The sequence below is a fragment of the Chryseobacterium sp. SC28 genome (genome assembly GCF_003932955.1).
Taxonomy (GTDB): Bacteria; Bacteroidota; Bacteroidia; order Flavobacteriales; family Weeksellaceae; genus Epilithonimonas.
Window position 1 is genome coordinate 1 of the sequence record NZ_QOVY01000016.1, and the last position, 57,671, is coordinate 57,671.

The window sequence follows — 57,671 nt, forward strand, 5'->3', positions numbered from 1 at the left end:
CACAATTTAAGAAAGAAAGTTGCCTGAGAAGGACAACTTTTTATTTTTTTACTAAAGAATATGAATAGATAAAAATTAAAAATCCGACTCACTTTTTGTTGTGAGACGGATTCCGCCGCTCTAAAATTTTTACAACGATCGTTGGACAGTTTGCGTGCAGAATTGACGCAGAAATCATTGAGTTTTTCTTATTTTTGGAAAAAATTTAAAATGGAAAAGTTTTCGGAGACTGAGGAGAAAAAATTACCAAGATGGAAGGATTTGCTGAAGAAATTTGGCATTGGCGGGATTATCTTTTTCACGGTCAAAGGCATTATCACTTCTACACTCATTTATTTTCTGGGGAAAAATTTTTGGGCTGTTATTAAGGATTACGTCGCGCAATGGGTTGATTAGCAAAGTGGTACACATTATTTCATAGAAAGAACAATTCTGGTTTTATTGGTCAAATCAAATTTGGCCTTGTCATATTTCGGTGCCGAAAATCTGTTTTTGGCGTTATTGGAAACGGTATAATCTTCCTTCGGAACGCCTATCATATTGGTATCCAGTTTACCATTATCATTTTTATCGTGGAATGCCGACAGCGCATATTGCCCTGCAGGTACGTTTTTAAAAGTAACGATCGCTTCGTGCTTGGCTATTTTGGATATGTTTCCCACAAACGCTTTTTTGAGAAATTGTTCTTCGGAATTGTATAGTCCTACGTACACTTTCCCTTTGTTGTTGGACAGACCTTTGATGACCACTTCCAAATCGTAAGTATTTTGGGCGAAAATTAAAAAAGGAAAAAAGAAGAGAAAAAGGAATATACTTTTCATAGTTTGAAATCTATAATTTAGGTTTTGCTTTCAGGCAAAGCAGCATTTTCGGCACAATAAAATTAAAAGTCCGAGAATTTATTCAAATGTACTATAAAAAAGGGTAGGGATCTAACGCAAAAATCAAAAGAAAATGGAAACTAAAAATTGGCAAGAAATAAAGAATAATGTTTACGGAAAAGTTGGAACTGAACAAGAGATGAATTGGAAAGGGATTTTGAATCTTTTGCCATCGGATCTCAATTGAGAAAAGACCGTGAAAAAAAATCTCACACAATCAGAATTGACAGATTGGGTTGAAAAAAAACGGGAGTATCTTTCCAAAATCGAAAATAAACGAATCCTAATTAGTTCAGAACTCATTATAAATAATGAGATAAAAGTTCTCCGGCAGCTCCCGCCCGTACCTATAATGTAAAAACGCGAGGTAGAAGCTCGCATTAGCGATTCAATCAAAAAAAAACCTGAAAATTATTAAAACCCTTTTTCATTTCGTAAATTTGTATCAACAAAATAAGAAATCAAAATGTCAAAAAAAGCAATCCTCGCCATATTAGACGGCTGGGGAATCGGTCTTAATGACCAAGTTTCCGCATTGGCTCAGGCCAATACGCCGTTTATGGACTACGCCCTAAAAACTTTCCCGAATACAACCCTCCAAGCCAGCGGCTTAGCCGTCGGTCTGCCCGAAGGACAAATGGGAAATTCCGAAGTCGGCCATATGAATCTGGGTGCCGGCAGAGTCGTTTACCAAAATCTGGTAAGGCTCAATATGGCGGTGGAAACGGGAAGTCTCGGCAGAGAAAAAGTCATCCAAAATGCTTTCGAATACGCAAAAGCCAACAACAAAAAAGTGCATTTCATCGGTTTGGTTTCCAATGGCGGTGTGCATTCTCACATCAATCATTTAAAGGGTTTATTGACGGCTGCTCACGAATACGGGCTTAACGAAAATGTCTTCGTTCACGCTTTTACAGACGGCAGAGATTGCGATCCAAAATCCGGAAAAGGCTTCATCGAGGAACTTTTAGCTCATATGAAATCCACAACGGGAAAATTGGCGTCCGTGATCGGCCGTTATTATGCGATGGACCGGGACAAGCGATGGGAACGGGTGAAACTGGCTTATGATTTGTTGGTAAACGGCGTCGGCAAAGAAACAAAGGATTTTTTGCAATCGATTCAGGAGTCCTATGACGCGGATATTACAGATGAGTTTATCCAACCAATTGTTGGGGTACAAAATCATTTTCCAATTGCAAAAATTGAGGATCACGATGTGGTCATTTCTTTCAACTTCCGGACCGACCGAGGTCGTGAGATCACAGAAGTGCTTACTCAGAAGGACTTCCCGGAATATGGAATGAAGAAATTGGATTTATATTATGTGACTTTGACCAATTACGATAAATCTTTCCAAAATGTAAAAGTTGTTTTTGATGAAAGTGTGCTTGAAAAAACAATCGGCGAAGTTTTGGAATCTGCCGGCAAATCCCAGATCAGAATTGCAGAAACCGAAAAATATCCGCACGTCACATTCTTCTTCTCAGGCGGTCGCGAAGCCGAATTTCAAAATGAGCGCCGGTTGCTGTGCCCAAGTCCGAAAGATGTTGCCACCTACGATCTGAAACCGGAAATGTCTGCGTACGATATTACCAATGCCATCATCCCGGAACTGGAAAAAGAATCAGCAGATTTCATCGTTCTCAACTTTGCAAACACAGATATGGTGGGTCACACCGGCGTATTCTCTGCTGCGGTAAAAGCTGCTGAAGTGGTAGATTCTTGCATCAAAAAAGTAGCAGAAACGGCTTATGAGCACGGTTATGCGGTGTTCATCTTGGCCGATCACGGCAATTCCGATATTATGATCAACCCGGATGGCTCTCCCAACACGCAGCATACCACCAATTTGGTGCCTTTCATCGTGATGGACAAAGACCACACTTGGGAATTGACACCCGGAAAATTGGGCGACGTAGCACCAACGATTCTAAAGGTGATGGGCATCGATATTCCCGAAGAAATGACGGGCAATGTTCTCGTTCGGTAATCAAAGAATGCAACGTCTTTATAATTTACAAGTCAAGAGCCAAATCTGAATATCAAATCCATATTTTTTGGATAAAAAAGAAGGCTTTGTTTTTTCTTTTAGTTTGGGGAATTTCCAAAGTTTTTTTGTTGGGTTTGTCTTTGAATTTAATACGCGTTCCTCTGCAGATTCGGAGAAAATAATAAGTCGGTTTTTTTAAGCCGATTTTTTTGTTAATATCATTGGGAAATTTAATAGGTCTATAATGATCAGAAATGGCAATTCGCCGTTTAAATTCCCAAAAATGTGAAGCAAATCTTAAAACTATCCTAAAGTTCTTTTAGCGGAAAAGCAAATCTTGCCTTTTTGTTGTACCTTTGAAGGCTAAAATAATTTAAGTTAATGTACGAGAAAGAGTTACAAATAGAAGTAATGAGATCAATGGAAGGAAGTATGGATGAGTTTATCAAATCGTACTTGACTCCTATTGAAAAAATTTGGCAACCTTCCGATTTCTTGCCGGACAGTACGAGCGAGAATTTCAAGCACGAAATTGAGGAACTGCAAACATTTGCCAGAGAAATGCCATATGACCTTTTCGTAACGCTCATTGGCGATTGCATCACCGAAGAAGCGCTGCCTACTTACGAGTCTTGGCTGATGGGTGTTGAGGGTGTAGATCAGGAAAAAAATACCGGTTGGGCCAAATGGGTACGAGGCTGGACTGCCGAAGAAAACCGCCACGGCGATCTATTGGGAAAATATCTATACCTCTGCGGCAGAGTAAATATGCGTGAGATGGAAATCACGACCCATCATCTCATCAACGATGGCTTCGATATCGGAACCAGCTCCGATCCTTATAAAAATTTTGTTTACACCAGTTTCCAAGAAACAGCCACCAATATTTCGCACAGACGCGTAGGCACTTTTGCAAAACAGTCGGGCAACAAAAAGCTGGCACAGATGTGTGGCGTTATCGCGGCCGACGAAGCCCGACACGCCAAAGCTTACAAAGATTTTTCCTCTCGAATTTTCGAGATGGATGCCAGCGGAATGATGCTCGCCTTCGAGGATATGATGCGAAGGAAAATCGTGATGCCCGCACATTTGCTAAGAGAATCCGGTCAGAAGGCAGGGGAACTCTGGGAACATTTTTCCGATGCAGCGCAGCGAGCGATGGTTTACACCGCCCAAGATTACATCAATATCCTGTCAGACCTTTTGGATGAGTGGAAAATCGACAGTATGAAAAACCTGACCGACAAAGCAGAAAGAGCCCGAGATTATCTGATGAAATTACCAGACAGATTGCAACGAATTTCCGACCGAATCAAAACGCCCGAACTTCCTTACAGTTTCAAATGGGTTAAAAGTTAGATAAAAGAAAAAAATGCGCTCACCAAGGCGCATTTTTTATGATTTAGATCTTCATTCGAGACTTGTTAAGAAAGGCTTTTATCACCAGTCTCTTTTCTTTAAGCCACATAATCCGTATATTTGCGAACTTATTTTTTTTTGAATAGACGATGATAAAAAGCAATAAAAAACTTGCCATAGATTTTGACGGAACGGTGGTGGAAGATGCCTATCCGGGAATAGGAAAACCAAAAACCTTTGCTTTCGAGACCCTCAAAAGATTGCAGGCAGAGGGATATAGACTGATTCTATGGACTTATCGGCACGGCAAATCCTTGGAGGAGGCGGTTGAATTTTGCAGAAAAAACGGGATCGAATTTTATGCAGTCAATTCCAGTTTCGAAGGCGAAGTTTTCGATTCCGAAACGCAATCCAGAAAAATTGACGCCGATCTTTTCATCGATGACCGAAATCTGGGTGGCTTTCCGGGTTGGGGCGAGATCTATCAAATCATCAATGAGAGGATAGAATTTCAGGTAGCAGGAGGCGAAGTTCATGCCTACTCCAAAATGAAAAAAGAAAAGAAAAAAGGCTTGTTCTGGTAGGTCTTTTGGTACAAGGTAAAATGTATCAAGTACAAGGTATTGCAATAAAAATACATTTGACATTTGACATCATACATTAATACAATTTCAATGATTCATCTCAAAACAATAGACGAGCTTCGGCTGATGAAGCAAAGTGCCAGATTGGTTTCCCAAACTTTGGGGATGCTGGCAAAGGAAATAAAACCCGGCATCAACACATTGTATCTGGACAAATTGGCGCACGATTTCATCAAAGATCACGGCGCCGAACCCGCATTTTTAGGTTACGGAGGATTTCCCGCCTCGCTCTGTATTTCCCCAAATGACCAAGTGGTTCACGGGTTTCCAAATACCGATATTCTGAAAGACGGCGACGTTCTGTCGGTAGATTGTGGCGTGGTTCTAAATGGATTTGTCGGCGATCATGCTTATACCTTCGAGGTAGGAGAGGTGTCCGAAGAAAATAAAAAACTCCTGCGAGTGACCAAAGAATCGCTTTATAAAGGCATCGAGCAATGCATCAGAGGAAAACGCATCGGTGATATTTCCTATGCGATCCAAAAACATTGCGAAAAGGAAGGCTACGGCGTGGTTCGCGAGCTCGTGGGGCATGGGCTTGGGAGGAAAATGCACGAGGATCCGCAAGTCCCAAACTACGGAAGACCGGGAAGCGGAAAAGTCCTGAAAGACGGCATTTGCCTGGCCATCGAGCCTATGGTAAACTTGGGAACCGAGAAAGTAAAATTCCACAATGATGGATGGACGGTGACGACTTTGGATCACAAGACATCGGCCCATTTCGAGCACGATGTCTGCATCATTGGTGGCAAACCGGTTTTGCTGTCAACTTTTGATTACATTTATGATGCTTTGGGAATCCGGTCGGACGAGGAAAAGGCTTTTCAGATGGATTTTTAATTCATGAAAAATTTGACCAAATTTCTGCTCAATAACATTCCGAGACCGATGCTCATTAATCTGAGCATTTTTCTTCGTCCCTTGATCGTTTTATTTTTTAAAGGAAATGATTTTACCGATCCTATCGACGGAAAATCTTACCGTAAATTTTTACCCTATGGCTACGGGAAACAACGTGCCAACGCCTTATCGCCGGGAACTTTGTCTTTGGAGAGGCACCGGCAGATGTGGCTTTATCTCGAGAATGAAACCAACTTTTTTACGGCAAATCTAAAGGTTTTGCACATTGCGCCGGAGCAGGAATTTCTTCGAAAATTCAAAAAAATGAAGAATTTGGACTATACTTCGGCCGATCTTTTCTCGCCCATTGTAGATGTGAAAGCCGATATTTTGGCTTTGCCTTTTGAAAACGAAAGTTTCGATGTCGTTTTCTGCAACCACGTTTTGGAACATATTGTGGATGACAGAAAAGCTATGTCCGAACTTTATCGGGTGATGAAGCCCAACGGATGGGGTATCTTGCAGGTTCCGATGAAAAATTCACTCGCAAAGACTTACGAAGATTTTACGATCACGAATCCGAAAGATCGGCAAAAGCATTTCGGACAATACGATCACGTTCGCTGGTATGGAATGGACTATTTCGACCGTCTGAGAAGTGTGGGTTTTGAGGCAGAGGCCAATTTCTATTCCCGGAAGTTCTCTGAAGCCGAGATCAAAAAATTTGGTCTTAATAAAAATGAAATTTTGCCCATTGTAAGGAAATTATCAAATTAATCGAAAACAGTAGGATAGAAAGGTTTCAGAACTATAAATGGACTCAAAAAAGACCACGGAGTGTTAAATAATCATTAAAAAAAATTTTTAACTTACTGTTTTTCAGTCTTAATAGTTTTTGTTAATCCCGTTTCATAGATTTTATTATTGGTTATGTGACGTCTAATTTAGATTTAATCAATAAATTTGACTGTTTGTTTCAAAACATTATTATCAAAATCAATCATCTATGAGGAATATCGCGATTAGCTTTTTTGTTGTCTTAGGTTTATTATCAGGATGTTCTAAATCGGAAAACAAAGACGAGAAAAAAGAATTACCGCCTCAACCGTATCAATATATAGTTGCAAAAAGTGGTCCCGCGGAAAATTGGACTCAGTACCCTGCCCGACTAGAAGGCATTCAAAACGTAGAAATCCGTCCGAAAATCGATGGTTTCGTAGAGAAAATCTATGTTGACGAAGGCAGCAGTGTCAACCAAGGTCAATTGCTCTTCCTCCTCAGAAATCCCCAGTACGAGCAAGCCGTGTTGGCAGCTCAGGCCACCGTAAACAGTGCAAGAGCGGCAGTAGCCAATGCGCAAATGCAAGTGACCAAAACAAAACCCTTAGTCGATAAAAAAATCATCTCGGCATACGAGCTTCAAGCGGCTGAATTGGCCTTGCAAGCAGCAAAGGCATCTTTGGCGGAGTCGCAGGCTCAGCTCGCCAATGCGCAAGTCAACCAAGGCTATACTAAACTCTACAGTCCGGTGAGCGGTGTAGTAGGTACATTGCCTTACAAAACGGGAAGCTATATCAGTGCGAATACAGCGCAACCCTTGACGACGGTCTCCAATATTTCCAAAATATTTGCTTATTTTTCAATTAATGAAAAGCAGCAGTTGGAATTCTTCAAACATGCGCCGGGTGCGAGCATCGAGGAAAAGATAAAAAATTCCCCTTTAGTAGATTTGATTCTTGCCGATGGCACCAAATATAACCAAAAAGGCAAAATAGAATCTATCAGCGGACTGGTAGATCCCAATACCGGTTCGTTCTCGATACGCGCTACTTTTCCCAATCCCAACGGAATTCTCAGAAGTGGTTACAGCGCTACAATACAGTTGGCAAACAATCTTGAAAATGTCATTATCATTCCGCAAGCGGCGACATACGAACTTCAAGGCAAAGTTTTCGTGTATGTCATTGGAACTGACAACAAGGTGAAATCCGTAGAAATCAAAGTTGAAGATATGCCGGACGGACTTACTTATGCGGTAACTTCCGGCCTGAAAGACGGCGATAAAGTAGTGGTCGAGGGTGTTGGTCTTCTCAAAGATGGCACGGTGGTAATCCCGAAAGAAACTACTTTGCAAAACGCGATCAATAAAAAATGATGGCAGTAGATTAATATTTTATTAATGACAAAAAATGAAAAGTAAAAGCTTTAATATACTAGGCATTTTGTTTCATATTTTTTCTTATAGTCCCATTACTTATGTTTGGAACCTTTATAGAACGCCCGGTACTGTCCACCGTAATTTCCATTATCATTGTAATCCTCGGTATTTTGGGAGTTGTGACCTTGCCTGTTTCTCAATATCCGGATATTGCGCCACCCACTGTGGTTGTAAATACAAGTTATCAAGGTGCGAACGCCGACGTGATTTTAAAAAGCGTCATTGTTCCTTTGGAAGAGCAGATTAATGGAGTAGAAGGGATGACCTATATGACCTCCTCTGCTACCAATGACGGCTCCGGATCGGTTACGGTATATTTCAAACAAGGTGTAGATCCGGATATTGCTGCGGTTAACGTGCAGAATAGAGTGGCACGTGCCACCCCGCTGTTACCAAGAGAAGTGACCCAAGCCGGTGTAACGGTTCTCAAGAGGCAAAGTTCCAACGTACTTATTTTCTCGCTTTATAGCGAGAATCCGACTTATGATATGACTTTTCTTCAGAATTACACCAACATCAATATGGTGCCCCAAATCAAAAGGGTTACTGGTGTAGGAGATGTGACGGTGTTTGGTTCTAAAGACTATTCAATAAGAATCTGGCTAAATCCCAATAAAATGGCGGCCTATGGTCTTGTTCCTTCCGATATCAGCAACTTGCTTGCGGAACAGAATATTGAGGCTGCCCCAGGAAGTTTGGGAGACGAGAGCAATCAAAGTTTCCGTTACACTTTGAAATACAAAGGGCGACTCACGGAAATCCCGGAGTTTGATAATATCATTGTCAAAGCGACGGAAGATGGTCAAATATTAAGATTAAAAGATGTAGCGCGGATAGAACTTGGCGCCCAAGACTACACAGGCAGTAGCTTTACAGACGGTTATCCCTCTGTCGGGATGGCTGTGGCCCAGACTGCCGGTTCCAATGCTCAGGATGTCATTAATCAATCTATCGCTGTTTTGGATAAGGCTCAGGCTTCGTTTCCGAAAGGTGTCAAATATACGACGCTTATCAATGCCAACGAATTCTTGGATTCGTCTATAGAGAAAGTGGTTCGTACCTTGATAGAGGCGTTTATTCTCGTATTCATTGTGGTTTTTATTTTTTTGCAGGATTGGCGATCTACTTTGATTCCCGCTATTTCAGTGCCGGTAGCAATTATAGGCACATTCTTCTTTTTAAGCATCTTCGGATTTACGATCAATTTACTAACGCTTTTTGCGTTGATCTTGGCAGTTGGGATTGTGGTAGACGATGCTATCGTAGTCGTGGAAGCGGTTCACAGTAAGTTGGAAAGGGGCGAAAAATCTCCCCTCAGAGCCTCGATAAATGCGATGAATGAAATCAGTGGTGCTATTGTCAGCATCACTTTAGTCATGTCGGCGGTTTTTATTCCGGTGAGTTTTATTACAGGTTCTGCCGGTGTTTTTTATAAACAGTTTGGTTTGACTTTGGCCATTTCCATCGTTTTATCGGCTATCAATGCATTGACGTTAAGCCCGGCTTTATGTGCAATATTCCTCAAACCGCACTCGCACGAAGAAGAAAAAAAGAATTTCGTTCAGCGGTTTTTTGCCAATTTCAATACCATTTTTGACGCTATGGTAAAGCGCTATTCCAGAGCCGTATTATTCTTATTGAGAAAAAAATGGATAGCCATTACAGGATTGGCAGCCTTCGCCGCAATCTTCATTTGGTTGATGAACACTACGCCGAAATCCTTCGTTCCGTCCGAAGATATGGGAGGCGTTTTTATGGACATCTCGCTTCCTATCGGTTCCAACGAGAACCGAACCAAGGAAGTTCTGAAGAGGGTGGAAGATATCGTCAAAAGCCAGCCCGAAGTAGCCCATATCCTAAAAGTGTCGGGTCGAGGAATGATAAGTGGCGTGGGATCCAACAACGGAATGCTGATCGTAAAACTAAAAGATTGGAAATACAGAACCGAAAAGGGCGAAGACCAGCAATCCTTCATTGCAAGGATGTACAAAGAAACAGCCGGGATCAAGGATGCTAAATTGACCTACTTCGCAAGACCTACCTTGCAGGGTTTTGGGACGGCAGCCGGTTTCGAACTTCAAATTCAGGATCAGAAAGGCGGTAGTGTGGCGGATTTGAATAAAGTGGCCAACGATTTTATCGAGAAAATGAATCAGCAACCCGATATTCAGAGAACTTTCACATCCTTCAATCCCAATTATCCGCAGTATATGATTGATATTGATGTGGCCGCGGCCAAAGCAGCGGGATTTTCGGTATCCGATATCCTTACGACAATGCAGGGTTACTACGGCGGGGTTTATGCATCCAACGTCAATTTATTCGGGAAGCAATATCGGGTGATTTATCAGGCGCCTTATGAAGACAGAGAAAATTTGGAGAGTTTCAATAAGGTGCAAATCAGAAACATCAATGGTGAAATGGCTCCTTTGAGTCGATATATCACGGCAACACGGGTTTATGGTCCACAAGTAATCGGCCGTTTCAATCTGTTTACTGCTATCGGTATTAATGGAACGCCAAATCCCGGGTTCTCCTCGGGCGAGGCCATCAGTACGGTAGAAAGGGTGGCCAAGGAAACATTGCCACAAGGCTATGGCTACGAGTTTTCCGGGCTTACGAGAGAGGAAGTTAACGCGGGATCCCAGACGGTTTACATCTTCATTTTATGTTGTGTTTTCGTCTATTTTCTTTTGGCAGCCCAATACGAAAGTTATCTTTTGCCTTTTGCCGTTATGCTGTCTTTACCTGTGGGGCTGGCCGGAGTGATGATGTTTAGCAGCTGGATCGGAGGTTCCAATAATATTTATTCGCAGATCTCGCTCATTATGATGATTGGTCTTTTGGCCAAAAACGCCATCTTGATTGTAGAGTTTGCTTTAGATGCAAGGAAAAAAGGCTTTTCCATTGCGCACTCAGCCATTAGTGGAGCCAAGCAGAGATTGCGTCCGATTTTGATGACTTCGTTTGCATTCATTTTCGGATTGATTCCATTGGCGATCTCGACCGGGGCGGGCGCCGTTGGTAACCAATCCATCGGGATCGGAGCGATTGGCGGAATGTTGTTCGGGACAGTATTCGGTGTATTTGTTATCCCGATTTTGTTTGCCGTTTTCATGTATTTGCAAGAAAAATTAACCAGTAGAAAAGTTTCCGACAAATACGAAGGACAGCTAAGCGAATAACCAAAGTTGAGAAAAATGAAATTATCAAATTTAATCATATTAGCAAGTGTAGCCGCTTTCTTTCAATCGTGCAAGGTCACAGATACCTACAAAAATCCAGAAATAGATCTAAACCGACAAGAGAATCTCTTTCGTCAAAAAACAAGTAGCGACAGTACCTCTATCGCCAATGTGGCTTGGAATCAGATTTTTACCGATGCAAAATTACAGAGTATCATCACAAAAACGGTGGCAAACAATCTGGATCTTAAAGTTGCCATTGCAAGAATCCAAGAAGCGGACGCTATTTTCAAGCAATCACAGTTGCAGAATCTGCCCGGTCTGGATGGTGTGGCATCCTTGCGCGACACCAAAAACAGCGCTGCGGCTCAAGGCGGCAATTTTGTGATACCGGATCTGATGAACTATCAATTGGGCATCTCCACCGGTTGGGAGGTCGACATCTGGGGAAGAATCAAATCCCTGAAGAGATCGGCCTATGCAGGTTTTCTTCAATCGGATGCAGCGAAACGAGCCGTGCAAACTCAGCTGGTGGCTCAGGCAGCAAGCTTGTATTACCAATTGATTTCCTTGGACAAGCAATTAGAAATCACCAATCAGACCATCAAACTTCGCATGGAAGATGTAGAGAGTATGCAACTATTGATGGATGCAGGATATGTGACCGGTGCAGATTTGGAGCAGAGCAAAGCCAATCTGTATTCCACTCAAATATCGGTTCCCGATTTGGAGTTGCAAATCCAGCAGACGGAAAATGCTCTGAGTGTTCTGATGAACGAGAATCCGCAACCCATCGACAGAAACTCGATCGATTCTCAAATCGTTTATACCGACCTCAAGACAGGCGTCCCAGTCGCATTGCTAAAAAACCGTCCCGACGTTCAAGCGGCGGAATTAGCCTTTAGGCAAGCATTTGAAAATAAAAATGTAGCCATGGCAGAAGTTTATCCTGCTTTTAATATTACGGGAACCTTGGGACTTTCTACCAAAAATTTGGAGGACTTTTTTAATGATTCGCTGTTTTACACGATTGGCGGAAGCCTCACGCAGAATATCTTCCAGCAGGGCAACCGAAAAGCACAGGTGAAAATAGCCGATGCCAGACAACAGCAGGCTTATTTTACATTTCAGAATACTTTATTGACAGCCGGTTCCGAAGTGTCCAATGCTTTACTTTCTTATCAAAAAGCGAAAGAAAAAGAGTCAACGAGACAATTGCAAATCCAATCTTTGGAAAAGGCAGTGGAGTTCAATAAAGAATTACTAACTTATTCTTCTACAGTCAATTACGTGAATGTTCTTACATCGGAACAGTCCTTGCTGCAAGCACAATTAGCCGGCGTCACCGATAAACTGCAGCAGTTGCAGGCAGTTACCGAATTTTATCGAGCACTAGGAGGTGGACAATTTTAAGGTCTTCATCTTTGAACTTCTGAAAGGAACTGAACTGTCAATTTCGGTTCTCCTTTATCATCCGACGATTGTTCCATTTTCCACAGGCTCATCAGGCGTCACGAAAGTCAGCTTGCCGTCTGATTTGGTAGTGAGGAGAAGCATTCCCTGAGATTCTATTCCTCTGATTTTTCTTGGGGCAAGATTTAATAAGATCATGACCTGTTTGCCAATCAACTCTTCCGGAGAGAAACTTTCGGCCACGCCGGAAACTACCGTTCTGATGTCCACACCAGTATCTACCGTAAATTTCAGAAGTTTGTCTGCCTTATCCACTTTTTCTGCAGTAATAATGGTGGCAGTTCTCAAATCGATTTTTGCAAAATCATCAAATTGTATTTCGTCTTTCACAGGCGTTAAAATTTCTGTTTGCGCTGCAAGTTCCTCGTGGGACTCAGAAGCATTTTTAGAGCTCAAGTCCCTCTCCTTTGGAGAAGGATTTAGGGTGAGGACTTTTTTATTCTCCTCTTTCGTATTCTCCAATTTTTGAATTTGAAATTCTATCGTAGAATCTTCAATTTTTGAGAAAAGCAGAGAAGCTTCATTGATTTGGTGACCGGTTTCTATTAAGATGGTTTTAGTTTCAATATCTTCCCAGTTCATTTTTTCAACATTGAACATTTGCAGTAATTTCTCTGAGCTGAAAGGCATAAACGGTTCTGATAACTGGGCCAAAGCCACCGCAATCTGCGCACCTATAAATAATGAATGAGCTGCTTTTTTGGGATCCACTTTAATCGTTTTCCAAGGCTCTTCTATTTGTAAATATTGGTTTCCAAATCTCGCTAAATTCATCAAAGCTGTCAATGAATTTCGGATCTCGAAGTTTTCTAAGTATTGTGCGATTTCTGCCGCCGATTTTTTGATTTCAAGCAATTCCTCTGCTTCGGCGTTTCCTGCTGGGATGATGCCGCCGTAATATTTATGGATCAAAACAGCAACTCTGTTGATAAAGTTTCCAAAGATCCCCACCAATTCAGAATTATTTTTAGTTTGGAAATCTTTCCAAGTAAAATTGTTGTCCTTGGTTTCAGGAGCAGACGAAAGCAATGCATAGCGCAAAACATCTTGCTGGCCCGGGAATTCTTCCACATATTCGTGCGCCCAAACGGCCCAGTTTCTCGAAGTCGAGATTTTTTCGTTCTCAAGATTCAAGAATTCGAAAGCGGGAACATTGGTTGGCAAAATATAATCGCCGTGTGCCTTCATCATCGCCGGGAAAATGATGCAATGGAAAACGATATTGTCTTTCCCAATGAAATGAATCAGTTCAGTTTGTGGATCTTGCCAGTAATCTTTCCAGTTTTTGCCGGTTTTCGCTGCCCATTCTTGCGTGAAAGAGATATAACCAATCGGTGCATCAAACCAGACGTACAGCACTTTGCCTTCGGCATTTGGCAACGGAACAGGAATACCCCAGTTGAGGTCGCGCGTCATAGCTCTTGGTTTCAAACCATCACTTAACCAAGATTTTACTTGGCCGTAAACATTGGTTTTCCAGTCGTCTTTATGACCTTCGAGGATCCACTCGGTGAGGAAATCTTCGTACTCATTTAGTGGTAAATACCAGTTTTTGGTTTCTTTCAGAATGGGCGGATTGCCGCTCAGCACAGATTTCGGATTGATCAGTTCGGAAGGTGAAAGTGTAATGCCGCATTTTTCGCATTGATCGCCGTAGGCATTTTCGTTTCCGCAATTCGGGCAAGTGCCGATGATGTATCGGTCTGCTAAAAATTCCTTAGCCTGCTCATCAAAATATTGTTCCGAAACTTCCTCGGTAAATTTGCCTTTATTATATAGAGTTAGGAAAAAATCCTGACTGACTTGGTAATGAGTTGGGGAGGTCGTGCGGGAATATTCGTCAAACGAGATTCCAAGATCGGCAAAAGATTTTTTGATGATTGCGTGGTATTTGTCCACAATATCTTGCGGCGAAACACCTTCTTTTTTTGCACGGATTGTAATGGGGATGCCGTGCTCATCGCTACCGCAGATGAAAGCGACGTCCTTTCCCAATCTTCTTTGGAATCTTGCATAGACGTCTGCGGGTATATAAACGCCCGCCAAATGCCCGATATGGACCGGTCCGTTGGCGTAGGGCAAAGCGGCGGTAATCAACTTTCTGTTCGACATTAGAATGTAAAATTAAAAATGCAAAAGTACAACTTTCAATTTAAAATTGGGCTGTCTCGGAGATTATTAAATTGATGACGATTTGATAATAACACTTCCCATATTAATAATTGAAACTTGAACAGTTATTGATTTTTATTTCACTTTTCATTAATATAGAATTAATATTGGTTAATTTAGAAGAAAAAAACGTTAAACGTTTGTTTAATTAAGTGTTAAAATTTCACAAATGACGAAAAACAGCTTTTTCTTGTAAAAAATTGTTAATCAATGTACTAAATATCCGAATTACCATATAAAATGGGTTATTGGAGCGGAAAAAGAAGAATTTTAAAAATATTTTAACAGAATGTTGTTTTTTTTATAAATTGCAAAACAAGATTGAATGTAATTCTTAAACAAATTTGAAAATAATATAAACCTTAAAAATTTATTTTTTGTGAGAAACTATAATGTATTAAAAATTGCTCCAGCATTTCTATTGCTCGGATCAATGCTACATGCACAACAAGACGACTCGATTAAATCAGAAACTCAAATCGAGCAGGTGGTGCTGATTGGTTATGGTAAGCAGAAAAAAACAGATCTTACAGGATCTATTTCTTCTATTACGGCAAAGGATTTCAATGGCGGCGCTTCTACTCCCGCACAATTGATTCAAGGAAAGACGCCCGGCGTTCAAATTACAACGAATAGTGGTGCGCCTGGAGCAGGCTCTTCTATTAGGATTCGTGGTATTGGCTCGCTGAATGCATCTCAAGCACCACTAATTGTTATAGATGGTGTGCCTCAGGATTTTACTGGGATTAGCGGAGCGGCAGATCCTTTATCTTTGATTAACCCCAATGATATTCAATCATTTGACATTTTAAAAGATGCTTCGGCCACAGCAATCTATGGTAACAGGGCATCCAATGGTGTAATCCTGATTACAACCAAACAGGGATCTGCCGGTAAACTAAAGGTAAATTTTACAACATTGACGTCCATTTCTACAAAAATGGACAATGTAGATGTTTTAAATGCTGATGAATACCGAGCCTTTGTCAACGAAATTGCTGCAACTAATGCCACGGTTGCAAATAATGCTTTCCGATTGGGAAATGCTAACACAGACTGGCAAGATCATATTTACCAAAAAGCTTGGGGTACCGATAATAACATTGCCCTTAGCGGAGGGATCAAAAATTTGCCTTACCGGCTATCAATTGGTTACACGGAACAAAATGGTATCGTAAAAACGAATTCATTCAGAAGAACCTCTGTTGGGTTAAATCTAAATCCAAAATTCTTCGACAATCATTTGGCAGTGAATGTTAATTTAAAAGGAACTTTCACCGACAACCGTTTTGTGCCGGGAGGTGTCATTCAAAATGCTACGTATTTTGATCCCACACAACCAATCTATTCGGGGAATTCTGCTTACGGCGGTTATTATGAATGGTTAGATCCAGGTTCTGCAACGGGATTAAATGTCAATGCAACAGCAAATCCTTTGGCGCAAATAGCAGCAGTAAGAGATGTGTCTTCTGTATGGAGGGCATTGGGAAATATTCAGATTGACTACAAATTTCATTTCTTACCGGATCTTCATTTTAATGTCAATGGTGGATACGACTATGCCAAAAGTAATGGAGCTACAACAGTAAGCGGCGAGTATAAAGCCGGCATTGCAACATTGGGATCTTACAGAGAATACTCCCAGGAGAAAAAGAACAGATTGCTGGAAACCTATTTCAATTATGTGAAAAACATTGATGCTATCGATACGAATATTGATCTGGTAGCCGGTTATTCATATCAGAATTTTCACACTTTTTCACCCTATGCCGTCACCTACAACGGAAATGGTCAGAATCTTCCGCCGGGAACGGATTTTGCCACAAGAAATGTGTTATTATCTTTTTACGGAAGAGGTATTTTTACCATTGCAAACAAATATATAATTTCTGCAACTATCCGAAGGGATGGTTCTTCGAGATTTTACAATGGTACCAAAGACAATGTTTGGGGCAACTTCCCGGGTGTTTCGGTTGCCTGGAAAATTAATGAAGAAAATTTCCTAAAAGATACATTTGTGAACACCTTAAAATTACGAGCAGGATGGGGAGAAACCGGTAATCAGGAAATCAGTACCGGAAATTATCCTGCATTTGCAAATTATTCTATTAGCCAGCCTGGCGCAGAATATCAGTTTGGATCGCAGTATTATTATATGTATCGGCCGGATATTTATAATCCATTGTTGCAATGGGAAACTACCACCAATCAGAATATAGGATTAGATTTTGGATTTGTGCGCAACAGAATTTTCGGATCTGTAGATTACTTTGAAAAAAAAGCTGAAAAATTGCAGGTATTTGCAGGTATTGCTGCTGGAGATCTTAGTAACTTTAATAACTTGAATGCCGGTAATATGAAAACAACAGGGGTAGAAGGATCGGTAACTGTAGTCCCTATCAAAACAGAGAATGTTAATTGGGAAGTATCTTTTAATGCCACGCATTACAATTCTAAAGTTACTAATCTCATACAAGGAGCAGACGATTCCTATTTTCTGCCTGTAGGAGGTATCAGTGGTGGTGTGGGAAACACAATCCAAGCGCACGCAGTCGGTTATAAGCCATATTCCTTTTTGGTTTATCAGCAAGTTTACGGATCTAATGGTAAGCCGCTGGATGGCGTCTATGTAGACAGAAACGGAGACGGAACCATAACTGCGTCCGACAGATATTATTATCAATCAACTCAGCCGGATGCGATATTGGGATTTAGCACAAAATTAAATGTTAAAAATTGGGACTTTGGGTTCAGCGCCAGAGCAGTAATCGGCAATTATGTTTATAACAATGCAGCCTCAAACAGTTCTATTCAGTCATTGACTACCAATAGCTATTTGCAGAATGTATATTCATCAGCAGCAGACTACAAATTTTCATCACCACAATATTTTTCTGATATTTTTGTAGAAGATGCTTCTTTTCTAAGATTGGATAATGTTAATTTGGGATATAATTTTAAAGATATATTGAGCCAAGGCTCCAGTCTCAGAGTATATGCGATGGCCCAGAATGTATTCGTCATTTCAGACTACTCAGGAGTGGATCCCGAGGTATTTGGAGGGATTGATAATGGGTATTACCAACTGCCGAGAATATATTCTTTAGGATTAAATTTTCAATTTTAATTAAATAACAATAAAGGAAATGAAAAACAATATAAAAAAATTTAAAACTATTACGATTGCTGCTACATTTAGTTTGCTGCTAATCGGAACTTCGTGTATAAACGATCTTGAACAAGAACCTTTAACAGGACTGACCTCCATCAGTATATATAAAGATTTTGCAAATTATCCCAGTGCTTTGGCCAAAGTTTACGGTGGATTTGCTCACGGAGGACAGGAGCCCAACGGTGGTAATTCTGACATAAACGGTATTGATGGTAACTTTTCACAATATACCAGAATGCTTTTCACAATGCAGGTTTTGCCAACCGATGAGGCGGTGATCGCCTGGAACGACGGAACCCTTCATACGATTCATAAGATGACTTGGGATTCCTCCAACGAATTCATTGCAGGGATGTACTACAGAATTTTCACACAGATTGCCACGTCCAACGAGTTTCTTAGAAATGTGACCGACGAGAAATTGGCTTCCAATAATATTACAGGCGATAACCTTACCGAAGCCAAATATATGCGGGCTGAAGCCAGATTTCTGAGAGCATTATCTTATTACTATGCTTTGGATCTGTTTGGCAATGTGCCTTTTGTAGATGAGTCTTATTTGCCTGGATCCATTAATCCCCCAAGAAGAATTACCCGCGCAGAATTATTTGATTTTGTAGAATCAGAATTACTGGCCGTATCCAATGATTTGAAAGCTCCGAAAACTAATGAATATGGCCGTGCCGACAAAGCTGCAGCTTGGGCTTTACTGGCTCGATTGTATTTGAACTCTAAAATATACAATGGAAGCGATCATTACACCGACGTCATTACGTACTGTAACAAAGTTATTGAAGCGGGATATGGACTGAAACCTAAATATGCAGATCTTTTCTTAGCCGATAATGACAAAAATAACCCGGAAGTTATTTTTGCGATCCTTTTCGATGGCGTTCATATCCAGACATCTGGAGGATCAACATATCTTGTACATGCCGCAGTTGGAGGCTCGATGCCTGCCGAAACAATGTTTGGCATCAATGGCGGATGGGGTGGCCTCAGAACAACCAAAGCGTATGTAGGATTATTTCCAGACAGCAATGATCAGCGGGGTAATTTCTATACAGAGGGTCAAAGCCTCGAAATCAATGACCTGGGAACTTTTACAGATGGCTATGCCTTTGTGAAATTTAAAAACCTAACAAGTACAGGAGCTTTTGGAACAGATGCCGCCAAGAATTTTGTAGATACAGACGTCCCTCTATTTAGACTCGCAGATATCTATTTGATGTATGCAGAAGCAACACTGAGAGGAGGTGCCGGCGGTAGCGCTGCCACGGCATTGGCCTATGTGAATCAGCTCCGAACCAGAGCAGGATATACCTCGACATTGTCTTCTATCAACCTCGATTTTATTTTAGACGAGAGAGCTAGAGAATTGGGTTGGGAGATGACCAGAAGAACCGACTTAATTCGGTATGGAAAATTTACGACCGCAGCCTATTTATGGCCTTGGAAAGGGAATATCAAAGAAGGTGCAGCAGTCGGAGATTACCGAAATCTTTACCCGATTCCTGCCAAGGATATTATTGCTAACCCAAATTTAGTCCAAAATCCGGGCTACTAAGAACTAAACTTATTTTGAGATGAAAACAAATATTTTAAATAAAATACTTCTTGCTTTTTTGGCCATCATTACGATCACGGCCTGCGACGACAGGGAAATAATCACCGTAGAAAATACCTCCGCGGCAATGGTGGTGGATCTCTCGACTACCAACTTATTTCTCGATCAGAATTTTCCCGACAATCCGGCTCTCACCATTTCTTGGTCTCCGGCAGCCTATTCTGTTCCTGTATCCGTGAGTTACAATGTCGAGGTATCAGCCGACGAAGCTTTTACTTCACCACAGCTGGTAAGCAGCGTGACAGACTCCAACAGGACCGTAACTTATACGGCAAATCAAGTGAACGCTGCGGCGCAATCCATAGGACTGGTTGCCAATGTGCCGGGTAAAATGTATGTGAGGGTAATCTCCTATCTTGGAAATAATGCTGTACAGGCGACCTCAAATGTTACTTCCTTAATGGTAACGCCATACAAGTTGGTTTATCCCGATTTCTACCTCGTGGGCGCTGCCAGCTATGTGGGCTGGACGGCTTCGGCTGCTCAACTCCTGTATAAGCAAGAGAATTTATCTTACATCTACACCTATTTGGAAAAAGATCAGAATTTCAGATTTTTGGGTCAGCAGGACTGGCAACCACTTAATTACAGTATAGATGATCCGGGAACAGATGCCGGCAACAGATATTTCAAATCGACCTCTTCCAACATTGTTTTTGGAGATCGCGAGAATATGAAATTCACCGGCGAAACAGGCATCTACAAAGTGGTGATAAATGCAGACAAAACCGTGCAATCTCTAAATGCCACCATTTCACCTATTCCTGTTTTTGATATCCCTCAATTATATTTGGTAGGAAACGTTGCAGGCAACGGCTGGTCTGCTGAAAACGCAATCGAGATGACCAGCGCCGGAACAGGCATTTTTGAATATACCACCACGTTACCGGCTGATGCAGAATTCAAATTCCTTGGTCAAAAATCTTTTGGAACTCTCGAATGGGGCAATCTTTCCGCAGCCGGCAATTCAGGATTTTTAGGACCCAAAGGCGATAATGATAACATCAAAGTTGCCGGAGATGGCAGTTCCTATAAAATTACAGTCAACTTAAAAGCAGGGACTTATAAAGTTGTTAAACAATAATCTTGCAATAATTATTAAAAACATGAAAAATATTATAAAAGCATTTTTCGCATCGTTGCTGGTAGCATTATTATTTGTAACCTGTACAGATGATGCAGACAGAGATTGGACGACCCCGGAAGCCAGTTTCAAGCTATATAACACCACGCTTGGCAGCAATGTGCTGTACGAAACAATGAAAGACAATCCCTTTGTGCTGACTTGGGACAAAACAGGAGCGTCCAACTTCACCATTGTCTATTCTACCAAAGAAGATTTTTCGACTAAAAGCACATTAGGAACAGCAACAACCAATATCTTTACCACCACCATCGGAGATATCAATAGTAAGTTTCTGCAAGCTGGTATGTCGCCGTACACCCCTTCTACAGTTTATATAAGAGTGGAAGCGGGCGCAGAAGTATCCAATGCCATATCTTTCACCGTCACGCCATACCCGGTAGAAGGCCCGATTGTGACGGCACCAACGGCCGGTTCCACTTTGGTTCTCGATGCTGCAGACCAGTCGGCCATTGCGATGACTTTCACTTGGGATGACTATTCAAGCTATGGAGTCGATGTCAAATATTTGGTAGAAATTGCAAAAACCGGCACCACCTCTTTCGTTTCCGTCGGAGAAGTCACTAATGCAAAATCTTTGGCTGTAACCAATAAAGATCTGAACACCGCCGTAGTCAACACCGGTGCCACAATCAACCAAGCCAACGATATGGATGTACGGGTAACCGCTACTACATCTTCTGTGGGCGGATCCATTGTACTTCCGTCCGATATTGTCACCTTCAAAGTCACACCATATCAGGTAGATTATCCTGATTTCTACTTAGTGGGCGGTGCAAGTGCGGCAGGATGGAATGCGGGAAATGCCATCAAGTTGTTTAAAAATGATAATCTTTCCGAAATTTATACTTATCTGCAACCGGACAACTTTAGATTCCTTGGACAGCAGGACTGGAATCCGCTGAATTACAGCATTGATGATCCCAGAACCAATGCATCCAACAGATACTTCAAAACCGTATCTTCCAACGTAGAGTATGGCGATCCGGAGAATATGAAATTTACAGGAACTGCAGGGGTTTACAAAGTGGTGATTAATGCAGATTTCGGAGTCAAATCGCTGACTGTGACTCCAACGACTGCTCCTTGGGATATTCCAAACTTGTACCTCGCAGGATCTATTCAAGGATGGAATGCCGGTGCAGCATTAGCTTTCCAACCTAAGGGAAATGGCGTCTTCGAAAGCGATCCGCTCGAAATGCCCGACGGTGCCGAATTCAAATTCTTAGGACAGCAGGATTGGTCCGGATACGAATGGGGCAATCTTCATACGGCCGGTAATTCCGGTTTCCTCGGTCCGAACGGAGACAACAATAATATCAAATTTGACGGTGGTGGCAATTACTTCACTATTACCGTTGATTTGAAAAAAGGAACTTACAAACTCGTACAATTAAATTAATTTTAATAGAGTAATCATCATAAAGTGTTGCCAAAGTGCAACACTTTTTTTATATTGTACCAAATATAGCAACCGTATAAAATGAAAATAGACCTCACCATTTGTCTTAAAATTCAATAATGATAAATGATGGCTTTCAAACTAAAATTATTTAAACTAATGAAAAAATTGACTATCGGAACAGTTCTGTTCTTTTTGATGTTTGCAGGCATCAACGCTCAAAGTTTAAAATCCCCCGACGGCAAATTCGAAATGAATTTCCAACTCAAAAATGGCGTCCCCGTTTACAATTTGAAGTACAACGGCGAAACCGTAGTAGAAGATTCCAAATTGGGACTAAGACTTTTTAAAGATAAATTCGTGAAATTCTCTTCAGAATTTACAAAACCGGAAGCTGAAGAATTGGCAAACGACCTCAATTATGGATTCGAAAAAATTGATGAAAAAAGAGATTCCAAAAACGAAACCTGGCAGCCCGTTCTTGGTGAAAAGAAAACCTACATTAATCATTACAACGAGCTTGCACTTACTCTCAACCAAACGTCAACCAAACGAAATATCATTGTGAAATTCCGTCTCTTCAACGATGGATTGGGCTTCAGATACGAATTTCCCGAACAAAAAAATCTCAATTATTTCGTCATCCGCGAAGAAGATTCGGAAATCGATTTCCCTACTGATATGAAAGCCTGGTGGATCGTTGCAGATTACGACTCGCAAGAATATCAATATCAAACAACGAAAATCTCCGAAATCCCGGCACAATGGCCAAAAGCCTATGAGTCAAACGCCTCTCAATCTTTAATCAAAAATGCCGTTCAAACGCCATTGATGCTGAAAAAAGAAGGCAGCAATTCGCTATACATCAATGTAGGCGAAGCCGCAGTTCTTAATTATCCTGCCTCTCATTTGGAGGTAGATGCTCAAAATTTTAAATTCAAAACCCATTTGACCGCCGACAGACAGGGCGCAAAAGGTTATATCCAAACACCAGCCACCACACCTTGGAGAACCATCATCGTTTCGCCAAAAGCCGAAGTGGTGCTAGACTCCAAAATGATGTTTAACCTCAATGAACCGACTGCTTATACCGACACTTCTTACATAAAACCGACCAAATATATGGGCGTTTGGTGGGAAATGATCATCGGGAAATCTCAGTGGGCCTATTCCACATCGGAAAATGTACACATCGGAAAAACCGATTTTTCTAAATTAACACCCAACGGAAAACACGCCGCCAACAACACCAAAGTGAAAGAATACATCGATTTTGCTTCGGCAAACGGCTTTCAAGGGCTCTTGATCGAGGGCTGGAACATCGGCTGGGAAGATTGGTTCGGAAAATCCAAAGAATTTGTTTTCGATTTTATCACGCCGTATCCTGATTTTGATATTAAAATGTTGAACGAATATGCCCATTCCAAAAATGTAGAACTGATAATGCACCACGAAACTTCGGGCTCTGCCACCAATTACGAAAGATGGGCAGATAAAGCGTTCCAATTGATGAATAAATATGGGTACAAATCTGTGAAAACCGGCTATGTGGGCGATATTATTCCTCGTGGCGAGCACCATTATTCTCAATGGACTATCAACCATTATTACAGAATTGCGGAGAAAGCCAATGAATATAAATTGATGGTCAACTCGCACGAAGCCGTTCGCCCAGGTGGAGAAAGCAGAACTTATCCCAACTGGATTTCTGCAGAAGCCGCAAGAGGAACGGAGTTTGAGGCTTTTAGTGGAAACAATCCAGACCATCAGACCATTATGCCTTTCACACGCTGGATGGGTGGCCCTATGGATTATACACCGGGTATTTTCCAAACCAAATTGGATTATTATTTTCCTGGAGATAAGCGATTTGTGAAAACTACCTTGGCCAAACAATTAGCATTATACGTGGTGATGTATATGCCGCTGCAGATGGCTGCCGATTTGCCCGAAAATTACGCCAAGCATATGGATGCTTTCCAGTTCATCAAAGATGTAGCCGCAGATTGGGACGATACCAAAATCCTTTCAGCCGAACCAGGCGATTACATTCACACCGCGCGTAAAGCAAAAGGAACTCAAAGCTGGTTCGTGGGCGGCATCACAGATGAAAATCCTAGAGATTTCACAGTGGATTTTTCGTTTTTAGAGAAAGGCAAAAAGTACGAAGCCACAGTTTACGAAGATGGTAAAGATGCCGATTACATCAACAATCCACAGAGCTATCATATTTACAAAAAAACAGTGGACAGCAAAACCAAACTTCCCGTTCACCTCGCAAGAAGCGGCGGTTATGCCATTTCTCTGAAACCTGTGAAATAATTTTTTAGGAGCTTAGTCCCGCTTCGAGATTTTGACAAAAACAAAAAAGTATGTTGTCGGAAATCGAGTTACGAGATGCAGCGATCTGGAAAAATAAAATAAAGACACCGTCAATCGGGGCTACAAACCTTCAAGGTTTCAAAAACCTTGAAGGTTTAATTGGAAGATTTAATTGAATACCAAGATTCTCCATATTAATCATTATGAAAAAAATCATCACATTTTCTGTCTTATTTCTGTTCATTATTGGTTTTGGTCAAACGCACCGCTTCATTTATGAATTACACTTCAAATCTGATTCCACGAAGAATAAAACAGACTCCGTAAAAATGGTTTTAGATATCGGTAAAGAAGAAACAAAATTTTATGATATAGAATTTTTGAGAATAGACTCTATAAGAAAGATTAAAAATGAAAATTGGATGACCAACAGCATAACTCAGCAGTTACTGAAGAGAAAAAACGGCAGCAATTTTAATCAGAATTACAAGGACAACCTTTTTGATTATTTTTTGGTTGAATCCAACGATGAAATGAAATGGAATGTTTTTCCCGAAACTAAAAATGTCGCAAATTATCATTTGCAGAAGGCGGAAACCAATTTTGGAGGTAGGCATTGGGTAGCTTGGTTTACTGCAGAAATTCCGATTTCAGAAGGTCCATACAAATTCCGAGGCTTGCCAGGGCTTGTTTTTGAGGTATCAGATGTGGGGAATAATTACTCTTACAAGTTAGTGAATAGTACAACATTAGACGTTGAGGTTGATACCAACGACTTTTTGGAAACCCATTATGGCGAGAAACCGATCAAGATCGCAGCCGAAAAACTAAACGAACTCCAAATCAATTATTACAATGATCCTTATTCGTGGGCGAGGACAGCTACCGGGAATTGGAATGTCAATTTTGGGGATGGCGTTAACTACAACAAAAAGGAAGATATTCCGTATCTCACCAAGAGAACGCAAGAAGAACTTCGCAGAAACAACAATCCTGTCGAGTTGGACACGGCTGTGAAGTATCCACTGAAATAGTTTTACAAACCTTCAAGGTTTTTAAAACCTTGAAGGTTTAATTTAAATCCCACATTCTCAATATTCAATCATTATGAAAAAAATATTCACAATTACATCGCTGCTCATTTTTTCGGCAGTTTTGGCCCAAATCCAAAAAATAGAGCCCGCTTTTTGGTGGAGCGGAATGAAAAATCCCAAACTTCAACTCTTGGTTTATGGTAAAGATATCAACGATTTGAAACCCGAATTCTCCAACGGAATCAAAATTAAGGAGGTTAAAAAAGTTGAAAACCCAAACTACCTTTTTGTAACCATCGACACGCAAAATGTAAAACCCGGGAAAGTCAAAATCAACTTCAAAAAAGAATCGAAAACCGTCAAAACTCTCGATTACGAATTCAAACAAAGGCAGCAGAACTCCGCCAACAGAGATTCTTACACCTCGGCAGATGTGATGTATCTCGTGATGCCGGATCGTTTTGCCAACGGAAATCCGGAAAATGACAACACACCAGATACCGCCGAAAAAAGTGACAGAACGCAATCGGGTGGCCGCCACGGTGGCGACATTGCAGGAATCATAAAAAACTTGGATTATCTGGGCGAATTGGGCGTCACCACGCTTTGGAACACGCCGCTGTTGGAAGATAACGAACCCAGCTATTCTTACCACGGCTACGCGCAAAGCGATTATTACAAAATCGATCCGCGCTACGGAACCAACGATGACTACAAGAATTTGGCAAACGAACTTCACAAGCGCAAAATGAAACTTGTGATGGATTATGTCACCAATCATTGGGGTTCGAAAAGTTGGATCATTCAGGATTTGCCTTCCAAAGATTGGATCCATTATTGGGAAGACGGGAAAAACGGTTTCCAAAGAAGCAATTACAGGATGACGACGCAGTTTGATACCAACGCTGCGAAAGTAGATGAAGCCGCTTGTATGGACGGTTGGTTTGATACCACGATGCCGGATATGAATCAAGGTAACCAGTTGGTTATCAATTATATGGCACAGAATGCGATCTGGTGGATAGAATATGCCGGCTTGGACGGACTGCGCGTGGATACCTATTCTTACAATGACAAAAAAGGCATTGCCGAGTGGACAAAACGCATCACAGACGAATATCCGAAGCTCAATATTGTGGGCGAAGTCTGGATGCACAATCAGGCGCAAATGGCCTATTGGCAGAAGGATTCTAAGATCGCAGCGATAGAAGGTTACAATTCGTATTTGCCTTCTGTGATGGATTTTACCCTGCACGATGCCATCGGTCAGGTTTTCCGGGAAGAGCCGGGCTGGGACTCCGGAATGCAGAGGGTTTACGATAATTTTGCGAATGATTTTCTGTATCCCAACATCAATAATATTTTGGTTTTTGCCGAAAATCACGACACAAACCGATTTAACCAGAATTATCCCAAATTGGAAGATTATAAACTGGCGATGAGTTTGATTTTGACCGTACGCGGTATCCCCCAATTGTATTACGGTTCCGAAATTGGGATGGCTGGCGACAAAGGCAAGGGCGACGGCGATATTCGTCGGGATTTTCCAGGAGGTTGGGCCGGCGATGCCAATAATGCTTTCACAAAATCTGGGAGAAGTTCTTCCCAAAATGAATATTTCGATTTTACCAAAAAATTACTGAACTGGAGAAAAGGAAACGAAGCGATACATCAAGGAAAAACCCTCCATTATGTTCCGAACAACAATGTTTACGTTTATTTTAGATATACTGATAAAGGACGGGTGATGGTTGTCATCAATAACAACAAAGAAACTCAGAACTTAGATTTGAAGCGTTTTTCTGAAGGCATCCATAACTTCACCAAAGGAAAAGACATCATTTCTGACAAAGATTTTGATTTGAAAACAAATTTGTCTGTCGGTGGAAAATCTTCATTAATTTTAGAGCTTAAATAAAAGTCGTATTATCGTTTGCAAATGGCGAAAAATAAGAAAATAAATGTTCAAGGAGTTGATGTTGTTTTTTATCAAGACAATAGCAATGATTACATTTCTTTAACCGATATTGCAAGGTATCGTGATTCTGAGCGCAGTGATTATCTTCTTCAAAACTGGCTGCGAAATAGAAGTACTATCGACTTTATTGGTTTGTGGGAGAAATTTAATAATCCAAATTTTAATTCCATCGAATTCGATGGAATTAAAATCCAAGCCGGTTCAAACAGCTTTTCCCTTACACCGAAACGATGGATTGAAGAAACAAATGCAATTGGTATTGTTTCCAAAACAGGAAGATACGGCGGAACCTTTGCTCACAAGGATATTGCCTTTGAATTTGCAACTTGGTTAAGCGCAGAATTTAAATTTTTTCTAATTAAAGAATTTCAACGCCTCAAAGATGATGAAAACAAGCGTCTCAATCTCGAGTGGAACTTGCAAAGAACCATTTCTAAAATCAATTATCACATTCATACAGACGCTATTAAGGCCAATTTGATTCCCAAAGAAGTCACAAAATTGCAATCGGGATTTGTGTATGCCAATGAAGCAGATTTGCTGAATGTTGCACTTTTTGGTATAACAGCCAAAGAATGGCGAGATAAAAATCCCGAGAAAAAAGGAAATATTAGAGATGAGGCTACCTTGGAACAATTGGTTGTTCTGAGTAATTTGGAAAGCATCAACGCCTTGTTCATTCAGCAAAATTTGCCACAAAATGAAAGACTTGTTCAACTCAACAAAGTAGCCATAACTCAAATGAAATCTTTGCTCGCAAACAATAACCTGAAAAATTTAAATAGATTATGAAAAAATATCTGTCTTTATTGCTGTTTGTCCTTCTCTCATTTTCAATTCCACTTTCTGCCCAAAAGAAAGGCTTTGACGAGAATGTTCAGAAGAAAAATGTTGGATTGGTTTTAGATAACCTGAATGAATTTGCTGCAAAAGCAGATTTTAAAAATTATTTTGACTTATTTGCCGAGCAATCGACCTATATAGGAACCGATGCGACGGAAATATGGGACAAAAAACAATTTATGGATTATGCAAAACCACATTTTGACAAAGGACATGGTTGGGATTTCAAATCCTTAAAACGAACTATAACTTTCAGTAAAGACGGAAATTATGCCTGGTTTGATGAACTTTTGGATACTCAGATGAAAATTTGTAGAGGTTCCGGCGTTCTGGAAAAAATCAATGGAAATTGGAAAGTGAAGCAATATGTCCTCTCGATGACGATTCCCAATGAAGTGGGTAATGAGGTTGTAAAAATCAAAGCACCCATCGAAAACGAAATGATTTTGAAATTAAAGTAACACGATATAAAATGAATGTAAGTAAAAGAGATTTGCCGTACTCCCAGTTGTGGAACATCAGCTTCGGCTTTTTTGGTGTTCAGATTGCCTATTCTTTGCAAAGCGCCAACATCAGTCGGATTTTTGCCACTTTGGGGGCAGATCCGCACAACCTGAGCTACTTTTGGATTCTACCGCCGCTGATGGGAATGATTGTCCAGCCCGTAGTAGGCGTTTTGAGCGACCGAACCTGGACTAAACTTGGGAGAAGAATACCTTACCTGCTGGTCGGTTCTATTATTTCGGTCATTGTGATGTGTCTGTTGCCCAACTCTGGAAGTTTCAATTTGTCTGTTTCTTCAGCAATGGTTTTCGGCTTGATCGCATTGATGCTGTTGGATACGTCCATCAATATGGCCATGCAGCCGTTCAAAATGATGGTGGGAGATATGGTCAACGAAAAGCAAAAAGGACTTGCTTATTCTATTCAGAGTTTTCTGTCCAACGCAGGAAGTCTCGTGGGCTATCTCTTTCCCATTATCTTTACCTTCATCGGTATTTCAAACGTAGCAGCAGCAGGCGTCGTTCCCGACTCGGTGATATATTCTTTTTACGGCGGTGCTGCTATCCTCATTTTATGTGTACTTTATACAGTTTTTACAGTGAAGGAAATGCCACCTAAAGAATATGCTGAATTTCATGGCATCGAGGATATCTCTGTCACCAAAAAATCTGCGAATATATTCCAATTGTTGGCAAAAGCACCTTCCGTATTTTGGTCCGTGGGTCTGGTGCAGTTTTTCAGCTGGGCAGCTTTTATGTATATGTGGACTTACACCAACGGAGGAATTGCCGAAACCATTTGGAATACGAGCGATGTAAAATCCGCTGCTTATCAGGAGGCCGGTAATTGGGTCGGGGTCGTATTTGCTGTTCAGGCCGTTGGTTCAGTGATTTGGGCAATGGTGATTCCTCGTTTCAAATCTTATAAAACCGCTTATGCCATAAGTTTGATATTAGGAGGCATTGGCTTTGTCGCTACGATGTTTGTCCACGACAGGTATGTTCTTTTCATTCCCTATCTTCTGATTGGTTGCGCCTGGGCCGCCATCTTGGCTTTGCCATTTACCATATTGACGAATGCTTTGAAGGGCGATAATATGGGAGCGTATTTGGGACTGTTCAACGGTACGATATGCTTGCCACAGATTGTGGCAGCATTGCTTGGAGGTGTCCTGTTTAGATATATTGCAATGGGAAGCTCTATTGCGATGTTGGGCATTGCGGGAGCGTTGCTCTTCTTAGCCGCTGCCAGCGTATTTGTCATCAAGGAAAATAAAACACAAAGATAAATGCACCGGCGTAAGTGTAAGTGTGCGATGCTACTACCGGACTCTTTCTTATGCATGATGTTGATACGATTCTAATGTCCGTAATGGATATTGGGATTATCTCGCAACTTTTCGAAGGTCTCATAGTGTTTCTCAATAGATTCTTTGCTAGCTTTTTCAAATTCTTTATTGGTGATTTTATAATCTTTTTGCAGCTGAAGCAATTGTTTTTTCAAGGTCTCTATGATGGTCGCGTAATCGGGGTTTTGGAATTGGTTGTTCAGCTCTTTCGGGTCTTTGTTGAGATCATAAAATTCCCACTCATCGATATCGTCATAGACGTGGAAGAGTTTATAATCGAATGTTCGAATGCCATACATCTTTTTTACCATATGAAAAGCGGGATAATCGTAGTAATGATAATATAAGGCTCTTCGGAAATCATCATTCTTTACTCTGTTCTCCAAGACCGGGCGGAAAGATTTTCCTTGCATATCTTTCGGAATAGGCACGCCTGCATAATCCAGAAAAGTTTCTGCGAAATCCAGATTTTGAGTAAGCGCAGTGACCACAGTTCCCGGCTGTATAGATTTGGGATATTTCATCAGCAAGGGCATCCCAAAAGATTCTTCGTACATAAATCGTTTGTCAAAAAAACCTTTCTCTCCCAAATAGAATCCTTGATCCGATGTATAAACCACGATGGTATTTTCAGAGAGGCCACTTTCATCCAGATAATCAAGAATCTTACCGACGCCCTCATCTACGGATGCGATGGAAGCCAGATAATCTTGCATATAGCGTTGATATTTCCATTCTGCCAGTGCCTTTCCGGTTAGTTTGGCATCGTGCATCGCATCATTTCTTTTTTGATAGGCTTTGTCCCATTCGGCACGTTGCTCCTTTGTCATTCTGCCAAAGTCGGTTTTCCACGGGTCGGTCGCCAAGTCCGGTTTCCCTTTTTCTTTCGTCATTTTCAGGTCGTGACCTTCGTACATATCACGGTAGATCGTTTGAAGTTGCTCTTTAGACGCGGTAGAACCTTGATGATCGGTAAAATAAGTATCAGGAATCGGAAATTTTACATTTTCATATTTATTGAGATGTCGCAGCGCCGGCATCCAGTTTCGGTGGGGCGCCTTGTGATGAACCATCAATAAAAATGGTTGATCCGAATTTTTATTTTCTTTGATAAAACGCAGCGCATCTTCTGTTATCAGATCGGTAGCATAGCCATTAACCACCAATGTATCCGGGAGTTTCTGATTCCAATGCGATGTACTCTCCACCAGTTTTTTGTCCAGCAAGGCAGAATCTTTTTTCTTGATGAATTGCGGATTGTAATAATTTCCTTGGTCGTTCAGGATGTTCCAATAATCAAAACCTTCAGGATAGCCATGAAGATGCCATTTACCAACCATTGCAGTTTTGTAGCCGGCTTTCTTCAGCATTTTGGGGAAAGTGGGCTGCGAACCATCGAAGATGTCGCCATTTTGGCGGAATCCATTGATATGGCTGTGCTTGCCCGTAAGGATGACTGCCCTGCTCGGGCCGCAGATCGAATTGGTGCAGTAATTCTTTAAAAATAAAGCGCCTTCCTTAGCAACTCGGTCAATATTAGGCGTGGGCGCCAATTTGGAGACGGGATGTCCATAGGCGCTTATGGCCTGTATCGCGTGATCGTCTGCCATTATAAAAACAATGTTGGGTCGCTTTGCCGAAGTGCTTGATGGCAAATTACTCTGGGCAGTTAGCAAAGAAAATGTCAGAAATAAAAAAATGGAAATAAGTGGTTTCATAAAAACAGTCTTTTTTTGTTTGATTTATCTTTCTTTAAATATAAAAATTTTTTAAGTCCTGAGCTATGCCAATCCTCCATCGAATAATACCCCGCAAAAAATATAATGCTCCAAGGCACTAACGTTCAATTCAAATATAATATCCAATATTCAGATCCCAAAACAATGTAAAAACTTTTAATAAAAAAACGAACGATTGCAACTTTTTATGAGTTTCTCTGGAAAATTAAACTTTATATTTTGTTAGATTTATTATCAAAAAATCTTAAATTTGGCACTTCGAAAGTTAAAACACGATAATAATGAGATTACTTATTGTTGGCAATGGCGGCCGCGCTTCAGCTTTGGCTTTAAAACTAAGCGAGGATACCCGAATTACAAAAATGTTTTTTGCACCCGGAAATGCCACTACACAAAAAATAGGAGAAAATATCAACGAAACTGATATTTTGAAACTTAGAGATTTTGCTGTTAAGCAAAACGTAGATCTCACCATCGTAGGTCCCGAAGCGCCACTCGTAGAAGGCATTGTAGACGAATTTAAAAAAGTTGATCTCAGAGTTTTCGGCCCGTCGAAGAAAGCCGCTTCATTGGAGGGCAGCAAAGCTTTCTCTAAAAAATTTATGCAGACCTACGGCATCAAAACCGCCAAAGCCGTCATTTTTGATTCCTATCCCGAAGCTAAAGAATATTTACAGAGTCAGAAGTTTCCTCTGGTCATTAAAGCGAGTGGACTGGCAGGTGGAAAAGGCGTGGTAATTGCAGAGGATCTGGAACATGCCGAAGGCACTATCCACGATTTTATGATTAAAAGAATCTTCGGAGATGCAGGAATCCAAGTGGTAATCGAGGAATTTCTGCAAGGTTTCGAAGCCTCAATCATTGCATTTTCAAACGGACACCAATTTTTTCCTTGTGTCGCAGCCAAAGATTATAAAAAAGCCGGAAATGGGGACACTGGTCCGAACACCGGCGGAATGGGTTCTGTGGCACCAAGTCCGGAATTTACAGACGCACACAATCGGGATTTTGTCCAAAACATTATGAATCCTACTTTGGAAGGACTCAAAAAAGAAGGGCTCGGTTTCAAAGGATTTATTTTCTTCGGATTGATGGTAACTGCCAACGGAACCTATCTTCTGGAGTACAATATGAGATTGGGTGATCCTGAAACGCAAGTGCTGATGCCGCTCCTTGAAAACAATCTGGTAGATGTCATCGAGGATTGCCTTCAAGGTAAAGAATTGAATCTTCAATTTAAAAATAAAAAAGCAGTTTGCCTGGTAGTTTGTTCCGGCGGCTATCCCAAAAATTACGAAACCGGCTACGAAATTACGGGCGTAGATAAGGTAAAAAACAGCACCATTCTTTATGCCGGGGCAGATTACAGAGGAAACAAAGTGGTGACCACGGGCGGGCGTGTGCTGAATATTGTGGCTCTGGGAGATACTTATGAAGAGGCACGAAAAAAGGTTTATGAAGACGCCGTCCCAATTCATTTCGACTATGCTTTTTATCGCGACGATATTGCGAAATTTTAAAATACAAAGAGATGTTGGCGTTCAATATCTCTTTTTTTTAGAAACTTGGTCGGCTTCTCTCATCATCTATTAGTTATATAAAAATGCAAAACGGAATTATCATTTTAGACTTCGGATCCCAATACAATCAACTCATTGGCAGAAGAATCCGTGAAATGGAAGTCTATTCGGAAATATTACCTTTCAACACGCCATTGTCAGAAATATTGGACAAAAAACCAAAGGGAATCATTCTATCCGGCGGCCCCAGTTCTGTCAATGCAGAGAATGCTCATTTGGTGGATCAAGCACTTTATGAACAAGGAATTCCGGTTTTGGGAATCTGTTACGGAATGCAGCTGACAGCACATCTCTTAGGTGGAAAAGTTACCAAAGGCATCAAAGGAGAATACGGAAAAGCCCATCTGGACATCGTAAAACAAAACGAATTATTGAAAGGCGTCGGCCAAAATTCTGTCGTTTGGATGAGCCATTTCGACGAGGTTACCAAATTGCCTCCCGGTTTCGAACTGAATGCAAAATCCGGTGTCGCAGCAGCCATTTCGAACCCCGAGAAAAAAATCTACGGCGTTCAGTTTCACCCCGAGGTTTCCCATTCCGAAGAAGGCGGAAAGATGCTGGAAAATTTTGTCTTTGGCATCTGCCAATCCGAAAAAAACTGGAAACTAACCAATTATATCGAAAAAACCGTTTCTGAAATCAAGGAAAAAGTAGGCGACAACAAAGTAATTTTGGGACTTTCCGGCGGCGTAGATTCTTCCGTTGCTGCGGTTTTGATTCATAAAGCCATCGGCGATCAGCTCACTTGCATCTTCGTGGACACCGGGCTTTTGAGAAAAAATGAAGACAAAAAAGTGATGGAGAATTACGGCAAACATTTCCATCTAAACATCAAATTGGTGGAATCCTCCGAAAGATTCTTGTCAAAATTGGCAGGCGTTGGCGACCCGGAACAAAAAAGAAAAATCATCGGCAACGAGTTCGTTCAAGTCTTCGATGAAGAATCGAAAAAAATTGAAGGTGCCAAATTCCTGGCTCAGGGAACCATCTATCCCGATGTTATCGAATCTCAATCTGTAAAAGGACCGTCGACGGTGATCAAATCTCATCACAATGTAGGCGGATTGCCTTCTGAAATGGAATTCGAATTGCTGGAACCGCTGAGAGAACTGTTCAAAGATGAGGTAAGAAAAGTGGGAGAGGAGTTGGGCATTCCTCACGAGTTGGTTTACAGGCATCCGTTTCCGGGACCTGGCTTGGGAATCAGAATCCTTGGAGAAGTGGATGCTGAGAAAGTTAAAATACTGCAAGAAGCGGATGATATCTTCATCGAGGAATTGTACAAAAATGATCTTTACGAGAAAGTTTCTCAGGCATTCGTCGTGTTGCTACCGGTAAAATCTGTCGGTGTAATGGGCGACGAAAGAACTTACGAATACACGGCGGTCATTCGTTCAGCCAACACGATTGACTTTATGACTGCCACTTGGAGCCGACTACCTTATGAATTTTTGGACACAGTTTCCGGCAGAATTATCAACGAGGTTCGCGGAATCAACAGAGTCGTTTATGATATCAGCTCAAAACCACCGGCCACGATTGAATGGGAGTAGGAGATAAAGCCAATTCCTATTTTAAAAAAAACTTAAATCCAGCACAATCGGCCGAATTTTTTGTTAATGAATGTTGCGTTTTCTTAGAATTGATATTTATAAAATAGATTGATAATCAATTATTTACTATAATAAATATAATAATTTTTATCAAATTCCACCGGTTTGTCAGATTTCAAAGTTACCGTCTGTGATTGCTCGGTGGGTTTGAGTTCTTGGCCATCCGCAAGTCGTATTGGTAATTTCAAATTCGGAATCACGTTCGTCCATTTGTATGTCAGCTGATTTCCATTTTGCTGGTAGTCCAAAGTTGGGATTTTGACCGTTCGCAAATATTGATCGAAGACCGTCGATAGATCGATCCCTGATTGATCAGAAAAATACTTTTCGATTTGCGCCGTGGTGACGGTTTGATGGTAGAAATCCTTGTTTAGTCCTCTCAGAATCTGTCTGAACTTTTCATCATTATTAATGATAGTTCGGATCGTATGAATCATATTCGCGCCTTTGTAATACATATCGCCGCTGCCTTCATTCCTCACGCCGTATTGCCCGATGATTGGTTTGTCATTGGCAATTTTGTTTCGCAATCCTTGCACATAGGTATCGGCATCCGCTTTTCCCCAAAGACTTTCGACAAACAGAGTTTCGGAGTAATCCGTAAAACCCTCGTGGATCCACATATCAGCTTGATCTTTCGCCGTGATGTTGTTTGCAAACCACTCGTGACCGCTCTCGTGAACGATGATGTAGTCCCATTTCAGCCCAATGCCCGTCCCAGAGAGGTCGCGTCCCAAATATCCGTTTTGAAATTTGTTGCCGTAGGCCACATTGCTCTGATGCTCCATTCCCAGATGCGGCGACTCTACCAACTTGTAAGAATCTTCATAGAAAGGATACGGGCCAAACCAATGTTCAAAGGATTTGAGCATCGGTTTTGCTTGCTCGAACTGTTTTTTCGCTTTGTCCAGATTGTAGTCCAAAACCCAATAATCCAAGTCCAGCTTGCCCTTTTCACCATCAAAATGATCTTTGAAATTCACATATTTTCCAATGGACGGAATGATGGAATAATCGTTGATCGGATTTTTCACTTCCCAAGTCCAGCCGATTTTTTCGCCCATATTTTCTTGGTGGATCAATCGCCCGTTTGCGATACCCACAAGATCTTTCGGCGTAATAATTTTGAAAGTGATGCCATTATCCGGCTCATCGCTCCAGATATCTTTTGTAGGCAGCCAGATGCTTGCGCCGATTCCTTCGTCTGCAGCAGTCATCCACGGATTTCCGTTTTGGTCTTTGGTGAAGATCCATCCGCCGTCCCAAGGCGCATGTTTTGCGATCATCGGATTTCCCGAAAAGTCAATATCAATGGTGAATTTCTGGCCTTTTTTGAAGGTCTTTTTGGTTGATAGGAAGATAAAATCGCCATCCACTTTTTGATCAGTTACCAGAAAACTCGCCTTTATCTTGTCCGCTTTCATTGGTTTTTGAAGATCGATTTGGAAGGTCGGATTTTTTACATTTTTTAATATTTGCAAAGTGATTTTGTTGCTGCCTTTGATACTTTTGGTCTCGAAGTCGGGTTCCAAAACGATGTCGTATTTTTTCACATCCCAAAAGTTTCTAAACGCCGTGTTCGAGCCCTTCAATGAATCGGTTTTGGTGAATTTTTCTGTCGTTTCGAAGAATTGGGCTTTGGAGAAACCCATTATCAAAACAAAAAGTAGGAGCAGTTTTTTCATTTTATTTTTTGAGATTTGATAAGTGTAAATTTGAGTCTTAAAAGTTACAGCTAAAATGCATTTTCCAAATAGAAATGCTTTGTTTCTTCGATAATTTCATCAATTTCATCAAGCGTTAAAGCCTGTAAAAATCTGGTTTTAAATTCTTTAAAATGCGCGATGCCACGGAAATAGTTGCTGTAATGTTGCCTCATTTCTACGATTCCTGCTCGTTCGCCTTTCCATTCCACAGACCAGACTGCGTGGTTTTTCACCGCTTCCAATCTTTCAGAAATAGTTGGCTCGGGCAAAATCTCACCAGTTTTAAAAAAATGTTTGATTTCATTGAAAATCCACGGATAGCCGATGGCGCCACGCCCGATCATAATGCCGTCGCAGTTGTATTTATGTCTATATTCCAAGGCTTTTTCGGGAGAATCTATATCGCCGTTTCCGAAGATTGGGATTTCGATATTCGGATTGCTTTTGATTCTGGAAATATGCGTCCAGTCGGCTTCGCCTTTGTACATCTGCGCGCGGGTTCTGGCATGGATGGTCAATGCTTTGATGCCGGCATCTTGCAATCTTTCGGCCACTTCATCAATGTTAATAGAATCATTGTCCCAACCCAACCTCGTTTTCACAGTTACCGGCAGATGGGTAGATTTTACGACCGCTTTCGTCAGCCGAACCATTAAGTCAATATCTTTCAAAACGCCTGCTCCGGCGCCTTTGCAAACCACTTTTTTCACCGGGCATCCGAAGTTGATATCCACCAAATCGGGCTCCACGGTTTCGACGATCCTCGCAGACATCGCCATCGCCTCCTCATCACCTCCAAAAATCTGAATGCCCACAGGTCTTTCATAATCGAAAATATCCAGCTTTTGACGGCTTTTGATGGCATCACGGATGAGGCCTTCCGAAGAAATAAATTCGGAATACATCAGATCTGAACCGTGCATTTTGCACAATTTTCTGAACGGCGGATCGCTCACATCTTCCATCGGAGCCAGCAATAGCGGAAAATCCGGAAGTTCTATGTTGCCAATTTTTACCATTGTGCAAAGATAATGATTCATTTTTTGAATAATTTAAAATCAATCTTAATTCAGGATGTCATAACTTTGTTTTCATAACTATACCCTATGAAAAACGCTGTTCTGTTGCTGCTAATGACGCTTTTGTCGTCTTGTTCCAAACCGGAAAATTCGGGAAACAAAAATATTTTGCTTGCCGAGGAAGCACTTGCTACAAAGAGCATTAGCGATCCTATTGCCGAAGGAAAATCGCTGGTAGAAAATGCCGACTGCTTGAGTTGTCATGAATTAAATGAAAGAATGATTGGCCCGTCGTACAAAGAAGTGGCAGAAAAATATGAAAATACACCCGAAAATGTAGAAATGTTGGCGGACAAAATTATCAAGGGAAGTTCGGGCGTTTGGGGCGATGTTCCGATGCCGGCGCACGGCCTCAGTAAGGAAAATGCGAAGTTTATGGCGCAGTACATTTTATCATTGAAATAGAATTTGAAATTAATATAAAATCTAAAGACGGGTTTAGCTATTTTTTTGTATGTCTCTTTTTAGGATTTTGATTAACTTTCAGAAATTTGAATTTATGAAAATCATCCTTCGGTCTCTAATTTTTGTTTCTGCTTCTATCTTTGCGCAAGAACATCAATACGATTATACGTTGTTCACAAACAGTCTGATGCAAGACAATTTCTTTTATGGGAATGTTAAAGTTTCGGGAAGTTCTTCTATCAAAAATCAGAATTCAAAAGTATTGGTCGATGAAAATGAATTTCATTCACCGGGGAATTCTCTTTTGCTGGATTATAAAAATGCTAAAAACGGAAGATGGGAAGCCTCGATAGAATATGAAGAAGTACGAGGAAAAGATTTTTTCAACAAAGCCAATTTTCTGAGTTTTTGGATTAAATCTGAGAACAATGATTCCAATACGTTACCGACGATAAAACTTCAAAAAACCGATGGCACTTTTTCGAAATCAGTGAATCTTAAATTAGCTAAAAATAATCAGTGGGAGAATATTTTAATCGATATTTCAAACCTTGATTCTTCTGTTAAAGACAATCCAAAATTAATAAAAGCGCTCGTTTTCTCGCAGCCCAAAAATACGGAATCAAATAATAAAATCTGGCTGGATGATATTGCCTTCATCCATTCAAAAGAAAATGAAACGATTATTGAAACGCCGAAGATTTCATCTGCTAAAGCTTATATGAAGCACGTTGACCTGAAGTGGAAACCGTTTGAAAATGACCAAATCCGATACGTCAAAATCTACCGCTCGGAAAATAGAAAAGACTTCAAACCAGTCGGAATCCAAGATGCTTACATTGAGAGATTTGCAGATCTCACCAACGAAACCGGAAAAAAATATGCCTACAAAATAAGCTACCTCGACAAGCTTTTCAATGAATCAAAATGGTCAGAAATGGTCTCAGCCGAAACCAAAAATATGTCCGATGAAGAGCTGATGACAATGGTTCAGGAAGCTTCTTTCAATTATTATTGGGACGGCGCAGAAACCGGAAGTGGACTTTCGAAAGAAAATACCAACGGACGGCAAAATATGATCGCGACAGGCGCATCCGGTTTTGGATTGATGGCCTTGATTGCAGGAACGGAACGTGGATTTATTACAAGAAAAGAAGTAGTAGCGCGTTTTACAAAAATCGTCAACTTCCTCGAGAAAGCCGACAAGTACCACGGCGCAGTTCCGCATTTCATCGATGGAAAAACCGGAAAGACAGAGCCTTTCTTTGGAAAAAAAGACAATGGAGCAGATTTGGTGGAAACCTCATTTTTAGTTCAGGGTTTGTTGGCCGCGCATCAATATTTTAATAAAGATAATGCCGAAGAAAAGAATATCAGGGCAAAAATAGACAAATTCTGGAAAGGAATCGAGTGGGATTGGTTCCGTCAAAAACCTGACAGCAAATATCTTTATTGGCATTGGTCGCCGGATCAGGGCTGGGTAATCAACCACCGCTTGATCGGATGGAACGAGACGATGGCGACTTATCTGTTGGCAATCGCTTCGCCAACGCACTCCATTCCGGCAAGTCTGTATTACTCCGGCTGGGCAAGTCAGGACAAAATTGCTCAGGATTACCGGAAAAATTGGGGAAAGTCCGATGAAGGCGCTATGTACACCAACGGAAATACCTATTATGGCATCAAGCTGGATGTTGGTGTGAACAAAGGAGGTCCATTATTTTTTACCCATTATTCTTTTATGGGTTACGACCCGCACGGCTTGACGGACAGATATACCAACTATTTCAAAAATAATCAGAACATTTCTAAAATCAACTATTTGTATTGCGTCGAAAATCCGAAAAAACAAAAAGGCTACGGCAAAGACGGCTGGGGCTTGACCGCTTCCGACGGACCAAATGGCTACAACCCAGATGAACCTGTGCAACGAGAAGACACTGGAAAACTCACTCCCACCGGCGCCATTGCATCTTTTCCGTACACACCAGCCGAATCTATGGCAGTTTTGAAAAATTTCTATCTCAATTACGGCCATTTCCTGTGGGGCGAATATGGTTTTCGGGATTCCTTTGACCTCAATAATAACTGGTGCTCGCCGATTTTTATGGGTCTGAATCAGGGGCCAATGGCTGTGATGATAGAAAATTATAGAACAGGTTTAATTTGGAAATTGTTTATGAGCCATCCTGATGTGAAAGCCGGACTTCGAAAATTAGAAAAAGAAAGCTTTGACAAATAATTTATTCTTTCATTTGACTGAGATTTAAAATCTTTGCTAAGTTTTATGTCTTTATGTACCTTAGGATATTTTCGATAATTTCAAAAAAACTTAGCGAACTTTGCGTTAAAATCCTACCAGCAAAATTTAAGTTTCATAGAACATTTTAAAAATCACTATTTTTGCAGTTCCAAAAATTTGAATTAAGATGTCATTATCAGAGCAGGAAATAATCCGTCGCGAGAAATTAGAAAAACTAAAGCAACTGGGAATAGACGCATTCCCCGCTGCAGAATACAAAATCAGCGATTCTACAAAGTCTATAAAGCAAAATTTCCAAGAAGGCAAGAAGGTGGTGATCGCCGGAAGATTGATGTCCAGACGGATTCAGGGAAAGGCGAGTTTTGCCGATTTGCAGGATTCCGAAGGTAAAATTCAGGTTTATTTCAATCGCGACGAGATCTGCCCCGGTGAAGACAAAACTTTGTACAACGAGGTTTACAAACATCTTTTGGACATCGGTGACATCATCGGCGTGGAAGGCGAATTGTTCAAAACGCAGGTTGGTGAGATGACCGTGAAAGTAGAAAATTTCACTTTGCTCACCAAGTCGCTTCGTCCGCTTCCGCTCCCCAAAGTGGATGCAGAAGGCAATATCTTCGATGCTTTTAATGATCCGGAATTGCGCTACAGACAGCGCTATGCCGACTTGATTGTGAACCCGCATGTGAAAGAAATCTTTGTGAAGAGAACAAAACTGTTCAATGCAATGAGATCTTTTTTCAACGATGCAGGATATTTTGAAGTGGAAACGCCCATCCTCCAGTCGATTCCCGGCGGCGCGGCAGCACGACCTTTCATCACGCATCACAACGCCTTGGACATTCCGCTATATCTTAGAATTGCAAACGAACTGTATCTGAAAAGACTGATCGTTGGCGGATTTGACGGCGTTTATGAATTCTCCAAAAACTTTAGAAATGAAGGGATGGACAGGACACACAACCCAGAATTTACCGCGATGGAAATCTATGTGGCATACAAAGATTACAACTGGATGATGGATTTTACCGAGAAATTGTTGGAGTTCTGTGCCAGGGCTGTCAACGGCACGTCGGATTCTACTTTCGGGGAGCATACAATCAGCTGGAAGGCGCCTTATCCGCGCATTTCTATGACCGAAGCGATCTTGAAATACACCGGTTTCGATATTACCGGGAAATCTCAGGAGGAATTATTCGATTTTGCTAAATCTATCGGCGTCGAAGTGGACGAGACGATGGGAAAAGGAAAATTGATCGACGAAATTTTCGGCGAGAAGTGTGAAGGAAACTTCATCCAGCCCACTTTCATTACCGATTATCCAATAGAAATGTCGCCTTTGACCAAAAAACACCGAAGCAAAGATGGCTTGACCGAGCGTTTCGAGCTGATAGTTTGCGGAAAAGAAATTGCCAATGCTTATTCAGAACTTAATGATCCGATTGATCAAAGAAAACGGTTCGAACATCAATTGGCTCTATCCGAAAATGGCGACGACGAAGCAACGGGCTTCATCGACGAAGATTTCCTGCGAGCTCTGGAATACGGAATGCCGCCAACGTCTGGATTGGGAATCGGAATGGATCGCTTGATTATGTTTTTAACCAACAATGCATCGATTCAAGAAGTGTTGTTTTTCCCGCAAATGAGACCGGAAAGAGCAGAAACTAAAGTCGAATTGGGAGAAGATGAAAAAGTAATTCTCGAAATCCTAAATTCTCAGGAGGCGCCGTTTGAACTCAACGAAGTGAAAAATCGTTCGCAGCTCTCGGGGAAAAAATGGGACAAGGCTTCCAAAACTTTGGCTAAAAATAATCTGGTGAAAGTTGAAAAAATCGATGAGGTTTTGTGGATGAAGTTGGTTTAATGCTTTAAGTTAAATATCAATCACCCTGCTTGCTAAAGTGGGGTTTTTTCTTGATGTAAATAATAATTTCGTTAAATTTGTGAGGAAACAACCAATTGCAGATGAAAAGAACGCCCGAAATTTCCCCAAAACAAACTTTCACAAATCACGGACTTTATCTTCCAGAAACCGAATTCGATTCCTGTGGCGTTGGTTTTGTCGCCAATATAAAAGGCGTTAAGAGTTTCAAAATCGTAAGCGATGCCATCACAATGCTCGAAAATATGGAGCACCGAGGCGCAACAGGCTACGAAAGAAATACGGGAGATGGCGCCGGAATTCAATTGCAAATACCACACGAATTACTCTACGATGAGGCGCTGAACTATGGCATCGATTTGCCAGACCCCGGATTTTACGGCGTCGGGATGCTTTTCTTTCCTCAGAATAACTTTATAAGACAGGAATGCAAAGAGATTATTGAGCAATCTGCGGAAAAATTAGGACTCAAGATTTTGGGTTATCGTCCAGTTCCTGTCAATAATCTTGAGCTTGGAGATTTGGCGAAAAGCTTCGAACCTGTAATGGAGATGCTTTTTATCGAACGTCCTTTCGATACCGAAACGGAAAAAGATTTTGAAAGAAAACTCTTTGTTTTAAAGAATTATATTTCGCATCAGATTACAAGTGTCACCAGCAGCGATGCCATAGGTTTTTATGTCGCGTCGTTTTCCTGCAAAAAGATTATTTATAAAGGCCAGTTGCGCTCTGTTCAGATTCGCAATTATTTCAAAGATCTTACGGATGCCAGGCTTCGTTCAGCCTTTGGAATGGTGCATTCCCGTTTCGCAACCAACACCAATCCTACTTGGAGTCTTGCACAGCCTTTCCGCTTTTTATCGCATAATGGCGAGATCAATACCATCGGCGGCAATCTCAACTGGCTGCGTTCTGCAGAAAAAACATTCCAAAGTCCCAATTTCACGGCGCAGGAAATGGATATGATATTGCCAATCACAAAGCCAGGAAAATCCGATTCTTCCTATCTTGATAATATGGTAGAGCTGCTTTATCATTCAGGAAGATCGCTTCCGCATACGATGATGATGCTGATTCCAGAGGCTTGGGATGGTCACGATCAAATGGAGCAGTACAAAAAAGATTTTTACGAGTTTCACGCCTGTATGATGGAGCCTTGGGATGGTCCTGCATCTATTTCTTTTACAGACGGCGACGTGATTGGCGCCACTTTGGACCGAAACGGACTTCGCCCGTCAAGGTATTGTGTGACTTCCGATGATCGCGTCATAATGGCTTCAGAGTCGGGCGCGCTACCAGTAGATCCTCAAAAAGTGATTAAAAGAGGCCGCCTGCAGCCCGGGAAAATGTTTCTGGTGGATTTGAAAAAAGGAAAAATCATCAGCGATGAAGAACTGAAAAAGGAAATCTGTACTTCGCAGCCCTACAGAGATTGGCTGGATAAAATGAAGATTGATATTAATGAATTACCCAGCCCTAAAATTCGTTTTAACAGGTTACAATCCGAAGATATTTTCAAATATCAGAAAGCATTCGGCTATTCCAGAGAAGATCTGGATGTGGTGATAAAAGAAATGGCACAGTACGGAAAAGAACCAGTTGGTTCGATGGGTTTTGATGCGCCGCTGGCCGTGCTGAGTGAAAAGCCGCAGCATCTCAGTTCGTACTTCAAACAATTATTTGCTCAAGTTACGAATCCACCCATCGATCCCATCCGCGAAAAATTGGTGATGTCTCTCACAACGATTATTGGCGGAAGCGGCAACCTACTGCAGGAGGACAAGAATTTTGCCCATTCCATCAAACTAGATCATCCGATTCTTAATAATGAAGAACTCGAGAAATTGAGAAGCGTCGATACCGGTAAATTTCAATCCAAAACCATTTACACCTATTTCAAAGCAGATGGACAGGAGGGCAATCTTAGAAAAGCGATTGACAGGATTTGCCGATATGCCACAGATGCGGTGGACGACGGTTTCGAAGTAATCGTGCTTTCCGACCGATCGATGGATTCTGGTCACGCGACAATTCCTTCGCTATTGGCTTGCTCGGCTGTTCATCATCATCTGATTCGGAAAGGCGTTCGCAGAAAAATCGGTTTGGTAATGGAAGTCGGCGATGTTTGGGAAGTTCATCATTTTGCCACACTATTGGGCTTTGGTGCTACGGCTATCAATCCTTATCTCGCGTTGGCAAGCATACGAGAAATGTTTCATAAGCAAGAATTCGCAGCAGAAAGTACGCTGGAACAATTAAAAAGTAATTATAAAAAAGCAGTCGGCGACGGACTATTGAAAATATTTTCCAAAATGGGAATTTCGACTCTGCAATCCTATCACGGTGCCCAGATTTTCGAAATTGTCGGAATAGACAAAAGCGTTGTCACCACTTGCTTTACGGGCGCTATTTCGAGAATTAATGGGATTGGCTTTGATGAAATTGCAAAAGAAGCGCTGGAGAAACATTTCCATGCATTCGCTTCCAAAATTCAAGAAAATGTCTTGGAGCCTGGCGGAATCTATCAGTGGAAACCAGAAAATGAATACCATCAGTTCAATCCGCAATCCGTCCATCTGTTGCAGCAGGCCACTTGGAATAACCGTTACGATTTGTTCAAAAAATATTCAAGAACCGTGAATCAATTATCGGAGAAAGCGTCTTTATTAAGAGGTTTGATGGATTTTGAAAACGATCGACCACCTATTTCTATCGATGAAGTTGAACCTTTGGAAAATATCCTGAAACGCTTTGCAACGGGTGCGATGTCTTTCGGCTCGATTTCCTGGGAAGCTCATACAACGCTTGCAATTGCAATGAATAGAATCGGCGCAAAAAGCAATACGGGCGAAGGCGGCGAAGACGAAGATCGGTACGTCTTGAATGAAAATGGAGACAATTTGCGCTCGGCAATCAAGCAAGTGGCATCTGGGAGATTTGGCGTCACAGCCCGATATTTAGCCGAGGCCAACGAAATTCAAATTAAAATGGCACAAGGCGCAAAACCGGGAGAAGGCGGTCAATTGCCAGGATTCAAAGTGGATGAGTGGATTGGAAAAACCAGGCATTCTACGCCAGGCGTCGGTCTTATTTCGCCGCCTCCGCATCACGATATTTATTCTATTGAAGATTTGGCTCAATTAATTTTTGATTTGAAAAATGCCAATCGCGATGCAAGAATTTCGGTTAAATTGGTTTCAAAAGCGGGTGTAGGTACCATTGCATCGGGCGTTGCAAAAGCAAAGGCAGATCACATTCTTATTTCCGGCTATGATGGCGGAACGGGTGCTTCACCCATTAGTTCCACAAGGCATACCGGTTTACCTTGGGAATTGGGCTTGGCAGAAGCGCACCAGACTTTAATCAAAAATAAGCTGCGCCAGCGCGTCACTTTGCAGGTTGACGGCCAGGTAAAAACGGGTCGAGATATTGTCATCGCTACATTATTAGGTGCAGAAGAATGGGGCATTTCCACATCTGCTTTGATTGTGGAAGGTTGTATTTTGATGCGGAAATGCCATCTTAATACTTGTCCGGTCGGTATTGCTACTCAGAATGAAGAACTTCGAAAAAAATTTAAAGGCAAGCCTGAACATTTGGTGAGTTATTTCACTTTTTTGGCGATGGAGGTAAGAGAAATAATGGCCAGTCTGGGATTTAGAACGATCGACGAAATGGTAGGACAATCGCAATGTTTGACCACGAAAAAAGATATTTCGTTTTGGAAACATAAAAATATTGACCTAAGTCCGATTCTCTTCAAACCAGAAACCGATTTGCCAATCATTAAAAATGAAAATCAAGACCACGGCATCAATGATTCTCTTTCTTGGAAAATGTTGGAAGCTGCGAAGTTGGCAATCGAAGAAAATGGCACTGCGGAAGCTTATTTCCAAATTAAAAATACGGATAGAACAACCGGAACCATTCTCTCACACGAATTGACCAAAATATATAAATCAGAAGGAATGCCGGACGATTCCCTAAAATTCAATTTTAAAGGAACGGCTGGACAAAGTTTTGGCGCATTTTGTAGCAAAGGAATCACGATGATTCTTGAGGGTGATGCGAATGATTATTTTGGTAAAGGACTTTCGGGAGCCAAACTTGCGGTTTTTCACGATAAAGCATCAACTTTCAAAGCGCACGAAAACAGCATCATCGGAAATGTAGCTTTGTACGGAGCGACGTCGGGAAAAATTTTTGTTGCAGGAATGGCGGGCGAGCGTTTTGCGGTTCGGAATTCTGGTGCAACTGCAGTTGTAGAAGGTGTTGGCGATCACGGATGCGAATATATGACCGGCGGAACTGTTCTTATTCTTGGTAGAGTCGGAAGAAATTTCGGTGCCGGAATGAGCGGCGGAATTGCCTACGTTTGGGATACTGAAAGGTCGTTGGAAGAGAATTTCAATCCGGATATGGCAAATTTGGAAGGGATTACAGAAAATGATAGGTTTATAATCAAAACTTTGATTCAGGAGCATTTCGAAATGACGAATAGCGAATTGGCTTCTTATCTGTTAAGTGATTTCGAAAATAATTTAAAACACATCATCAAAGTCTATCCTCGTGACTATAAAAAAGCTATTGAAAATAAAATAAATGAATTGAAGTAATGGGAAAAGCAGACGGATTTTTATTATATGACAGAGAATTGCCCGAGAAACTTCCTGTGGAAGAAAGGATTAAGCATTATAAAGAATTTTACAAGCCGATTACCGCAGATTATCTGCACAAGCAGTCGGCACGCTGTATGAATTGTGGCATTCCGTTTTGTCAAAGTGGTTGCCCGCTCGGGAACATGATTCCGGAATTCAACGAGGCAGTTTACCAAGAGCAATGGGAAAAGGCTTATCAATTATTGATTTCTACCAATAATTTCCCCGAATTTACAGGCCGGATTTGTCCTGCGCCTTGTGAAGCGGCTTGCGTCTTGGGAATCAACAGTTTGCCGGTGACGATAGAGGAAGTGGAAAAAAACATCATCGAGATTGCCTTCGAAAAAGGTTTTGCGAAACCAATTATTCCGACATTCAGAACAGATAAGAAAGTGGCGGTCGTAGGTTCCGGCCCCGCAGGTTTGGCGGCAGCTTATCAATTAAATCAAATGGGACATTCGGTTACCGTTTTTGAACGTGACCCGGAAATTGGCGGATTACTGCGCTTTGGGATTCCGGATTTCAAATTGGATAAAAATATCGTTGAGCGGCGTGTGCAATGGATGAAAGAGGAAGGGATTGTTTTTAAAACAAATGTCCACGTTGGGGTTAATTATTCTGCAGAAGAACTCAATCGGAATTTTGATGCGGTCGTTCTGGCCTTGGGAAGTACAGTTCCAAGAGAATTGATGATTCCAAATCGTGATGCTAAAGGCGTTCATTTTGCGATGGATTATCTTTCCTTAAGCAACAAAAAAGTCAGCGGAATCGCATTTAACGAAAAAGATATTGATGCACGAGGGAAAAAAGTCGTCGTGATTGGCGGTGGAGACACAGGTTCAGATTGTATTGGAACGGCCAATCGGCAAGGTGCCGAGATTGTCTATCAAATCTATTACAAACCGATGCAACCTACGGAACGCGACGAAACGATGCCGTGGCCAACGATGCCAATGACCTTGCATATTACGTCGTCTCACGAAGAAGGCGTGGATAGGAAATGGTCCGTCAATTCCAAAGAATTTGTAAAAGATGAAAACGGAAATTTGACCGGAATCCGATTGGTAGAAGCGGAGTGGACAAAAGATGCCGACGGAAAATGGAATTTGTACACAGAAAAACCCAATTCAGAATTCGTCATCGATTGTGATTTGGCTTTCATTGCTTTGGGTTACACGCACGTGGAGCACAAAGGTTTGGTGGAGGATTTGAATATTCATCTGGATCCAAAAGGAAACCTTATCGGAAATGATAAAGAATTCAAGACCAATCAGACCAAATATTTCTCTTGCGGCGACGCCAGAAAAGGGCAGAGTCTCGTGGTTTGGGCCATTGCAGAAGGACGGAAATGTGCGCAGAAAGTGGATGCGTTTTTGAGTGAGTAAAGATTATTCTGTAAATATGTTAATTTTATTAATCGAGCCATTTTGGTTCGATTTTGCATTTAAATTGAATCACTGAATCGAAAAACTTCCCTGTTAAAAACTTCTCCTTTTCACTTGATTTAATCCTTTCGTATCTCGAAAAAAATCACCATATTTGTAAGCATTTTAACAAGATAATTTAACAAATCAAAAAGAAATATTGTTATTCTAACAAATTGAAAGAGTGATAATTGGCCTTTAACAAAAAAATATGAGTCAAAAAGAATATACAGCAAGCAGCATCCAGTCTTTGGAAGGAATGGAGCACGTGAGATTAAGACCATCGATGTACATCGGCGATGTGGGCTTCAGAGGTCTGCACCATTTGGTTTATGAAGTCGTAGATAACTCCATTGATGAGGCTCTGGCAGGCTATTGCGACACAATCACGGTGACCATCCACAAAGGCGAAAGCATCTCCGTCAAAGATAACGGACGAGGGATTCCTGTGGATCTTCACGAGAAAGAGCAAAAATCTGCCTTGGAGGTCGTGATGACCAAAATCGGTGCCGGCGGCAAATTCGATAAAGATTCTTACAAAGTTTCGGGCGGTCTCCACGGCGTGGGGGTTTCCTGTGTCAATGCACTTTCAACACTCCTGATAGCAACTGTGCGGCGCAAAGGCAAAGTCTATCAACAAAAATATTCCGAAGGCAAAGCACTGGCAGATGTCGCCGAAATTGGAGCAACCACCGAACGAGGAACCGAAATTTTCTTCCAACCCGATGCCACCATCTTCCAAGAACTGGTTTTCAATTACGAAACACTGGCCAACAGGCTCAGAGAGTTGGCTTTCCTTAATAAAGGAATCACCATTACGCTGATAGATGAAAGAGAGCCCAACGAAGACGGAAGCTTCCGCTCAGAAGTTTTTCATTCCGAAGGTGGCTTGAGAGAATTTGTAGAATACATCGACGAAAACCGCGAATCTATAATGGAGAACGTCATCTACATGGAAAGCGAACGAGAAGGCATTCCGGTAGAAGTCGCTATGCGCTACAACACGTCGTTTACAGAGAACCTCCATTCTTATGTCAACAACATCAATACCCACGAGGGCGGAACGCACTTGGCTGGTTTTCGCCGTGCTTTGACCAGAACGCTCAAAAAATATGCAGATGATCTGGGAATTCCGGCCAAAGAAAAAGTGGAGATCACGGGAGACGATTTCCGCGAAGGCCTTACCGCCGTGATTTCCGTAAAAGTGATGGAGCCACAATTCGAAGGACAGACCAAAACTAAATTAGGAAACTCCGAAGTTTCCGGAGCTGTGGACAAAATCGTTGGCGAAATGCTGACGAATTTCTTGGAAGAAAATCCGAACGAAGCCAAGATCATCGTGCAAAAAGTGGTTTTGGCAGCCAAAGCAAGACAGGCCGCGAAGAAAGCAAGGGAAATGGTTCAGAGAAAATCTCCGATGGGAGGCTCGGGCTTGCCGGGAAAATTGTCCGACTGTTCTTCCAAAGATCCGGCAGAATCGGAGTTGTTCTTGGTGGAGGGAGATTCCGCAGGCGGAACGGCGAAACAAGGTCGTGACCGTCATTTCCAAGCGATTTTACCTTTGAGAGGTAAGATTCTGAATGTCGAAAAATCGATGCTGCACAAAGTGTATGATAATGAGGAGATTAAAAATATTTATACCGCTTTAGGCGTTTCGGTAGGAACCGAAGAAGATTCCAAAGCTTTGAATATGAGCAAATTAAGATATCACAAAATTGTCATTATGACCGATGCCGATATCGACGGTTCTCACATTTCAACTTTGATTTTGACCTTCTTTTACCGTTTTATGACCGAGATGATCGAGAACGGCTATATCTACATTGCGCAGCCACCTTTGTACCTTTTGAAAAAAGGAAATAAAAAATTGTACGCCTACAACGAGAAAGAACGCGAACAATTTACTTTGGAATTAGCTCCCGACGGAAAAGGTGTAGAAGTTCAGCGTTACAAAGGTCTCGGAGAGATGAATCCGGAGCAACTCTGGGACACCACCTTGAACCCGGAAAACCGAATTCTGAAGCAAGTGACAATCGATAATGCGGTGGAAGCAGATTCAACTTTCTCAATGTTGATGGGAGATGACGTACCACCACGACGAGAGTTCATTGAAAAAAATGCCGTCTATGCAAGGATAGATGTTTAAAATAATTTTAAGCCTTCCAATTTTGGAAGGTTTTTTGTTGTCAAATTTAAAAACAAACTTATGAAAAATCTCATTGCTATTTTTTCTATCATAATAATACTGAGTTCCTGTAAGGATTCTAAAGTGAAAAATGGTGCTGCGGCAAGTAATGCCGATACTTTAACTACAAAAACATTTGCAATAGATTCGGTAAAAGTGGCAGATTCGGCGGTCATCAACAAAAATCTTACCAGTTCTTTTACCAAGCAACTGTTGGTGTTCCCAAGCATCAAGAATAAAGCTGTTTTGGATAGCATCTACAAAGTAGCCGGCATAAAAGAAAAATCTTACGACAAAAATTCTCTAAAAGCCGCTCTGACAAAGCAAATGCAAGAAAGCTTTGCAGCCAGCAAGAGGGATTCCCAAGATTGGACACCGGAATTCAAACAAAATTGGGACGAGACATCCACGATGAAGTTGGTTTCTCTCAGAGACAACGTTTTAACATTACTATATACCGGAAGCGGCTTCACAGGCGGTGCGCACGGCTATTTTTTCGAAAGATATAAAGTTTTTGATCTTAATAAAAACAAAGTCATCACGCTTAAAGATCTGTTCATAAATCCGAAAGATCCGGCTTGGGACGGCATTCTGAGAAGCCATTTCGAGCAGCCGGAACAAAAAGAAATGCTTCTCGTAGATCAAATTATGCCAAATAGTAATTTCTTTTTTGATGACCGGAAAATCACCTTCGTTTACAACGAATATGAAATCACAGCGTACGCGGCCGGCGTGGTTTACATCACCATCAATTTTTCTGAAATCAAAAACAAGCTCAAACCCGAGTTCGTGGCACAGTATAAAATTAAATAAATTTTTTAAAAAATGTATGCTAATACCTAAACAAACGTCTTATGAACCAGCAGAATTTCAAAAATCACCGCAAATATTATCCTTTGCACCACTTTATCTTCTTTCCGGTATCATTGGTTATGTTGGGATTTGCCATTTCCCGCATTTGGAAATACAGCAGCAACGGAGATCTCGCTTGGATTTGGATTGCAATCTCGGCTCTTATCTTGCTGATAATTGTGCTCGCGGTAATGCTGCGACAGCATTATGCATTGGGGTTGCAAGACAGAATCATTATTAATGAATTCAAGTTGCGATACTATTTTTTGACCGGTGCAACGCTCGAAAGTTTACCTTATCAGTTTTCGAAATCGCAAATTTTTGCACTTCGTTTTGCGGAAGACGAAGAACTCATCGATCTGATGAATAAAACCATAGAGAATGATTGGCCGGCGCAGACCATCAAGCAAAATATCAAGCATTGGAAGGCAGATTACAGCCGGGTTTAAATGAATTTTTATCGATTTAAAATTAGATTTAAAAAAAAGTAGAAAAATACTCTCGACATTCCCGGAGTATTTTTATTTTTGGCGAGATGAAAGCTGCCTTCATAATCAACCCGTTTTCTGCCAAGAAAAATCCTCAGCCCTTTCTCGACGAGCTCTTGCAAAAAGTTGAAAATCCACTTTATTTAGTCTCTAAATCTTTGGACGATACGAGCCATTTCATCGATCAACATTGGGAAAACATTGATGTATTTGTAGCCGTTGGGGGCGATGGTACTATTTCCGGCGTAGCCCAAAAACTGATAAATTCGGAGAAAATATTGGCCGTTTTTCCGGCCGGCTCCGGGAATGGTTTTTCAAATGAAAATAACTTTACCAAAAATATTTCTACATTATTGAATAAGATAAAAAAAGGAAAATTCCGCGAGATTGATACCTTTTCGGTGAATGGACATTTTTCCATCAACGTTTCAGGAACCGGATTTGACGGTAAAGTTGTGAAGGAATTTGAGAAAACAAACCGAGGTTTCAAGAATTATATCAAAGTTTCGATCAAAACTTTTTTCAATTATAAGCCTATTAAAATCAAATTCAGCGAAGAAAACTATAAAAAGTACAATGGGAAATATCTTATGCTAAATGTTGCCAACACGCGGCAGTTCGGGAACAACGCATACATTGCGCCGATGGCGAGCAAAAGTGACGGCTTGGTAGATTTGGTTTTGGTGAGGAAGTTTCCGTTGTACTATTCTCCTTTCTTCGCTTACCGAATGTTTACAAAACGCCTCACAGAAGATGATTACGTCACCTATCTTCCGGTTTCGGAAATCGAATTCAAAGTCAATACCAAAACCTGGCACATCGATGGTGAATTCAAGAAAATCAAATCTCCGATTCACATCAAAGTTTTGCCAAGGAGTTTGAGGGTTTTAGTTTGATGATTGCAATTCTTTTTCAGCTTTCTGCAAAATTTTAACGAATTCCCTGAGCTCATCTTTACCAAATTCATAGATGCTTTGCGTATAATAATCAGTAGGAAATGTGAAATAATTGATCCAGCTCTTTGAACTTTCTTTGTAGACAGCACCAATTTCAATGTTGTTCATCAAGGTAAATTTGTATTTCTTTTCGGAATTACCAATCCGTTCATTTTCTTTTTGCTCCAAAGTTTGAAGAGATTGAATAAGTTTTGACAGTTCACTTTTTTCAACGGTCAAAGTTTTTTTCGAAATCCGGTCAAAAGTTTCATATTCCATCATCAATCCAAGAGACGTTTCTGCCGAGTTATCAGACAGATCTTTCAACGTGATTTTTTGAATGTTAAGATTCTTGAATTTTGCAAGGTCGATGATTTCCTTTTTCTTTAAGGACATCTTTTTTCGATATTATTTTAAGTCCCCCTGAACTTGCAGAAGAACTGTTGAAAGTTGGAGGTTTTTCTTGAGCTATAATCGATAGTCCAATAAAACACAAGAAGATGCTAATGATTTTTTTCACGAGATAGGTTTTAGCTTTTTCGCTAATTTAAAAAGAAATATTTTACGAAGAGAAAAATTTTGCGAGGATTCTCCTTTCTTCGCTTACCGAATGTTTACAAAACGCCTCACAGAAGATGATTACGTCACCTATCTTCCGGTTTCGGGAATCGAATTCAGAGTCAATACCAAAACTTGGCACATCGATGGAGAATTCAAGAAAATCAAATCTCCGATTCATATCAAAGTTTTGCCAAGGAGTTTGAGTGTTTTAGTGTAGAATTTACAACAAAAATGCCCCAAAACAGTATTTAACTATTTTTGGGGCAATCCCAAATTTTATGGTGATTAAAAAAATAATCTAATTATAACGAGGCCGAATGTACAAGCAAGTCAGCCAATTTATTAGAATAGCCCCACTCGTTGTCGTACCAAGAAACTAATTTTACGAATGTCGGGTTCAGCATAATCCCGGCTTCTTTGTCGAAGATGGAAGTTCTAGAATCGCTTACGAAATCCTGAGAAACAACGGATTCTTCAGTATATCCAAGGATACCTTTCAGTTCTCCTTCCGAGGCTGTTTTTATGGCAGCACAGATTTCTTCGTAAGAAGTTGGTTTTTCCAATTTCACAGTTAAATCTACCACAGAAACATCCGGCGTTGGTACTCTGAAAGACATGCCGGTCAATTTTCCGTTAAGAGAAGGGATTACTTTTCCTACTGCTTTTGCAGCCCCTGTGGAAGAAGGGATAATGTTGTTGAGCGCAGATCTCCCGCCTCTCCAGTCTTTTGCAGATGGGCCATCCACAGTTTTTTGAGTTGCAGTGGTAGCGTGTACCGTTGTCATAAGACCTTCGGCAATACCGAAGTTGTCGTGGACTACTTTTGCCAACGGCGCCAAACAGTTGGTCGTGCAGGATGCGTTGGAAAAGATGGTAACGTCGTCTGTTAAGGTGTTGTGGTTTACTCCCATTACAAACATCGGCGTGTCATCTTTCGGTGGTGCAGAAAGAACCACTTTTTTTGCACCGGCGTTGATGTGAGCCTGCGCCGTTTCCTTAGAAAGAAATAATCCGGTGGATTCTACGATATATTCTGCGCCCACTTCGTTCCATTTTAGGTTGTTAGGATCTTTCTCTGCAGTGACGCGGATTGTTTTTCCGTTGACGACAAGGTTGTTTCCTTGTACCGATACTTCTCCTTTGAATGGGCCGTGGACTGAATCATACTTTAGCATGTACGCCATGTAAGCTGCATCGATAAGGTCATTAATCCCTACCACTTCGATGTTTTCTCTCTCGGTCATTGCTCTGAAAACTAAACGTCCGATTCTTCCGAATCCGTTAATTCCTACTTTAATTGTTGACATATTATTTTAAAATATTAAGGTTTTTTTGTTCAATAAATCTACGAAAAATTAAGCAATTACATCGCCAAAATCTCAGCTATTTTGAGCAGATCTTTGTCGATTTCGTTATGTTTTTTGATGGCTTCTTCTATGGGTGTGTAGACGATTTTGTTCGATTGCATTCCCACCATCACTTTGTTTTTTCCTTCCATCAAGCCGATGACCGCGCCATAACCAAGGTTGCTGGCCAGCACCCGGTCTGCACAGCTTGGCGAGCCGCCTCTCTGGATATGCCCTAGAACTGTTACCCGGATGTCGTAGTTTGGGAATTCTTTTTTGGTGGCCTTCGCAAGATCATAAATATTTGCTAATTCTTCACCTTCTGCAACCACCACGATGCTGGACGATTTGCCCACTTTCTCCGCAGTTCTGAAAGTGTTGAACAGATCTTCTATTTTGTCTTTTCTTTCGGGGATCAGGATATCCAAAGCGCCCGTTGCTATGCCGCTGTTGAGCGCAATAAAACCGGCATCACGCCCCATCACTTCTACAAAGAAAACACGGTTGTGAGAAGTAGCCGTATCCCGGATTTTGTCGATGGCATCCATTGCGGTGTTTAGCGCTGTATCGTAACCGATGGTTTGATCGGTTCCGAAGATGTCATTGTCGATCGTTCCGGGAATACCTATGACTTTGACCCCATATTCTTCGTTGAAGATCTTGGCGCCGGTAAAACTTCCGTCGCCCCCGATGCAGACTAAAGCATCGATGCCCAGCTTTTGACATTGCTCAAAGGCTTTCTTTCGGCCTTCCGGTGTCATAAATTCTTTGGATCTTGCCGATTTGAGGATGGTTCCCCCTTGATTGATAATATTTTTTACGGATCGTGGTCCCATCTTTATCACATCACCTGCAATCAGTCCGTTGTAACCCTCGCGGATTCCGTAACAGTCGATATCATAGTGGTTTGCTGTTCTTACAACAGCTCTAAGAGCAGCGTTCATGCCCGGAGCATCGCCACCGGAAGTAAAAACTGCTATAGATTTCATGTTGTTTTCTGCCATATTCAATTTTTTTCAAGGCAAATTTACGAAATATGAACCATATCAAAGAATGACTTTTATACTATGCTGTAATTATATTTTTTGACAAAGGCTGGAGAAATTTGGTAAATATGACAAATATTAGAATTAATTCCTGCAGGGGCTGGGGAACTTTTATTATATTTACGACAGTTAAAAAATTTGAAATTATTATCTGATGATTAGGAAATCGCAAGATTCCATTAATATAGAACTAACACATTAAAATTATTAAAAATTAAATTATGAAAGTTACCGTAGTTGGAGCAGGCGCAGTGGGAGCAAGCTGTGCAGAATACATCGCGATGAAAAACTTCGCGGCTGAAGTTGTTTTGGTAGACATCAAGGAGGGTTTTGCCGAAGGAAAAGCAATGGATCTGATGCAGACCGCATCGCTGAATGGATTTGATACCAAAATTACCGGAACCACGGGAGATTATTCCAAAACTGCCGGTTCCAAAGTAGCAGTAATTACTTCTGGAATCCCCCGAAAGCCCGGAATGACGCGTGAAGAATTAATCGGTATCAATGCGGGAATCGTAAAAGAAGTGGCTCAGAACTTGGTGAAACATTCTCCGGACGTCATCCTCATCGTGGTTTCTAATCCGATGGATACGATGACTTATTTGGTTCATAAAACATCCGGACTTCCAAAAGAAAGAATCATAGGAATGGGTGGTGCGTTGGATTCCGCAAGATTCAAATACCGACTGGCAGAAGCATTGGAAAGTCCAATTTCTGATGTGGACGGAATGGTAATCGCAGCGCATTCTGACACCGGAATGTTACCACTGTACAGCAAAGCAACAAGAAACGGCGTTCCAGTTTCCGAATTCCTGAGCGATGAGCAAAAAGCTAGCGTAATTGAAGAAACTAAAGTCGGAGGCGCCACATTGACAAAATTATTAGGAACTTCTGCTTGGTACGCACCGGGCGCGGCAGTTTCTGTGATGGTTCAGGCCATCCTGTGCGATCAGAAAAAAATGATCCCTTGTTCCTTGATGCTGGAAGGCGAGTACGGACAAAACGACATCTGCTTGGGCGTTCCTGCCATTATCGGAAAAAATGGTATAGAAAAAATCGTGAATATCTCTTTGACCGTGGAAGAACAGTTGAAGTTTGCAGAAGCCGCCCAGGCCGTTCGCGATGTGAATGGAGATTTGAAGTTTTAATTTTTAAGATTTTTGATATAAATAAATCAATCAAACCGTCCTGAATATTTTGGGACGGTTTTTTATTTTTTGATCCGGTGAATTTTATTGATTTGTTTCATTCTTAGATCCTCAAACTTTAATATAAACTTCATATTCCAAAAACATTGAATGCCGTAAATTTGGACTCAATAAAAAGTAATTCAATGTTCAGAAAAATTCAGATTTTTGTTTTAGCGGTTGCTACATTTGGGATTGTCAGTGCGCAGAAAACCAAATTAAATTCAGGAGAAAGACCCAAATTGGTTGTCGGGTTGGTCGTAGATCAAATGCGTTGGGACTATCTCTACCGATTTGAGAAAAAATTTGGGCAAGGCGGTTTCCAAAGGCTTTTGGGCGAAGGTTATTCTCTTAATAATGTTCATATTCCCTACATCCCGACGGTTACGGCCATTGGTCATGCCTCTATTTATACCGGTTCGGTTCCTTCGATTCACGGCATTGCCGGAAACGATTGGACGGACAGAGATACCGGTAAAAATGTTTATTGTACAACAGATGACAGCGTCAATCCTGTCGGGACCAACGATAGAAAGATCGGCAGCCATTCACCCAAAAATCTTTGGTCCACCACGGTGAC

Annotated in this window: 41 protein-coding genes (1 of these 41 running past the window's edge); 33 read left to right on the forward strand and 8 right to left on the reverse strand. The window is 41.3% G+C overall.

Features of this window, described 5'->3' with window-relative positions:
• Positions 1–210: 210 nt before the first annotated feature.
• Positions 211–396: a hypothetical protein gene (locus DTW91_RS09495; protein WP_125203149.1), complete on the forward strand. Its 186-nt coding sequence runs from the start codon at positions 211–213 to the stop codon at positions 394–396.
• A gap of 14 nt (positions 397–410) precedes the next feature.
• Here DTW91_RS09495 and DTW91_RS09500 read toward each other — a convergent pair whose 3' ends face one another.
• A complete protein-coding gene (locus DTW91_RS09500) occupies positions 411–821 on the reverse strand; it encodes a DUF2141 domain-containing protein (protein ID WP_125203150.1) in 411 nt (136 codons plus the stop codon).
• Positions 822–1,347: 526 nt separating this feature from the next.
• Here DTW91_RS09500 and gpmI point away from each other — a divergent pair.
• The 8 genes from gpmI to DTW91_RS09545 all read left to right on the forward strand — a co-directional run bounded on the left by gpmI (position 1,348) and on the right by DTW91_RS09545 (position 12,533).
• The gene (gpmI, locus tag DTW91_RS09510; RefSeq protein WP_125203151.1) at positions 1,348–2,874 is read left to right on the forward strand and encodes a 2,3-bisphosphoglycerate-independent phosphoglycerate mutase; all 1,527 of its coding nucleotides are present in this window, start codon (positions 1,348–1,350) and stop codon (positions 2,872–2,874) included.
• 381 nt (positions 2,875–3,255) lie between these two features.
• Entirely contained in the window at positions 3,256–4,233 is a 978-nt protein-coding gene (locus DTW91_RS09515) for an acyl-ACP desaturase (RefSeq protein WP_125203152.1), read from the forward strand.
• Positions 4,234–4,385: 152 nt separating this feature from the next.
• On the forward strand, positions 4,386–4,817 hold the full coding sequence (locus DTW91_RS09520) for a BT0820 family HAD-type phosphatase (RefSeq protein ID WP_125203191.1): 432 nt from the start codon (positions 4,386–4,388) through the stop codon (positions 4,815–4,817).
• A 90-nt stretch (positions 4,818–4,907) separates the two neighbouring features.
• Positions 4,908–5,717 (forward strand): type I methionyl aminopeptidase, encoded by an 810-nt coding sequence (gene map, locus DTW91_RS09525; protein ID WP_125203153.1) that lies wholly within the window; start codon positions 4,908–4,910, stop codon positions 5,715–5,717.
• A gap of 3 nt (positions 5,718–5,720) precedes the next feature.
• Positions 5,721–6,494, forward strand: a complete 774-nt coding sequence (locus DTW91_RS09530; RefSeq protein ID WP_125203154.1) for a class I SAM-dependent methyltransferase — start codon at positions 5,721–5,723, stop codon at positions 6,492–6,494.
• Positions 6,495–6,723: 229 nt separating this feature from the next.
• Positions 6,724–7,872, forward strand: a complete 1,149-nt coding sequence (locus tag DTW91_RS09535; RefSeq protein ID WP_125203155.1) for an efflux RND transporter periplasmic adaptor subunit — start codon at positions 6,724–6,726, stop codon at positions 7,870–7,872.
• 101 nt (positions 7,873–7,973) lie between these two features.
• Positions 7,974–11,120 (forward strand): efflux RND transporter permease subunit, encoded by a 3,147-nt coding sequence (locus DTW91_RS09540; RefSeq protein WP_125203156.1) that lies wholly within the window; start codon positions 7,974–7,976, stop codon positions 11,118–11,120.
• A gap of 15 nt (positions 11,121–11,135) precedes the next feature.
• A complete protein-coding gene (locus tag DTW91_RS09545; protein ID WP_125203157.1) occupies positions 11,136–12,533 on the forward strand; it encodes an efflux transporter outer membrane subunit in 1,398 nt (465 codons plus the stop codon).
• Between the two features lie 57 nt (positions 12,534–12,590).
• Here the strand turns inward: DTW91_RS09545 and metG are convergent, their stop codons facing one another.
• Positions 12,591–14,705, reverse strand: coding sequence for a methionine--tRNA ligase (gene metG, locus DTW91_RS09550; RefSeq protein ID WP_125203158.1), 2,115 nt, complete (start codon positions 14,703–14,705; stop codon positions 12,591–12,593).
• A gap of 493 nt (positions 14,706–15,198) precedes the next feature.
• Here metG and DTW91_RS09555 point away from each other — a divergent pair, with 493 nt between their 5' ends.
• The 10 genes from DTW91_RS09555 (at position 15,199) to DTW91_RS09600 (ending at position 30,079) form a co-directional block, all read left to right on the forward strand.
• Positions 15,199–17,892 (forward strand): SusC/RagA family TonB-linked outer membrane protein, encoded by a 2,694-nt coding sequence (locus DTW91_RS09555; protein ID WP_228412701.1) that lies wholly within the window; start codon positions 15,199–15,201, stop codon positions 17,890–17,892.
• A gap of 19 nt (positions 17,893–17,911) precedes the next feature.
• The gene (locus DTW91_RS09560) at positions 17,912–19,504 is read left to right on the forward strand and encodes a RagB/SusD family nutrient uptake outer membrane protein (protein ID WP_125203160.1); all 1,593 of its coding nucleotides are present in this window, start codon (positions 17,912–17,914) and stop codon (positions 19,502–19,504) included.
• 19 nt (positions 19,505–19,523) lie between these two features.
• The gene (locus DTW91_RS09565) at positions 19,524–20,648 is read left to right on the forward strand and encodes a SusE domain-containing protein (RefSeq protein WP_125203161.1); all 1,125 of its coding nucleotides are present in this window, start codon (positions 19,524–19,526) and stop codon (positions 20,646–20,648) included.
• Between the two features lie 22 nt (positions 20,649–20,670).
• A complete protein-coding gene (locus tag DTW91_RS09570) occupies positions 20,671–22,110 on the forward strand; it encodes a SusE domain-containing protein (RefSeq protein WP_125203162.1) in 1,440 nt (479 codons plus the stop codon).
• 159 nt (positions 22,111–22,269) lie between these two features.
• Entirely contained in the window at positions 22,270–24,432 is a 2,163-nt protein-coding gene (locus DTW91_RS09575) for a glycoside hydrolase family 97 protein (protein WP_125203163.1), read from the forward strand.
• Between the two features lie 203 nt (positions 24,433–24,635).
• Positions 24,636–25,466: a GLPGLI family protein gene (locus tag DTW91_RS09580; RefSeq protein WP_125203164.1), complete on the forward strand. Its 831-nt coding sequence runs from the start codon at positions 24,636–24,638 to the stop codon at positions 25,464–25,466.
• A 73-nt stretch (positions 25,467–25,539) separates the two neighbouring features.
• Positions 25,540–27,384: a glycoside hydrolase family 13 protein gene (locus tag DTW91_RS09585; RefSeq protein ID WP_125203165.1), complete on the forward strand. Its 1,845-nt coding sequence runs from the start codon at positions 25,540–25,542 to the stop codon at positions 27,382–27,384.
• A gap of 21 nt (positions 27,385–27,405) precedes the next feature.
• Entirely contained in the window at positions 27,406–28,236 is an 831-nt protein-coding gene (locus DTW91_RS09590; protein WP_125203166.1) for a KilA-N domain-containing protein, read from the forward strand.
• Complete coding sequence (locus DTW91_RS09595) at positions 28,233–28,748, forward strand: nuclear transport factor 2 family protein (RefSeq protein ID WP_125203167.1); 516 nt, start codon at positions 28,233–28,235, stop codon at positions 28,746–28,748. The genes DTW91_RS09590 and DTW91_RS09595 overlap by 4 nt, the downstream gene beginning before the upstream one ends.
• Positions 28,749–28,759: 11 nt before the next feature.
• Positions 28,760–30,079, forward strand: coding sequence for an MFS transporter (locus DTW91_RS09600; protein WP_125203168.1), 1,320 nt, complete (start codon positions 28,760–28,762; stop codon positions 30,077–30,079).
• A gap of 71 nt (positions 30,080–30,150) precedes the next feature.
• Here the strand turns inward: DTW91_RS09600 and DTW91_RS09605 are convergent, their stop codons facing one another.
• The gene (locus DTW91_RS09605; protein ID WP_125203169.1) at positions 30,151–31,857 is read right to left on the reverse strand and encodes a sulfatase; all 1,707 of its coding nucleotides are present in this window, start codon (positions 31,855–31,857) and stop codon (positions 30,151–30,153) included.
• Positions 31,858–32,159: 302 nt separating this feature from the next.
• Between DTW91_RS09605 and purD the strand changes: the two genes are divergently transcribed.
• Both purD and guaA read left to right on the forward strand, forming a co-directional pair.
• On the forward strand, positions 32,160–33,398 hold the full coding sequence (gene purD, locus DTW91_RS09610) for a phosphoribosylamine--glycine ligase (protein WP_125203170.1): 1,239 nt from the start codon (positions 32,160–32,162) through the stop codon (positions 33,396–33,398).
• An 83-nt stretch (positions 33,399–33,481) separates the two neighbouring features.
• The gene (gene guaA, locus DTW91_RS09615; RefSeq protein ID WP_125203171.1) at positions 33,482–35,011 is read left to right on the forward strand and encodes a glutamine-hydrolyzing GMP synthase; all 1,530 of its coding nucleotides are present in this window, start codon (positions 33,482–33,484) and stop codon (positions 35,009–35,011) included.
• A 119-nt stretch (positions 35,012–35,130) separates the two neighbouring features.
• Here the strand turns inward: guaA and DTW91_RS09620 are convergent, their stop codons facing one another.
• Positions 35,131–36,756 (reverse strand): M1 family metallopeptidase, encoded by a 1,626-nt coding sequence (locus DTW91_RS09620; RefSeq protein ID WP_125203172.1) that lies wholly within the window; start codon positions 36,754–36,756, stop codon positions 35,131–35,133.
• A gap of 50 nt (positions 36,757–36,806) precedes the next feature.
• A complete protein-coding gene (gene dusB / locus DTW91_RS09625) occupies positions 36,807–37,796 on the reverse strand; it encodes a tRNA dihydrouridine synthase DusB (protein WP_125203192.1) in 990 nt (329 codons plus the stop codon).
• Positions 37,797–37,883: 87 nt separating this feature from the next.
• Here dusB and DTW91_RS09630 point away from each other — a divergent pair, with 87 nt between their 5' ends.
• The 9 genes from DTW91_RS09630 to DTW91_RS09675 all read left to right on the forward strand — a co-directional run bounded on the left by DTW91_RS09630 (position 37,884) and on the right by DTW91_RS09675 (position 52,912).
• A complete protein-coding gene (locus DTW91_RS09630) occupies positions 37,884–38,261 on the forward strand; it encodes a c-type cytochrome (RefSeq protein WP_125203173.1) in 378 nt (125 codons plus the stop codon).
• A 94-nt stretch (positions 38,262–38,355) separates the two neighbouring features.
• Positions 38,356–40,503, forward strand: coding sequence for a glucoamylase family protein (locus DTW91_RS09635; RefSeq protein WP_125203174.1), 2,148 nt, complete (start codon positions 38,356–38,358; stop codon positions 40,501–40,503).
• 187 nt (positions 40,504–40,690) lie between these two features.
• On the forward strand, positions 40,691–42,391 hold the full coding sequence (gene lysS, locus DTW91_RS09640; RefSeq protein WP_125203175.1) for a lysine--tRNA ligase: 1,701 nt from the start codon (positions 40,691–40,693) through the stop codon (positions 42,389–42,391).
• A gap of 101 nt (positions 42,392–42,492) precedes the next feature.
• Complete coding sequence (gene gltB, locus DTW91_RS09645; protein ID WP_125203176.1) at positions 42,493–47,025, forward strand: glutamate synthase large subunit; 4,533 nt, start codon at positions 42,493–42,495, stop codon at positions 47,023–47,025.
• The gene (locus tag DTW91_RS09650; protein ID WP_125203177.1) at positions 47,025–48,452 is read left to right on the forward strand and encodes a glutamate synthase subunit beta; all 1,428 of its coding nucleotides are present in this window, start codon (positions 47,025–47,027) and stop codon (positions 48,450–48,452) included. The genes gltB and DTW91_RS09650 overlap by 1 nt, the downstream gene beginning before the upstream one ends.
• A gap of 250 nt (positions 48,453–48,702) precedes the next feature.
• A complete protein-coding gene (gyrB, locus tag DTW91_RS09655) occupies positions 48,703–50,637 on the forward strand; it encodes a DNA topoisomerase (ATP-hydrolyzing) subunit B (RefSeq protein WP_125203178.1) in 1,935 nt (644 codons plus the stop codon).
• Between the two features lie 60 nt (positions 50,638–50,697).
• Positions 50,698–51,489, forward strand: a complete 792-nt coding sequence (locus DTW91_RS09660; protein ID WP_125203179.1) for an RsiV family protein — start codon at positions 50,698–50,700, stop codon at positions 51,487–51,489.
• Positions 51,490–51,530: 41 nt separating this feature from the next.
• Positions 51,531–51,977, forward strand: coding sequence for a DUF6526 family protein (locus DTW91_RS12885; protein WP_228412702.1), 447 nt, complete (start codon positions 51,531–51,533; stop codon positions 51,975–51,977).
• Positions 51,978–52,063: 86 nt separating this feature from the next.
• Positions 52,064–52,912 carry a diacylglycerol/lipid kinase family protein gene (locus DTW91_RS09675; protein ID WP_125203182.1) on the forward strand — a complete coding sequence of 283 codons (849 nt, stop codon included), beginning with the start codon at positions 52,064–52,066 and terminating at the stop codon, positions 52,910–52,912.
• On the opposite strand, the gene DTW91_RS09680 is transcribed toward DTW91_RS09675, so the two are convergent.
• On the reverse strand, positions 52,904–53,347 hold the full coding sequence (locus DTW91_RS09680) for a hypothetical protein (protein ID WP_125203183.1): 444 nt from the start codon (positions 53,345–53,347) through the stop codon (positions 52,904–52,906). The genes DTW91_RS09675 and DTW91_RS09680 overlap by 9 nt on opposite strands.
• 214 nt (positions 53,348–53,561) lie before the next feature.
• Here DTW91_RS09680 and DTW91_RS09685 point away from each other — a divergent pair, with 214 nt between their 5' ends.
• A complete protein-coding gene (locus DTW91_RS09685) occupies positions 53,562–53,729 on the forward strand; it encodes a hypothetical protein (RefSeq protein WP_228412703.1) in 168 nt (55 codons plus the stop codon).
• 85 nt (positions 53,730–53,814) lie between these two features.
• On the opposite strand, the gene gap is transcribed toward DTW91_RS09685, so the two are convergent.
• A complete protein-coding gene (gene gap / locus DTW91_RS09690; protein WP_125203184.1) occupies positions 53,815–54,819 on the reverse strand; it encodes a type I glyceraldehyde-3-phosphate dehydrogenase in 1,005 nt (334 codons plus the stop codon).
• A gap of 56 nt (positions 54,820–54,875) precedes the next feature.
• A complete protein-coding gene (gene pfkA / locus DTW91_RS09695) occupies positions 54,876–55,862 on the reverse strand; it encodes a 6-phosphofructokinase (protein ID WP_125203185.1) in 987 nt (328 codons plus the stop codon).
• A gap of 263 nt (positions 55,863–56,125) precedes the next feature.
• Here pfkA and DTW91_RS09700 point away from each other — a divergent pair, with 263 nt between their 5' ends.
• Both DTW91_RS09700 and pafA read left to right on the forward strand, forming a co-directional pair.
• A complete protein-coding gene (locus tag DTW91_RS09700) occupies positions 56,126–57,052 on the forward strand; it encodes a malate dehydrogenase (protein ID WP_125203186.1) in 927 nt (308 codons plus the stop codon).
• 185 nt (positions 57,053–57,237) lie between these two features.
• On the forward strand, positions 57,238–57,671 hold the start of the coding sequence (pafA, locus tag DTW91_RS09705; protein WP_125203187.1) for an alkaline phosphatase PafA. 1,213 nt of this gene lie beyond the right edge of the window; only the first 434 of its 1,647 coding nucleotides appear in the window; the start codon lies at positions 57,238–57,240; its stop codon lies off the right edge, out of view.

Coding starts and splice junctions, on each gene's coding strand:
- DTW91_RS09495 (WP_125203149.1), top strand. CDS start 211: ATGGAAAAGTTTTCGGAGACTGAGGAGAAAAAATTACCAAGATGGAAG.
- DTW91_RS09500 (WP_125203150.1), bottom strand. CDS start 821: ATGAAAAGTATATTCCTTTTTCTCTTCTTTTTTCCTTTTTTAATTTTC.
- gpmI (WP_125203151.1), top strand. CDS start 1,348: ATGTCAAAAAAAGCAATCCTCGCCATATTAGACGGCTGGGGAATCGGT.
- DTW91_RS09515 (WP_125203152.1), top strand. CDS start 3,256: ATGTACGAGAAAGAGTTACAAATAGAAGTAATGAGATCAATGGAAGGA.
- map (WP_125203153.1), top strand. CDS start 4,908: ATGATTCATCTCAAAACAATAGACGAGCTTCGGCTGATGAAGCAAAGT.
- DTW91_RS09530 (WP_125203154.1), top strand. CDS start 5,721: ATGAAAAATTTGACCAAATTTCTGCTCAATAACATTCCGAGACCGATG.
- DTW91_RS09535 (WP_125203155.1), top strand. CDS start 6,724: ATGAGGAATATCGCGATTAGCTTTTTTGTTGTCTTAGGTTTATTATCA.
- DTW91_RS09540 (WP_125203156.1), top strand. CDS start 7,974: ATGTTTGGAACCTTTATAGAACGCCCGGTACTGTCCACCGTAATTTCC.
- DTW91_RS09545 (WP_125203157.1), top strand. CDS start 11,136: ATGAAATTATCAAATTTAATCATATTAGCAAGTGTAGCCGCTTTCTTT.
- metG (WP_125203158.1), bottom strand. CDS start 14,705: ATGTCGAACAGAAAGTTGATTACCGCCGCTTTGCCCTACGCCAACGGA.
- DTW91_RS09555 (WP_228412701.1), top strand. CDS start 15,199: ATGCTACATGCACAACAAGACGACTCGATTAAATCAGAAACTCAAATC.
- DTW91_RS09560 (WP_125203160.1), top strand. CDS start 17,912: ATGAAAAACAATATAAAAAAATTTAAAACTATTACGATTGCTGCTACA.
- DTW91_RS09565 (WP_125203161.1), top strand. CDS start 19,524: ATGAAAACAAATATTTTAAATAAAATACTTCTTGCTTTTTTGGCCATC.
- DTW91_RS09570 (WP_125203162.1), top strand. CDS start 20,671: ATGAAAAATATTATAAAAGCATTTTTCGCATCGTTGCTGGTAGCATTA.
- DTW91_RS09575 (WP_125203163.1), top strand. CDS start 22,270: ATGAAAAAATTGACTATCGGAACAGTTCTGTTCTTTTTGATGTTTGCA.
- DTW91_RS09580 (WP_125203164.1), top strand. CDS start 24,636: ATGAAAAAAATCATCACATTTTCTGTCTTATTTCTGTTCATTATTGGT.
- DTW91_RS09585 (WP_125203165.1), top strand. CDS start 25,540: ATGAAAAAAATATTCACAATTACATCGCTGCTCATTTTTTCGGCAGTT.
- DTW91_RS09590 (WP_125203166.1), top strand. CDS start 27,406: ATGGCGAAAAATAAGAAAATAAATGTTCAAGGAGTTGATGTTGTTTTT.
- DTW91_RS09595 (WP_125203167.1), top strand. CDS start 28,233: ATGAAAAAATATCTGTCTTTATTGCTGTTTGTCCTTCTCTCATTTTCA.
- DTW91_RS09600 (WP_125203168.1), top strand. CDS start 28,760: ATGAATGTAAGTAAAAGAGATTTGCCGTACTCCCAGTTGTGGAACATC.
- DTW91_RS09605 (WP_125203169.1), bottom strand. CDS start 31,857: ATGAAACCACTTATTTCCATTTTTTTATTTCTGACATTTTCTTTGCTA.
- purD (WP_125203170.1), top strand. CDS start 32,160: ATGAGATTACTTATTGTTGGCAATGGCGGCCGCGCTTCAGCTTTGGCT.
- guaA (WP_125203171.1), top strand. CDS start 33,482: ATGCAAAACGGAATTATCATTTTAGACTTCGGATCCCAATACAATCAA.
- DTW91_RS09620 (WP_125203172.1), bottom strand. CDS start 36,756: ATGAAAAAACTGCTCCTACTTTTTGTTTTGATAATGGGTTTCTCCAAA.
- dusB (WP_125203192.1), bottom strand. CDS start 37,796: ATGGTAAAAATTGGCAACATAGAACTTCCGGATTTTCCGCTATTGCTG.
- DTW91_RS09630 (WP_125203173.1), top strand. CDS start 37,884: ATGAAAAACGCTGTTCTGTTGCTGCTAATGACGCTTTTGTCGTCTTGT.
- DTW91_RS09635 (WP_125203174.1), top strand. CDS start 38,356: ATGAAAATCATCCTTCGGTCTCTAATTTTTGTTTCTGCTTCTATCTTT.
- lysS (WP_125203175.1), top strand. CDS start 40,691: ATGTCATTATCAGAGCAGGAAATAATCCGTCGCGAGAAATTAGAAAAA.
- gltB (WP_125203176.1), top strand. CDS start 42,493: ATGAAAAGAACGCCCGAAATTTCCCCAAAACAAACTTTCACAAATCAC.
- DTW91_RS09650 (WP_125203177.1), top strand. CDS start 47,025: ATGGGAAAAGCAGACGGATTTTTATTATATGACAGAGAATTGCCCGAG.
- gyrB (WP_125203178.1), top strand. CDS start 48,703: ATGAGTCAAAAAGAATATACAGCAAGCAGCATCCAGTCTTTGGAAGGA.
- DTW91_RS09660 (WP_125203179.1), top strand. CDS start 50,698: ATGAAAAATCTCATTGCTATTTTTTCTATCATAATAATACTGAGTTCC.
- DTW91_RS12885 (WP_228412702.1), top strand. CDS start 51,531: ATGAACCAGCAGAATTTCAAAAATCACCGCAAATATTATCCTTTGCAC.
- DTW91_RS09675 (WP_125203182.1), top strand. CDS start 52,064: ATGAAAGCTGCCTTCATAATCAACCCGTTTTCTGCCAAGAAAAATCCT.
- DTW91_RS09680 (WP_125203183.1), bottom strand. CDS start 53,347: ATGTCCTTAAAGAAAAAGGAAATCATCGACCTTGCAAAATTCAAGAAT.
- DTW91_RS09685 (WP_228412703.1), top strand. CDS start 53,562: ATGTTTACAAAACGCCTCACAGAAGATGATTACGTCACCTATCTTCCG.
- gap (WP_125203184.1), bottom strand. CDS start 54,819: ATGTCAACAATTAAAGTAGGAATTAACGGATTCGGAAGAATCGGACGT.
- pfkA (WP_125203185.1), bottom strand. CDS start 55,862: ATGGCAGAAAACAACATGAAATCTATAGCAGTTTTTACTTCCGGTGGC.
- DTW91_RS09700 (WP_125203186.1), top strand. CDS start 56,126: ATGAAAGTTACCGTAGTTGGAGCAGGCGCAGTGGGAGCAAGCTGTGCA.